This is a genomic window from Actinomyces gaoshouyii (assembly GCF_002076915.1).
Classification (GTDB): Bacteria; Actinomycetota; Actinomycetes; order Actinomycetales; family Actinomycetaceae; genus Actinomyces; species Actinomyces gaoshouyii.
The window spans coordinates 516,888-574,558 of sequence record NZ_CP020468.1; the positions used below are offsets into that span (position 1 = coordinate 516,888).

At 71.2% G+C, this 57,671-nt stretch carries 46 protein-coding genes and 2 tRNA genes (2 of these 48 cut by a window edge); 26 read left to right on the forward strand and 22 right to left on the reverse strand.

The features are described from left to right. Nucleotides 1-252: the 3' portion of a peptide chain release factor N(5)-glutamine methyltransferase gene (gene prmC, locus B6G06_RS02095; protein ID WP_081170734.1), read on the forward strand. Its footprint begins 624 nt before the window's first position; only the last 252 of its 876 coding nucleotides appear in the window; the start codon falls outside the window, past its left edge; its stop codon occupies nt 250-252. A 159-nt stretch (nt 253-411) separates the two neighbouring features. Here prmC and B6G06_RS02100 read toward each other — a convergent pair whose 3' ends face one another. After that, on the reverse strand, nt 412-1,149 hold the full coding sequence (locus B6G06_RS02100; protein WP_229657946.1) for a formylglycine-generating enzyme family protein: 738 nt from the start codon (nt 1,147-1,149) through the stop codon (nt 412-414). A 267-nt stretch (nt 1,150-1,416) separates the two neighbouring features. On the opposite strand from B6G06_RS02100, the gene B6G06_RS02105 reads away from it, so the two are divergent. After that, nucleotides 1,417-2,163, forward strand: a complete 747-nt coding sequence (locus B6G06_RS02105) for an NAD(P)H-binding protein (protein ID WP_080462497.1) — start codon at nt 1,417-1,419, stop codon at nt 2,161-2,163. 42 nt (nt 2,164-2,205) lie between these two features. Here the strand turns inward: B6G06_RS02105 and B6G06_RS10310 are convergent, their stop codons facing one another. The 3 genes from B6G06_RS10310 to B6G06_RS02115 form a co-directional block, all read right to left on the reverse strand. Continuing rightward, nucleotides 2,206-2,877 (reverse strand): fructosamine kinase family protein, encoded by a 672-nt coding sequence (locus B6G06_RS10310; RefSeq protein ID WP_308421836.1) that lies wholly within the window; start codon nt 2,875-2,877, stop codon nt 2,206-2,208. Continuing rightward, a complete protein-coding gene (locus B6G06_RS10670) occupies nt 2,874-3,143 on the reverse strand; it encodes a hypothetical protein (protein ID WP_125898869.1) in 270 nt (89 codons plus the stop codon). The genes B6G06_RS10310 and B6G06_RS10670 overlap by 4 nt, the downstream gene beginning before the upstream one ends. Before the next feature lie 136 nt (nt 3,144-3,279). After that, on the reverse strand, nt 3,280-3,513 hold the full coding sequence (locus B6G06_RS02115) for a YlcI/YnfO family protein (protein ID WP_080462496.1): 234 nt from the start codon (nt 3,511-3,513) through the stop codon (nt 3,280-3,282). A gap of 102 nt (nt 3,514-3,615) precedes the next feature. Between B6G06_RS02115 and B6G06_RS10180 the strand changes: the two genes are divergently transcribed. The 3 genes from B6G06_RS10180 (at nt 3,616) to B6G06_RS02125 (ending at nt 7,559) form a co-directional block, all read left to right on the forward strand. Beyond that, a complete protein-coding gene (locus tag B6G06_RS10180; RefSeq protein ID WP_164505180.1) occupies nt 3,616-3,756 on the forward strand; it encodes a hypothetical protein in 141 nt (46 codons plus the stop codon). A gap of 324 nt (nt 3,757-4,080) precedes the next feature. Further along, a complete protein-coding gene (locus B6G06_RS10185) occupies nt 4,081-4,434 on the forward strand; it encodes a hypothetical protein (protein WP_080462495.1) in 354 nt (117 codons plus the stop codon). A 197-nt stretch (nt 4,435-4,631) separates the two neighbouring features. Then, nucleotides 4,632-7,559 (forward strand): UvrD-helicase domain-containing protein, encoded by a 2,928-nt coding sequence (locus B6G06_RS02125; protein WP_240494081.1) that lies wholly within the window; start codon nt 4,632-4,634, stop codon nt 7,557-7,559. A gap of 118 nt (nt 7,560-7,677) precedes the next feature. On the opposite strand, the gene B6G06_RS02130 is transcribed toward B6G06_RS02125, so the two are convergent. Further along, nucleotides 7,678-8,595, reverse strand: coding sequence for a cation diffusion facilitator family transporter (locus B6G06_RS02130; protein WP_080462494.1), 918 nt, complete (start codon nt 8,593-8,595; stop codon nt 7,678-7,680). Between the two features lie 280 nt (nt 8,596-8,875). Here B6G06_RS02130 and B6G06_RS02135 point away from each other — a divergent pair, with 280 nt between their 5' ends. The 3 genes from B6G06_RS02135 to B6G06_RS02145 are packed head-to-tail and all read left to right on the forward strand — an operon-like array spanning nt 8,876 to nt 12,109. Continuing rightward, entirely contained in the window at nt 8,876-10,156 is a 1,281-nt protein-coding gene (locus B6G06_RS02135) for an ABC transporter substrate-binding protein (protein WP_081170736.1), read from the forward strand. 58 nt (nt 10,157-10,214) lie between these two features. Continuing rightward, nucleotides 10,215-11,237 carry a carbohydrate ABC transporter permease gene (locus B6G06_RS02140; RefSeq protein ID WP_081170738.1) on the forward strand — a complete coding sequence of 341 codons (1,023 nt, stop codon included), beginning with the start codon at nt 10,215-10,217 and terminating at the stop codon, nt 11,235-11,237. After that, complete coding sequence (locus tag B6G06_RS02145; RefSeq protein WP_081170740.1) at nt 11,234-12,109, forward strand: carbohydrate ABC transporter permease; 876 nt, start codon at nt 11,234-11,236, stop codon at nt 12,107-12,109. The genes B6G06_RS02140 and B6G06_RS02145 overlap by 4 nt, the downstream gene beginning before the upstream one ends. Nucleotides 12,110-12,244: 135 nt before the next feature. Here the strand turns inward: B6G06_RS02145 and B6G06_RS02150 are convergent, their stop codons facing one another. Continuing rightward, nucleotides 12,245-12,922: a sugar O-acetyltransferase gene (locus tag B6G06_RS02150; RefSeq protein ID WP_081170742.1), complete on the reverse strand. Its 678-nt coding sequence runs from the start codon at nt 12,920-12,922 to the stop codon at nt 12,245-12,247. A gap of 230 nt (nt 12,923-13,152) precedes the next feature. Between B6G06_RS02150 and B6G06_RS02155 the strand changes: the two genes are divergently transcribed. Continuing rightward, a complete protein-coding gene (locus B6G06_RS02155; RefSeq protein WP_081170744.1) occupies nt 13,153-15,009 on the forward strand; it encodes an alpha-glucosidase in 1,857 nt (618 codons plus the stop codon). Nucleotides 15,010-15,071: 62 nt separating this feature from the next. On the opposite strand, the gene B6G06_RS02160 is transcribed toward B6G06_RS02155, so the two are convergent. Continuing rightward, nucleotides 15,072-17,300 carry a 6-phosphofructokinase gene (locus B6G06_RS02160; protein WP_229657957.1) on the reverse strand — a complete coding sequence of 743 codons (2,229 nt, stop codon included), beginning with the start codon at nt 17,298-17,300 and terminating at the stop codon, nt 15,072-15,074. A 449-nt stretch (nt 17,301-17,749) separates the two neighbouring features. Here B6G06_RS02160 and sucC point away from each other — a divergent pair, with 449 nt between their 5' ends. The 4 genes from sucC (at nt 17,750) to ettA (ending at nt 23,785) form a co-directional block, all read left to right on the forward strand. Further along, nucleotides 17,750-19,006, forward strand: a complete 1,257-nt coding sequence (gene sucC / locus B6G06_RS02165) for an ADP-forming succinate--CoA ligase subunit beta (protein WP_081170746.1) — start codon at nt 17,750-17,752, stop codon at nt 19,004-19,006. Between the two features lie 3 nt (nt 19,007-19,009). Further along, a complete protein-coding gene (sucD, locus tag B6G06_RS02170) occupies nt 19,010-19,948 on the forward strand; it encodes a succinate--CoA ligase subunit alpha (protein WP_081170748.1) in 939 nt (312 codons plus the stop codon). Beyond that, nucleotides 19,945-21,921, forward strand: a complete 1,977-nt coding sequence (gene purN, locus B6G06_RS10435; protein ID WP_240494082.1) for a phosphoribosylglycinamide formyltransferase — start codon at nt 19,945-19,947, stop codon at nt 21,919-21,921. The genes sucD and purN overlap by 4 nt, the downstream gene beginning before the upstream one ends. Nucleotides 21,922-22,102: 181 nt before the next feature. Continuing rightward, nucleotides 22,103-23,785 carry an energy-dependent translational throttle protein EttA gene (ettA, locus tag B6G06_RS02180; protein ID WP_080462486.1) on the forward strand — a complete coding sequence of 561 codons (1,683 nt, stop codon included), beginning with the start codon at nt 22,103-22,105 and terminating at the stop codon, nt 23,783-23,785. A 91-nt stretch (nt 23,786-23,876) separates the two neighbouring features. Here ettA and B6G06_RS02185 read toward each other — a convergent pair whose 3' ends face one another. Further along, nucleotides 23,877-24,833, reverse strand: a complete 957-nt coding sequence (locus B6G06_RS02185; RefSeq protein ID WP_081170750.1) for an acyl-CoA thioesterase — start codon at nt 24,831-24,833, stop codon at nt 23,877-23,879. Continuing rightward, nucleotides 24,830-26,527: a phosphoenolpyruvate--protein phosphotransferase gene (gene ptsP / locus B6G06_RS02190; RefSeq protein ID WP_080462484.1), complete on the reverse strand. Its 1,698-nt coding sequence runs from the start codon at nt 26,525-26,527 to the stop codon at nt 24,830-24,832. The genes B6G06_RS02185 and ptsP overlap by 4 nt, the downstream gene beginning before the upstream one ends. 265 nt (nt 26,528-26,792) lie before the next feature. On the opposite strand from ptsP, the gene B6G06_RS02195 reads away from it, so the two are divergent. After that, a complete protein-coding gene (locus tag B6G06_RS02195; protein WP_081170752.1) occupies nt 26,793-27,023 on the forward strand; it encodes a PTS sugar transporter subunit IIB in 231 nt (76 codons plus the stop codon). A gap of 248 nt (nt 27,024-27,271) precedes the next feature. Further along, nucleotides 27,272-29,458 carry a 4-alpha-glucanotransferase gene (gene malQ, locus B6G06_RS02200; protein ID WP_081170755.1) on the forward strand — a complete coding sequence of 729 codons (2,187 nt, stop codon included), beginning with the start codon at nt 27,272-27,274 and terminating at the stop codon, nt 29,456-29,458. Nucleotides 29,459-29,539: 81 nt separating this feature from the next. Here the strand turns inward: malQ and B6G06_RS02205 are convergent, their stop codons facing one another. The 7 genes from B6G06_RS02205 to B6G06_RS02235 form a co-directional block, all read right to left on the reverse strand. Then, nucleotides 29,540-29,998 (reverse strand): PTS sugar transporter subunit IIA, encoded by a 459-nt coding sequence (locus B6G06_RS02205; protein WP_081170757.1) that lies wholly within the window; start codon nt 29,996-29,998, stop codon nt 29,540-29,542. Next, nucleotides 29,995-30,276 (reverse strand): PTS sugar transporter subunit IIB, encoded by a 282-nt coding sequence (locus B6G06_RS02210; RefSeq protein WP_268237223.1) that lies wholly within the window; start codon nt 30,274-30,276, stop codon nt 29,995-29,997. The genes B6G06_RS02205 and B6G06_RS02210 overlap by 4 nt, the downstream gene beginning before the upstream one ends. A gap of 71 nt (nt 30,277-30,347) precedes the next feature. Beyond that, nucleotides 30,348-31,157 (reverse strand): GntR family transcriptional regulator, encoded by an 810-nt coding sequence (locus B6G06_RS02215; RefSeq protein ID WP_081170759.1) that lies wholly within the window; start codon nt 31,155-31,157, stop codon nt 30,348-30,350. Nucleotides 31,158-31,276: 119 nt separating this feature from the next. Next, a complete protein-coding gene (pepN, locus tag B6G06_RS02220) occupies nt 31,277-33,856 on the reverse strand; it encodes an aminopeptidase N (protein WP_081170761.1) in 2,580 nt (859 codons plus the stop codon). A gap of 123 nt (nt 33,857-33,979) precedes the next feature. After that, the gene (locus B6G06_RS02225; protein WP_240494083.1) at nt 33,980-35,065 is read right to left on the reverse strand and encodes an LCP family protein; all 1,086 of its coding nucleotides are present in this window, start codon (nt 35,063-35,065) and stop codon (nt 33,980-33,982) included. Between the two features lie 20 nt (nt 35,066-35,085). Further along, a complete protein-coding gene (locus B6G06_RS02230) occupies nt 35,086-36,072 on the reverse strand; it encodes an LPXTG cell wall anchor domain-containing protein (protein WP_081170763.1) in 987 nt (328 codons plus the stop codon). A 289-nt stretch (nt 36,073-36,361) separates the two neighbouring features. After that, entirely contained in the window at nt 36,362-38,482 is a 2,121-nt protein-coding gene (locus B6G06_RS02235; RefSeq protein WP_081170765.1) for a M13 family metallopeptidase, read from the reverse strand. Between the two features lie 92 nt (nt 38,483-38,574). On the opposite strand from B6G06_RS02235, the gene B6G06_RS02240 reads away from it, so the two are divergent. The 3 genes from B6G06_RS02240 to B6G06_RS02250 are packed head-to-tail and all read left to right on the forward strand — an operon-like array spanning nt 38,575 to nt 41,267. Continuing rightward, nucleotides 38,575-39,036 (forward strand): ribose-5-phosphate isomerase, encoded by a 462-nt coding sequence (locus B6G06_RS02240; protein ID WP_080462475.1) that lies wholly within the window; start codon nt 38,575-38,577, stop codon nt 39,034-39,036. A 52-nt stretch (nt 39,037-39,088) separates the two neighbouring features. Then, entirely contained in the window at nt 39,089-40,198 is a 1,110-nt protein-coding gene (locus B6G06_RS02245) for a glycerate kinase (RefSeq protein WP_081170767.1), read from the forward strand. Between the two features lie 58 nt (nt 40,199-40,256). Next, a complete protein-coding gene (locus B6G06_RS02250; RefSeq protein ID WP_081170769.1) occupies nt 40,257-41,267 on the forward strand; it encodes an Fpg/Nei family DNA glycosylase in 1,011 nt (336 codons plus the stop codon). Nucleotides 41,268-41,327: 60 nt separating this feature from the next. Here the strand turns inward: B6G06_RS02250 and epsC are convergent, their stop codons facing one another. The 3 genes from epsC to B6G06_RS02265 all read right to left on the reverse strand — a co-directional run bounded on the left by epsC (nt 41,328) and on the right by B6G06_RS02265 (nt 44,155). Beyond that, entirely contained in the window at nt 41,328-41,903 is a 576-nt protein-coding gene (gene epsC / locus B6G06_RS02255) for a serine O-acetyltransferase EpsC (RefSeq protein ID WP_081170771.1), read from the reverse strand. Between the two features lie 153 nt (nt 41,904-42,056). After that, nucleotides 42,057-42,992, reverse strand: coding sequence for a cysteine synthase A (gene cysK, locus B6G06_RS02260; protein WP_081170773.1), 936 nt, complete (start codon nt 42,990-42,992; stop codon nt 42,057-42,059). A 431-nt stretch (nt 42,993-43,423) separates the two neighbouring features. Next, entirely contained in the window at nt 43,424-44,155 is a 732-nt protein-coding gene (locus tag B6G06_RS02265) for an IMPACT family protein (RefSeq protein ID WP_081170775.1), read from the reverse strand. Nucleotides 44,156-44,396: 241 nt separating this feature from the next. On the opposite strand from B6G06_RS02265, the gene rpmF reads away from it, so the two are divergent. The 8 genes from rpmF (at nt 44,397) to B6G06_RS10610 (ending at nt 49,691) form a co-directional block, all read left to right on the forward strand. After that, entirely contained in the window at nt 44,397-44,561 is a 165-nt protein-coding gene (gene rpmF / locus B6G06_RS02270) for a 50S ribosomal protein L32 (RefSeq protein WP_073451189.1), read from the forward strand. Nucleotides 44,562-44,597: 36 nt separating this feature from the next. Next, nucleotides 44,598-44,668 (forward strand) — tRNA-Gly (locus B6G06_RS02275). A 53-nt stretch (nt 44,669-44,721) separates the two neighbouring features. Further along, nucleotides 44,722-44,795: transfer RNA gene (locus B6G06_RS02280), tRNA-Pro, on the forward strand. A gap of 614 nt (nt 44,796-45,409) precedes the next feature. Continuing rightward, nucleotides 45,410-45,832, forward strand: coding sequence for an Hsp20/alpha crystallin family protein (locus tag B6G06_RS02285; protein ID WP_080462469.1), 423 nt, complete (start codon nt 45,410-45,412; stop codon nt 45,830-45,832). A 207-nt stretch (nt 45,833-46,039) separates the two neighbouring features. Next, nucleotides 46,040-46,198, forward strand: a complete 159-nt coding sequence (locus B6G06_RS02290) for a nitroreductase family protein (protein ID WP_229657941.1) — start codon at nt 46,040-46,042, stop codon at nt 46,196-46,198. Nucleotides 46,199-46,266: 68 nt separating this feature from the next. Continuing rightward, a complete protein-coding gene (locus B6G06_RS10440; RefSeq protein WP_240494084.1) occupies nt 46,267-47,862 on the forward strand; it encodes a DEAD/DEAH box helicase family protein in 1,596 nt (531 codons plus the stop codon). A gap of 27 nt (nt 47,863-47,889) precedes the next feature. Then, complete coding sequence (locus B6G06_RS10445; protein WP_240494085.1) at nt 47,890-49,533, forward strand: DEAD/DEAH box helicase; 1,644 nt, start codon at nt 47,890-47,892, stop codon at nt 49,531-49,533. Between the two features lie 35 nt (nt 49,534-49,568). Continuing rightward, nucleotides 49,569-49,691: a hypothetical protein gene (locus B6G06_RS10610; RefSeq protein ID WP_268237220.1), complete on the forward strand. Its 123-nt coding sequence runs from the start codon at nt 49,569-49,571 to the stop codon at nt 49,689-49,691. 85 nt (nt 49,692-49,776) lie between these two features. Here B6G06_RS10610 and B6G06_RS02305 read toward each other — a convergent pair whose 3' ends face one another. The 3 genes in view from B6G06_RS02305 to B6G06_RS02315 are tightly spaced (at most 51 nt apart) and all read right to left on the reverse strand, a layout consistent with a single transcriptional unit that may run on beyond the window. Continuing rightward, nucleotides 49,777-50,046, reverse strand: coding sequence for a ribbon-helix-helix domain-containing protein (locus B6G06_RS02305; RefSeq protein WP_081170779.1), 270 nt, complete (start codon nt 50,044-50,046; stop codon nt 49,777-49,779). A gap of 51 nt (nt 50,047-50,097) precedes the next feature. Then, nucleotides 50,098-52,587, reverse strand: a complete 2,490-nt coding sequence (locus tag B6G06_RS02310; RefSeq protein ID WP_081170781.1) for a 3'-5' exonuclease — start codon at nt 52,585-52,587, stop codon at nt 50,098-50,100. 1 nt (nt 52,588) lies between these two features. After that, a protein-coding gene (locus B6G06_RS02315) for a DEAD/DEAH box helicase (protein ID WP_081170783.1) crosses the window boundary here: on the reverse strand, nt 52,589-57,671 show its 3' portion. Its footprint extends 1,391 nt past the window's final position; 5,083 of the gene's 6,474 nt are visible here — the last part of the coding sequence; the start codon falls outside the window, past its right edge — the gene reads right to left on this strand; the stop codon is at nt 52,589-52,591.

Consider the following 57,671-nt stretch of genomic DNA (forward strand, 5'->3'; position numbering starts at 1 on the left):
GACCACGACCCCCACCGCGCGCTCTTCGGTGGGGGAGGGGACGGCCTTGCGCTGCCCACCGCGCTCGTGCGCCGGGCCGTGGCGCTGCTGCGGCCCGCGGGCGTGCTCGTCATGGAGCACGACGCCGGGCAGGGGGCCGCGCTGCGGGCGGCCGCCCTCGGTGCCGGCTTCACCGAGGCGGTCACCGGCCAGGACCTCGCCGGTCGCGACCGCTACCTACGGGCCGTCACCGAGCGAGCCTCACGGGCTTGAACCGTCCCTTCGGTGCCTCCGACCCCGCGGCTGTTCGACTCGGTCGCGCGGGGCGATGCCGGTCAACAGTCGGCCATCGACATCCTCGTTGACCTTGAGAGTGCCATGTCCGGCAGGCGGAACATCGTCAGATCCACCTCCCGCCGTTGGTCCTGTCAATCATCTGGCCGCCAGCGCGCGCAGCGGCGTCCAACCCGCGGGTAACGGACCGCCGATGGAGGCCCTGGCACGATCCTGGTCCGCTGACCATCCCTGCGCTTCATCCACACCACTCGTGCCGACAGGGCCTTGCGCGAGCCTCAGCCCCGTGCCGTCGACGACGGCGTCGGGTGCACTGCCCCGGCGCGCTGAAGCCCTGACGCTCCACGGAGGGTCCGCCCAGCTTCCGCCGCGGAAAACCATGTAGTCGCCATAGCGGCCGGGGTCAAGATAGTCCCAGCACCACTCCCACACATTGCCGAGCATGTCGTACATGCCGAAGGCGTTGGGTTGCTTCTGCCTCACGGGTTGCGGCTCGTCGACGTTATCGAGCGAGGTCCACGCGATCTTCCGCAGGTCTCCGTAATGAGCGCCGGTCGTTCCCGCGCGGCATGCATACTCCCACTCGGCCTCGGTCGGCAGCCTGAACCCGTTCGCCCGCACACTCCAGTGCACCTGTTGATCGTTAATGGCGTATGTGGGTTGCAGACCATGGGCAGCGGACAATCGGTTGCACAGTCGAATGGCTTCCAGCCAGGTCACGCTGCTGACTGGCCGGTCAACCCCGTCTGAAACAAGCGCGGAGCAGGAGATGGCGAAGGACTCCAGAGTGACAGTGCGGCGGGTGCCGCGACGCGCATCGTGGAGCTCAACGGCTCCATGGGGAAGGCGCCGCATCTCACCTATCGTGTATCCCACGGCTGGATCCTACTGCTCGCCTCCTGGACGTGGGGCAAGGTCCCTCAGTCCTGTGCCAGCAGGCGACCAGGAGTGCACGTCAGTTCCACGTCCTCGCCCAAGTCGCCGCGCCGAAGCAGACCGGCCCTGGCATCGGGGTACCGGTGGGCCCTGGCTGATTCCGCGGCCACCGGGCAGACTTCTTGCGCAGCGGACGACGGCTGACCCGCGTGATCGATCAGTACCGCCGTCGCTACCCAGCCGAACCCTTCTGAACGGAGCTGCCACATGACCACTGTCCTGGTGATCGGATCAACCGGAAAAGTCGGACGCGTCGTCGTCGACGAGGCCCTCCAACGCGGCCACACCGTCAAGGCCCAGACCCGCAACGCCCAGCGGGCGCGCCGATCCCTGCCTGACGGCGCCGAGATCGTCGAGGCGGCGCCCGCCGACGCCGACGCGCTGCGTCCGCTCGTCGCGGACGTGGACGCCGTCATCCTCACCCACGGCGGCGACAGTGACGGCGAGAACAACTTCTACGCCGTCATCCCGGCGCTGCTGGAGGCGCTCGGGGACTGCGACACCCACATCAGCCTCATGACGGCGATGAACACAAGCCACTCCGCCGGCGCCAGCGCCAGCAACTACGAGTTCGTGGAGTGGAAGCGCCGCGCCGAGCGGCTCGTGCGCGCCTCCGGCCACCCCTACACAATCGTGCGCCCCGGCTGGTTCGACTACCAGGGTCCCGCCGACCACCAGATCGACCTGCGGCAGGGCGACCTGGTCACCGGGCAGCCCGGAGTCGACCGGCGCCACATCGCCCAGGTGCTCCTGGAGGGAGCGCTCAATCCCTCCGGCGCCCGTCGCACCGTGGAGGTCTTCAGCAGGGCCGGAGCCCCCGTCACCGACTTCGAGGCCCTGTTCGCCGCGACGCGCGCGGACGAGGCCGGCGGCCTCGACGGCGTGCTCGACACCAACAACGTGCCGCTGGCCCAGGAGCCGCAGCGCGTCCAGGACGACCTCGCCCGACGCTGAGCGCCGGCGCTGAGCAATGGCGCCGGCACTCAGCCCTGGACGTCAGGCGTAGCGGCGTGCGAGTGCGGCCGCCTGGGGCCCGTAGTCGCCGCCGAAGAGGAAGACGTGGATCATGAGCATGTGCAGCTGGTGCAGCCCCACCCTCTCCCGCCAGCCGTCGGCCAGGGCGGAGACCTCGTCGTAACCGGCGTAGATCTGGTCCAGGTGCGGCTGGCTGAAGACCCCCAGCGCCGCCAGGTCCGTCTCGGCGTGGGCACCGTGCGCCATCGGGTCGATGAGCACGCCGACGACGTCGAGCCCCCGTTGCGCGCCAGCGCCCGGGCGCTCACCGACCTCACCGCACGGTCCGCGACCCGCTGAGGCGGGCGCCCAGGAGGCCACCTGGACGGCTGGCGCCCACAGGACGTTGCCGGTCCACAGGTCCCCGTGGGTGCGGGCGACGGCGATCCGCTGCCCGCGCTGCTCGGCCCGGCGGCGGGTGAGCTCGGGCTGCGGGGCATCGAAGTCGCCTTCGGCCAGGCGCGCATAAACCCGCTCAATGAGCCCGGCCTCGTTGTGGGGAGCGAACCCGCATCCCGCCCCGGGCCGATGTAGGGCGCGATGCGGTCCTCGGCGTAGAACACGCCCCAGGGGCGGGGCTCGTCCCGCGGTGCCTCGGGGGCGTGCGGGCGCAGGCGGATGTCGGAGCGCCCCATGCGGGTGCTCCTGTCTCAACCGGGAGGGGCCGCCCCGAAGGCAGGCGCACCGGCGGCGTGCGTGACCGCCAGTGCCCGCCCGAAAGCCCTGGCCGCGCCGGGTGTCACCCGCCCAGTGCTCAGACGGGGCTCCTCGATCCAGCCGTCGCCGACCCTGACCGGCACGACGTGCGCACCGCCGTCGGGCATGGCCTCGGCCGGCCAGTCAAGACACTGCGCCTCCAGGCGGGTGGCCCCGGCGAAGGAGTCGGGCTTGCGGACGACGGCGTCGGACCGGCTGCTCATGGGGGCAAGCCTCGCACGGGTGCGGGTGCGTCGGGTTGCTGTCAGGTCAGATGCGTCCTGGGAGGGAGATGTCGAGATCGAAGGCGAGGATGAGAGCCTGGGCGAGTGCCGGTTCCTTATCGATGGTGAGAAAGGCTCAGTCCTCGACATGAGTGGTCCTGGCGGTGCACTCGACGAGGTTGTCCAGGTCGTCCTGTGGGCCGATCTCCGTGAGGATGCGCGCGTCCTCGGCCGCGGCTCGCTCTCGGCGCTCGCGCTCGAGCGCCTGGATGACCACGGCGGCTCGACTCGGTGCCTCACCCCGGGCGACAGCCTCGTCGAGGAATGAGACGACGTCATCAGGCAGTCGGACAGCGATCTGAATGGTCATGATATGAGTCAATCCGGTTGAATCCTAGAGCGGGATGCGGTCGCCCGCGCCGGGCCGTTCCATCCAAGATGAGCTCCGACCCGCCTATGTAGCGTTCTGCCCGTGGCACTGACAATCGGCATGCTCAGCATCTCGCGTGGAGACGGGCAATCGCATGATTTCAAGGCTTTGCTTCTCGCAGCCGACGTCGATTCTGGAAAACGATGGAATCATGCAGAACTGGATGGGTGCGTCGCGTTCTGAGCGTGCTGAGACGCGATCCGGGTCGGGCTCACGCCCACCAGGGGCGCGAATTCCCGACGCATATGGGCCTGATCGGCGTAGCCCGCCTCGGCCGCCGCTCAAGCGGCCGATGAAGCCTTGGTCAAGGAGCTCCTCGAGGTCCTCGAGTCCCTGGGAACCCGGGCGCGCGAGCACCTGTGACCCGGGCCCGTCGCGGCGAGTCAGCGCGCGCCGCAGGTGACGTCTTGGCATCAATGATGGCCGCGGGCGCACGAGCGGGCCGGCGGGGCTCGGACGGCCGTAGGATGCTGCTACCCTATATTCCCTGAATCGAAGGATCCCAGAATGAGCAAGCCTTCCCGTCTTGCCGCCGGTGGTGCCGCCGCCATCCTCTCCCTCGGCCTCATGGCCGCTCCGAGCATCGCTGCCCCGTCCGCGGAGCCCTCCGCCTCGGCGACGCCGAGCGCCTCCACCGTCCCCAGCGCGACCCCCGCGGCCACTGCCACTCAAGCGGCCACGTCCGCCACAGCCGTCGCCTCGGCCCTGAGCCCCACCGCCAGCGCCGGTGTCCCGGCCGGCTCCGCCGCTTCCCAGTCCGGTTCCCTGGCCAGGACGGGCGCTTCCACGATCCTCGGCATCCTCGCCATCGGGCTCGTGACAGCCGGCATCGTCCTGCGGGCCGCCTCCCGCCGCGCCTGAGCGCGGCGACCCGGTTGACCATCGCCGCTCATCCCTGATCAGTCGGCTCTCGTTGGGGGCGGGGCCATCACGGCCCCACCCCCGCAGCCTCGCCGCCGTCGACGACGGAGCGCCGAGCACCGCCGTGGCCCTGAGAGGCCGATCGCGGCGGGCGCGCCCGATTCATGCCAGTGCCCTGGCCTAGGCTTGTGCCCACGATGAGCAACGCGACGAACACCCTCTTCTCCGGCCTGTCCATGCCCGGCGCCACGGCGGGTCCCGGGCGGGGTCCCCGCCCCCCGGTCGAGGCCGCCCTGCCCTCCCTCACCCCCAGCGCCTCGGGCTGGGACGGCTGGGATGACGATGCCTCCTGGGTCGGCGTCGAACCCCCTGACGACGCCGCGCCGGACCCCGAGGAGGCCATCCCTCCGGAGGATGCCGACGCCGTCGCCCCCACCTGGGAGGATCGCCAGGCCGAGATCGCCGACCTCGTCGCCCGCGCCCAGGCGGGCGCCGAGGACGCCCGCGCGGCCGCTGAGGGCGGGCTCACCTCCGCTTCCCGCGCCCGGGGCGCCCGGGCCTGGGACTCCCCCCTCGCCGTCGGAAGCCCGGACGGGCTCATCGCGGGCCTCAACCCCGCCCAGGCGGCCGCTGTTACCCACGCCGGCGCCCCTCTGCTCATCATTGCCGGCGCCGGGAGCGGCAAGACCCGCGTCCTGACCCACCGCATCGCCCACCTGCTGGCCACCGGCCGGGCCCGCCCCGGCGAGATCCTCGCGATCACCTTCACCAACAAGGCCGCGGCTGAGATGCGCGAGCGGGTCACCGCGCTCGTCGGACCCGCCGGAGGGCGCATGTGGGTCTCCACCTTCCACTCCGCCTGCGTGCGCATCCTGCGCCGCGAGCACGAGGCCGCCGGCCTGCGCTCCACCTTCTCCATCTACGACGCCGCCGACTCCACGCGGCTGGTCACCCTCATCGTGCGCGAGCTGGGCATCGACCCCAAGCGCTTCACCCCCAAGGCCTTCGCCCACCGCATCTCCGACCTCAAGAACGAGCTCGTCACCCCCGCGGAGTACGCGGAGAAGGCGGTGACCACCAATCCCTTCGAGCGCTACCTCGCCGAGGTCTACACCGCCTACACCTCGCGCCTGGCCGCCGCCAACGCCCTGGACTTCGACGACCTCATCATGCGCACGGTCCAGCTGCTCCAGGCCAAGCCCGCGGTGGCGGAGATGTACCGGCGCCGTTTCCGCCACATCCTCGTCGACGAGTACCAGGACACCAATCACGCCCAGTACGTCCTCGTGCGCGAGCTCGTCGGCGGCCCCGGCACCTCCGGGGAGGGCTCGGCGCTCCCGCCGGCCGAGCTGACCGTCGTGGGGGACTCCGACCAGTCCATCTACGCCTTCCGCGGCGCCACCATCCGCAACATCGAGGAGTTCGAGCAGGACTACCCGTCCGCCCGCACCATCCTGCTGGAGCAGAACTACCGCTCCACCCAGAACATCCTCGACGCCGCCAACGCCGTCATCTCGCGCAACACCGGGCGCCGCCCCAAGAATCTCTTCACCGACTCCGGCCCCGGCGCCCCCATCACCGGCTACGTGGCCGACTCCGAGCACGACGAGGCCCGCTGGATCTCCTCCGAGATCGACCGCCTCGCCGACGAGCACGGGGTGAGGCCCCGGGACATCGCGGTCTTCTACCGCACCAACGCCCAGTCCCGCGCCCTGGAGGAGGTCTTCATCCGTGCCGGCCAGCCCTACAAGGTCATCGGCGGCACTCGCTTCTACGAGCGACGCGAGATCAAGGACGCCATCGCCTACCTGCGCGCCGTGGACAACCCGGACGACGACGTCTCCCTGCGCCGCATCCTCAACGTCCCCAAGCGCGGGCTGGGGGAGAAGGCCGAGGCAGCTCTCGCCGAGCACGGCGCCCGCCATCACGTGTCCTTCTCCGACGCCATCGCCGACGCGGCCGGAGCGCCCCGCCCGGGCCAGAGCGAGACCGAGGCGCAGGGAGCCCCGGAGGTCGAGGGCCTGGCCACCCGCGCCCGAGCCCAGGTCACCCGCTTCCACGAGCTCCTCGAGGGCCTGCGCCATCAGCAGGCCTCGGGCGATGGCGTCGCCGATGTCCTCGACTCCGCCCTCGACGCCTCCGGATACCTCGCCGAGCTGCGCGCCTCCGACGATCCCCAGGACGCCACCCGCGTGGAGAACCTCGCCGAGCTCCACTCCGTGGCCGCCGATTTCCAGGCCGCGAATCCCGAGGGGAGCCTCGCCGACTTCCTGGAGCGCGTCAGCCTCGTCGCCGATTCCGACCAGCTCCCCTCCGCCGGGGGCGCCGTCGGCGAGGAGGAGGCGGCGCAGGCCCATGAGGCCGCCGAGGCCGGCCAGATCACCCTCATGACCGTCCACACCGCCAAGGGCCTGGAGTTCCCGGTCGTCTTCGTCACCGGCATGGAGGACGGCACCTTCCCGCACTCCCGGGCCCTGGCCGAGGACTCCGAGCTCGCCGAGGAGCGGCGCCTGGCCTACGTTGCCCTCACCCGCGCGCGTGAGCGGCTCTACGCCACCCGCGCCGCCGTGCGCTCCGCCTGGGGGCAGGCCACCGCCATGCCCGCCTCCCGCTTCCTCGACGACATCCCGCCCGAGACCATGGACTGGAAGCGCCTGGCATCCTCCATGGAAGCCCTGCGCGGGGGCGGCACCGGCTGGGGGAGCAGTTGGGGGGATGAGGGGAGCGGCCGCAGGGGCTCCCGCTCTCGAGGCTCCTGGCACTCCGACGACGACGATTTCGCGCCCCCGATCGGTGCCCGTCCCGCGCGTACCGGCAAGATCGGGCGCGTGGAGACCGCCAAGGACCGGGCCGCCAAGCGCGCCGCCGCGAAGAAGGGATCCGCTCCGGTCCGCCTGGATGGCAGCGGGAGGTCCTCGGGCAGTGGTGGGGAGGAGGAACTGCCCGCGGCCGTCCAGGGCCTGCGCGTGGGAGACAGCGTGCGCCACGACTCCTACGGCGTCGGCACCGTGGTCGCCCTGGAGGGCAAGGGCCGCTCGAAGATCGCCCGCGTCGAGTTCACCATTGACGGCGCCCGCGCCGTCAAGCGCCTCATGCTGCGCCTGGCGCCCCTGGCCAAGGCCTGATCGGATCCCCATCCCGCCTCTGCTCATGGCTCACCGCCGGGGCCGCCCGGTTCGCGCCGAGTCGGAGCAGCGAGCCGCCGAGGGGCGGCCCTTCCCATCGCGGCCCGGGGCGCGCGGCTCAGGCGCGGCGGATGTCGGGCTCGAGGAAGATCGTGGCGCTCAGACCCGGTAGTGCCTCGCGCACCCGTGCCTCGGCGGCGTCGATCGACTCTGCGATCTCCATGCCCGTCGCCTCGGTGGGCACGGCCACCTTGGCCGCCACGAGGAGGGTCTCAGGCCCCGTGTGGATGGTGCGCAGGTAGACCACGGAGTCCAGGGCCCCGCCAGGGATCGCCGCGAGGATGGCGTCGCGGTGCTCGGGCGCCGCCGACTCCCCCAGCAGCAGGGAGGACATCTCGAGAGCCAGGAACAGGGCGATGACGACGAGCAGCAGGCCGATGGATGCCGATCCGATCGCATCCCACCGCCCGTCACCGGTCAGCAGCGTCATCGACACGCCCCCCAGGGCGAGGACGAGGCCGACCAGCGCGCCGATGTCCTCCAGGAGGACCAGGGGGACCTCCGGGGAGCGGGAATCGCGGATGTAGCCGAGCAGGCTGCGCCTCCCGCGGGCGGCGTGCGCCTCGTGCAGCGCGGTGCGCAGGCTGAAGCTCTCCAGGCCGATCGACACCACGAGGACGGCCACCGGCACCCAGAGCCAGGAGTCGATAGCGTGCGGATGACTGAACTTCTCCCAGGCTTCGTACAGGGCAAACAGGCCGCCCAGGGTGAACAGGACGATCGAGACGATGAACGCCGCGAGGTAGCGGGAGCGCCCGTAGCCGAACTGGTGCTGCTCATCGGCCTGCCGCTTGGCCCGCCTGCCGCCGAGGAGGAGGATCGCCTGATTGCCGGAGTCCGCCAGGGAGTGGACCGACTCGGCGAGCATCGACGATGAGCCGGTGAGCAGCCAGGCGACGGCCTTGGTGACGGCGATGCCGACGTTGGCGGCCAGCGCCGCGATGATCGCCTTGCCGCCAGAATGGTCGTGGGCCATGGGTCCTCCTTGGATCGAGTGGGCGCGCCGCCGAGCGCGCATCACGGCGAGGCTACCGCGAGCGAGGGTCGGAACTGCCGTCATCCCACGTGAGAGGGGCCGCCATCAGCATGAACATCGGATGTCTGTTGAGTTGAAGATCACAGACAGGTCGCTTGCAAGGTGGCGGAAGTCGCTTGCCGACCGATCTACTGTTGCCTGGGTCATAGTCGTCGATGTCTGTGGCCGATGCGCGGGCGCTCGCAGCCCGCCACCGATGAGGTTCAAGGAGGAGGCTCATATGACGAGCTCGCTACCCCGCCGCCGATTCATCCAGGGTTCCGCCCTGGCGGCGGCCGGCGCCGCCGTCGCGGCCTGCAGCGGAGGAGCAGGTGCCAGCACTGAGATCACCGGGACCGGGCCGATCACCTGGGTCCAGGGCAAGGACAACTCCGGTGGGATGGTCAAGAAGCGGATCGATCAGTGGAACGCCGAGAACCCGGGCGAGGAGGTTACGCTCATCGAGCTCTCCTCCGAGGCGGACCAGCAGCGCCAGTCCATGATCAACAACGCCCAGACGAAGTCCGACGCCTACGACGTCATCTCCGTGGACCTCGTGTGGATCGCCGAGTTCGCCGCCCACCGCTGGATCATTGAGCTGCCTCAGGAGCAGCTCGCCAGTCCCGATGTCATCGAGTCGGTGTGGGACACCGGAATCTACCGGGACAGGCTCTTCGCGATGCCCTTCGCCACCGACTCCTCGATGATGTACTACCGCAAGGACTTCCTCGCCGAGGCCGGGATCAAGGAGCCGCCCAAGGACTGGGAGGGGATCAAGAAGGCGATCGACGCCGTGCGCGCGCTGCCCGGGCGCTCGTCCATCGGGGGCTTCGGCGGCCAGTACGCCAAGTACGAGGGCTTGACCTGCTGCTCATCGGAGTTCATCAACACCGCCGGGGGCTCCTTCTACGACGACCAGGGGCAGGTCACGATCAACTCCCCCGAGGCCGTCGCCGGGCTCCAGAACCTCATGGACGCCTTCACCGACCGCTACATCCCCAAGGAGTCCCTGGAGTGGAAGGAGGAGGACGGTCGCAACGCCTTCGAGTCCGGCGAGCTCCTCTTCTACCGGCAGTGGGCCTACCAGTACAAGAACGACATGGAGTCCCTGGGCGAGGACAAGTTCGCCGTCGCGCCCCTGCCGATGATCGACGGCAAGAAGTTCGTGCCCACCCTCGGCGGCCACAACTGCGCGATCTCCGCCTACTCGAAGAACAAGGCCACCGCGCTGAGATTCATCCAGTGGTTCACCTCCCTGGACTCCGAGCGCTACGCGCTGGAGACCCAGACGCTGGCGCCCATCGTCGGCTCCCTCTACGAGGACCCCGCGCAGCTGGAGACCTTCCCCTTCCTGCCGACGCTCAGGGAGTCCCTCGACTCCGCCAGGAGCCGCCCCAAGGCCGTCTACTACGGCGATGTCACCGCCGCGATCCAAGACGCCTTCTACCCGGCGATCACGGGCGCGACCACCGCGCAGGCCGCGATCTCCGGTCTGGAGGCGACGCTCAAGAGCCTGTCCTGAGCGCCCGGCGGCGATCCACTAGTCGTACAAAGTCCTCAGAAGGAAACGAGAAGAGCCTATGAGCACGGATATGCAGGCGGCGCTCAAGCACCGCTCCCAGGCGAGCCGGGCGCAATCGCGCCTCGCCTGGCTCCTCATCACCCCGACGATCCTCATCCTGGGCGTTGTCATCGTCATCCCCGTCATCCAATCCCTGTACCAGTCCTTCTTCGCCCCGCCCGAGCTGAACAAGTCGACGGGTTTCTTCGATGAGGCCGAGCGCTTCGTCGGGTTCGAGAACTACACCAGGATCTTCACCGGCTCCGGGGACCGGTTCTGGAATGCGGTCTACAACACCACCCTGTTCGGAGTCGTCACCGTCGTCCTGGAGACCCTCCTGGGCGTGGCCATGGCGATCATCATGCACAGGGCCATGAGGGGGCGCGGCATCGTGCGCGCCTCGATCCTCGTGCCCTGGGCCATCCCGACCGCCGTGTCCTCCATCCTGTGGGCCTGGATCTTCAACCAGAACGGCGTCGCCAACGCCATCCTCGGCCATCACATCATGTGGGCGTCCGGCGACCTGACGGCGAAGATGGCCATCATCATCACCGACGTGTGGAAGACCGCCCCCTACATCGGACTGCTCACGCTCGCCGGCCTCCAGGTCATCCCCGACGAGGTCTACGAGGCCGCCAAGATCGACGGCGCCACCACCTGGCAGCGCTTCACCCGCATCACACTGCCGCTGGTCAAGCCCGCCCTGGCCGTGGCCATCCTCTTCCGCGCGCTGGATGCCCTGAGGATGTTCGACCTGCCCTACATCCTCATCGGGCCGCGCAAGGAGAGCGTGGAGACCATCTCAATGCTCGTCCAGGACGAGGCCTCCAACCTGCGTTACGGCTCGGGCGCGGTCTACGCGCTCATCCTCTTCCTCTACGTCTTCGCCTTCGCCCTTGCCTTCACCAAGATCACCCACGCCGACCTGGGTACGGGACCGGAGAAGAGACGCAGGAGGAAGAGGAGCGATGGAAGGCTCCCAGCTTCGGCCTTCCTGCCCAAGCGCGCCGCATCCGCCTCGGTCGACAGGAGTGACTCATGAGCGCCTCAGCATCACCGACGCCCGCGATCGAGCGGCCGAGCAAGAAGCACTCCTGGGGGGAGATCGCCTCGACCTTCGGCATCATCCTCATCGTCATCTACTGCCTGGCGCCCTTCTACTGGATGCTCGTCTCCTCCCTGCGCCCGGACACCGAGATCTTCGACAACTCCTGGTGGCCCGCCCACCCCTCCCTGGAGAACTACAAATCGGTCTTCTCCTCGGGGAACTACTTCGGGCAGGGTTTGCTCAACTCGCTCATCGTGTCCGTCGTCGTCACGATCGTCGCACTGGCCGTGGCCACGTTCGCCTCCTACGCCCTGGCCCGCCTGGACTTCCGGGGCAAGGGAATGCTCCTCATCGTCGTGCTGGCGACCTCCATGTTCCCCCTCGTGGCGATCATGGTGCCGCTGCTGAAGAACTTCACCGACTGGGGCTGGATCAACACCTACCAGGCGATGATCGTCCCCGACCTCTCCTTCTCACTGCCCCTGGCGGTGTGGAACCTGACGAGCTTCTTCCGCCAGATGCCCCAGGAGCTCGAGCAGTCCGCCATGGTGGACGGCTGCACCCCTGGACAGGCCTTCCGCAAGGTCATCCTGCCGATCGCGACCCCGGGCATCTTCACCACCGCGATCATCATCTTCATCGGCGCGTGGAACGAGTTCCTCGTGGCCGTCACGATGATCAACAGGCCGACCATGCAGCCCGCCACGGTGCTGCTGTCCAAGTTCACCGGTGACTCGCAGTTCAACACGCCCTTCGGCTCCCAGATGGCCGCCGGCGTCATCATGACGATCCCGCTGATCATCATGGTGCTGCTCTTCCAGCGCCGGATCGTCGCCGGCCTGGCCGCGGGCGGCCTCAAGCAGTGAGCGAGTGATCCCGGCCAAGACGACGTCCGGCCCGCCCGCCCGCTGGCGGAGGCGGGCCGGACGGCTACCCGGGCCCATCACTCGTGCCCGGCCCGGCGGCTCTCGACGGCGCCGCCCGCGGCGCAGCGGGGGACCTCAGTGGCGCGGCGCGAAGGTGGAGTCGTCGAGGGAGCGGATGACGCGCGCGGGATTGCCCACCGCCAGAGAGTAGGGCGGCAGGTCCCGGGTGACGACGGCTCCCGCCCCCACCACGCAGCCCTCGCCGATCGTCACGCCCGGGCAGACGATGACGCCGCCGCCCAGCCACACGTTGTCCCCGATGCTGATCGGGTCGGCCGACTCCAGGCCCGCCCTGCGGGCCGTCGGCTCCAGGGGGTGGACCGGGGTGAGCAACTGGACGCCCGGACCGATCTGGCAATGCGCGCCGATGCGGATCTCGGCGACGTCGAGGGCCACGAGCCCGTAGTTCGCGAAGGTTCCCTCGCCGACCGTGATCCGGTCGCCGTAGTCCACGCGCACCGGCGGCCGCAGCGTGCAGCCGGGGCCCAGATGCGGGATCGCCGCGCGCAGGTGCTCCTCGGCCCCCGGCTCGCCGAGGTTGAAGGCCTCCTCGTAGAGGTGGAGGGCGCGGCGCGCGGCCGCGGAGATGCGGGAGTTCTCCGGATCATCGGCCACATACCAGTCCCCGGCGATCATGCGCTCGCGGTTGGAGCGGTCGTCCCCGGCGAGGAAGGGGGCGGCCTCGGGGAAGCGCTCGGAAGTCCCGGCGCGGTCGGGGGCGCCGGTCGGCGCGGTGCTCTGGGTGTCCGGCATGGGTCCGAGCCTAGCGAACGGCGGCCCGGTCCCACCTGGGCGGGCGAGGGCGGAGCCGCGAAGGATGTCTGGAAGACCATCGTCCGCCCCTCGGCGATGAATTCCGCGTTGAGATTCCCCGAGCACAGGCAGCCCCGCGATCGACGGCGAGCGGGGAGCGATGCGGCGCTCATGCCGGCCCACTGCCCGAAACGCTGCGCCTCGGCACTGATCACGGCAGAATCGCCTCCATGAGATTCCCCCCGATCGTCACCTCCCCACGGCATGTCGGCATGGACGCCGACTGGTGGCGCCACGCCGTCGTCTACCAGATCTACCCCCGCTCCTTCCAGGACACCAATGGCGACGGCGTCGGGGACATCCCCGGAATCACCGAGCGCCTGGACTACCTCGACGCCCTGGGCGTCGACGTCGTCTGGCTCAGCCCCGTCTACCGCTCCCCGCAGGATGACAACGGCTACGACATCTCCGACTACTATGACATCGACCCGGCCTTCGGCGCGCTGGCCGACCTCGACGCGCTCATCGCCGGCCTGCACTCCCGCGGGATGAGGCTCGTCATGGACCTCGTTGTCAACCACACGAGCGACGAGCACCCCTGGTTCGTCGACTCCCGCAGCGCAGTCGGCTCAGCCAAGCGCGACTGGTACATCTGGCGGCCGCCCCGCCAGGTGCCGGGGCTGGATCCCGGCCGGCCCGGCACCGAGCCCACCAACTGGGGATCCTTCTTCTCAGGGCCCGCCTGGGAGTGGGATGAGGAGACGGGTGAGTTCTACCTGCACCTGTTCTCACGCAAGCAGCCGGACCTCAACTGGGAGAACCCCGAGGTGCGCCGCGCCGTCCACGACATGATGACCTGGTGGCTCGACCGCGGTGTCGACGGCTTCCGCATGGACGTCATCAACCTCATCTCCAAGACCTACCCGCTGGCCGATGGGGCCCAGGGGCCGGGCGACCTGTTCGGGGACGGATTCCACGCCGTCGCCAACGGACCGAGGATCCACGAGTTCCTCGCCGAGATGAACCGCGAGGTCCTCGCCCCGCGCCCCGGCCGCATCATCACCGTGGGGGAGACCCCCGGGGTGCGCCCGTCCGACGGGCCCCTGTACACGGGCCCCGATCGGGGCGAGCTCGATATGGTGTTCCAGTTCGAGCACGTGGGGCTCGCCGACGGCCCCGGCGGGAAGTTCGACCCGGTCCCCGTGGACCATGTGGCGCTCAAGGCCAACCTCGCCTCCTGGCAGGACGCCCTCGCCCCGCAGGCCGACCCGGATGGCTCGCTGACGGAGCGCGGTTGGAACTCGAACTATTGGGATAATCACGACCAGCCCCGCGCCGTCTCCCGCTTCGGGGACAACCATCATCATCTTCGGGCGATGAGCGCCAAGACCCTGGCCTCCATCCTGCACATGCACCGCGGCACGCCCTACATCTACCAGGGCGAGGAGCTGGGCATGACGAACACCGTCTTCCCGGACATCTCCTCCTTCCGCGACCTGGAGTCCCTCAACCACTACCGGGAGCGCGTCGCCGCGGGGGACGACCCCGGCGCCGTCGTCAACAGCCTGCGCACGAACTCCCGCGACAACGCCCGCACACCCGTGCAGTGGGAGCCGCGCCCCGGCGCTGGATTCACCACGGGGACGCCATGGATCCCCATCGCCCCCAATGCCGACGAGGTCAACGCCGCCAGCCAGGTAGGGGTCCCCGGCAGTGTCTTCGAGCACCACCGGGCGCTCATCTCCCTGCGGCACGCCGAGCCCGCGATGGCGCTGGGCACCTTCCGGCTCCTCGACGCCACCAGCCCCGACACCTGGATCATTCTGCGCTCGTGGAAGGGCGTCGACGGCGCCGCGCGTCAGCTCCTCCTCCTGGCCGCCTACGGGCGCACACCTCTGGACCTGACCGAGGGGGGCGCCCTGCGGGCGCGGCTCGCGGCGGAGGGCCTCGACCTGGGCGAGTGGGCCGACGCCGAGCGCGTGCTCTTCGCCTCCCTGCCCGCGGATCAGGCCGGCGTCCTGGGCCGGGGAGCTCCCGACCGCCTGGAGGCATGGGACTCCCTCATCCTGCGCCGCACCGGTCGCTGAGGAGATCCGCCCCGCGAAGCGAGGGCTCGGCCCGCAGATACCGCGGAGGAACGGCCCGGCCCTCAGTCCTCGGCGGTGGCCGCGGCGTCCACGGCCTCGCCGAAGTCGGGGACATCGGCCATGGACAGCGGGCCGAGGTCCGAGGAGACCAGGTCCAGGGCCGGGCGCATCCCCAGCCACCACTGATGGCGGGGACGGCGGTTGGCCATGTCCAGGTCATCCTCCATGCGCTCCAGGCGGTGGTGGGTGATGCGCCCACCGGTCAGGCCCACGTAACTGGAGTGATCCGTGCCCTTCACGAGCTGGTCGGCGAGCAGGTCCAGGGCATGCGCGACGAGCTTGGTGGCCATGAGGCGGTCGAAGGCCGTGGGGTCACCGCCCTGCTGGAGGTGCCCGATGACGGCCTCGCGCACGTCGTACAGGCCCACGCCCTCGGCGGCGAAGATCTTGGCCAGCACATCCGTGGTGTAGTACTCGCTGGCCCGCTCATTGCGGATGAGCAGGTGGAGCTTCCGACCGTTCTTGAAGGCCTCCACCATCCGCCTGGAGTCCTCCGCCAGGCGCGCCAGCCCGATGCCGCCCTCGTGGAGGTAGACGCCCTCGGCGCCCGTGGCCAGGCCGCTCATGAAGGACAGGTATCCGCACTTGCGGCCCATCACCTCCGCCACGAAGCAGCGGTGCGAGGCCGCCGCCGATTGCTTGATCGAGTCCAGGGCGCTGATCGTCGCGTTGAGCGCCGTGTCCGTGCCGATCGACAGCTCGGAGCCGGGCAGGTTGTTGTCGATCGACGCCGGGACGCACAGGATGGGGATCTGGAACGCGGGGTAGCGGCCCTTCTCCGTGACCAGGCGGTGCGCGGCCAGGTAGGCGTTGTAGCCGCCGATGACGAGCAGGGCGTCGATCTCATGCTTCTCGATGGCCCGGCCCAGGGCGTAGAGCTGCTCGACCTCGGGGACCTCCCGGCGCGTGCCGAGCTCGGCCCCGCCGTCGCCGACCCAGCCCTCGACGCCGTCCCAGCTGAGCTCGCGCACCTCGCCGTCGAGAAGGCCCGGGAAACCACCCGTCACGCCCAGCATGGTGAAGCCGTGGTCCAGGCCGAGGCGGACTGCGGCGCGGGCCGCCGTGTTCATTCCCGGAGCGAGCCCGCCGGCATGGATGATGGCCACCCTCCTGCTGGGGGCGGCCCCGGCGGCGGTGGGCTCGGGGGGAGTGGACATGGTCTCGAAGATCCGCAGCATCTCGCCGAAACTGCGCCCCCGGGCGGCCACGGCGCCCTCCCAGTCCCCGGCCGCTACCAGGTCCTTGACCGCGCGCGTGGCCTCGACCTGCTCCATCATCGGCACCGAGCGGATGCGGTTGTGCCGCTCGACGACGATCACCGGTACCGTCTCCGGGCAGGCCTGAAGGACTTCGCGCGCCGCCTGGCATCCCAGCAGGGTGGACATCCAGCGGTCGTAGGCGCTGGGCTTGCCGCCTCGCTGGACGTGCCCGAGGATCGTCACCCGGGCGTCCTCGCCGAGGCGCTCGGACAGGACCCGCTTGACGTCGTCGGCCGTGATCCGATTGCCGGAGCGGTCAGTGGCCCCCTCGGCGATGATGACCATGGACTCGCGCCGCCCGGCCCGCCGGCCCTTGGCGAGCTTGGCGCACATGTCCTCCTCCCAGCCCTCGGCCGGCGGGATCTCGGGCACGAGCACGTAGTCGCAGCCGCCGGCCACCGCCGCCATGAGCGCCAGGTAGCCGCAGTGGCGGCCCATGACCTCCACCACGAAGGTGCGCTGGTGGGAGGCAGCGGTGGAGGAGATGTCGTCGATGGCCTCCAGGATGCGGTGCAGGGCCGAATCGGTGCCGATCGTCATGTCCGCGCCGACGAGGTCGTTGTCGATCGAGCCGACGATCCCCGCCACCATGAGCGCCGGATGCGCCTGGGCCGTCCGGGCGGTGATGCGCCCGGTCTCAACGAGCTCGGCCACCAGGCCCGGCCAGTTCTTCCGGAACTCGTTGGTGCCGGTCAGGGAGCCGTCCCCGCCGATCACGATGAGCCGGTTGATGCCGTGCTCCAGGAGATTGGCGGCGGCGTCGAGCTGCCCGGAGCGCTCGCGGAACTCCGCGGAGCGGGCCGTGCCGATGATCGTCCCGCCCCGGTGGAGGATCGCGCCCACGGAGTCCCATTCCAGGGGGCGGATTCCCTCGCCCCCGGCGACGGCCCCGGCCCACCCCTCCATGACGGCGAAGGGCTGGGCGCCCAGGCGCAGCAGCGTGCGCACGGCGGCCCGCACCGCGGCGTTCATGCCCTGGGCGTCGCCGCCCGAGGTGAGCACACCGACCCGGATCGGCTCCCCGGCTGGGCTGGTGGGCGCCGCGCCATCGGCCGTATCGCAGGCCAGGGAGGCGAAGGCGTCGATCACGGCCTCCTGGGAGGCGCTGGACAGCGGGTGCGGAGCGGTGTTGCCTGCGGCGGTCATGGGACTCCCTCTCATGCGGTCCGGCTGCGGCCCGGTCCTGTCCGGCCCAGTCCGGTCGGCTCCTATTGTGTCCCGCCCGAGGGGCCCGCGTCACACCGATGACGCGGCGTTCTCATCGCCGGGACGCGAGCCGTTCGCCAACCCGCCCCCAGGACTCGCGGTCGATCCTCAGCCGCGGCGCCCCGCCCCGCGATACCCTCGGCCCAGGGCCCGCCGGGCCCTGGGCGGGCCAGCGCCCGATGAGAGCCGACACCCGCGTGAAAGGACACAGCCTCATGGACCTCTATGAGTACCAGGCCCGGGACCTCTTCCGCCGCCACGGCGTCCCCGTCCTGCCCGGCATCATCGCCACCACCCCCGAGGAGGCGCGCGCCGCCGCCCAGGACCTTCTCGACGGCGGGGCCGGGCTGCTCGTCGTCAAGGCCCAGGTCAAGACCGGTGGGCGCGGCAAGGCCGGTGGTGTCAAGCTCGCCCGCAGCGCTGAGGAGGCCGCTGAGCGCGCCGCCGCCATCCTCGGCATGAGCATCAAGGGGCACACCGTGCGCTCCGTCCTCATCTCCGAGGGGGCCGACATCGCCGAGGAGTACTACTTCGCGATCCTTCTGGACCGCGCCGAGCGCGGCTACCTGGCGATGTGCTCGCGCGAGGGCGGCATGGACATCGAAGCCCTCGCCGCTGAGCGCCCCGAGGCCTTGGCCCGCGTCCCCATCGACCCCCTGGCCGGCCTGACCGCCGAGGCCGCGCGACGGATCGTGGCCGCCGCGGGCTTCGAGCCCGGGCGGACCGCCGACGGAGTCGCCGCCGTCATCGAGCGCCTCTGGGAGGCGCTGGTGACCGAGGACGCCACCCTCGTGGAGGTCAACCCCCTCGTTCTGGCCGATGACGGGCGGATCATCGCCCTGGACGGCAAGGTGACCCTCGACGACAACGCCCGCTTCCGCCACCGGGACCACGAGGGCCTCGTCGACGCCTCCTCGGTGGATCCCCTCGAGGCCCGCGCCAAGGAGGCCGGACTCAACTACGTGCGCCTGAGCGGCGAGGTCGGCGTCCTGGGCAACGGCGCGGGCCTGGTCATGTCCACGCTCGACATCGTCGCCGGGGCGGGGGAGAGACACGGGGGCATGCGTCCCGCCAATTTCCTCGACCTGGGCGGCGGCTCATCGGCCCGGGCCATGGCCGACGCCCTGAGTATCGTGGCCTCCGACGCGCAGGTGCAGGCCATCCTCGTCAACGTCTTCGGCGGCATCACCTCCTGCGACACCGTCGCCGAGGGCATCGTGGCCGCGATGGGCGCCCTTACCGGACCCGCCAAGCCCATCGTGGTGCGCCTGGACGGCAACAGCGCCGAGCTCGGCCGCCGCATCCTCCACCAGGCCGATCTGCCCAGTGTCACCATCGTGGAGACCATGGAAGGCGCCGCCGACGCCGTCACCGCCATCGCCGAGCAGGTCGCGCGCGGCGCGCTGGAGGGGCGGCGGGTCCCGTCCCTCCCCGTCCCGCCCACCGCTGCCCCGACCCCCCAGGAGGCCTGAGCCATGAGCGTTTTCCTCACCGACTCCGACCGCGTCGTCGTCCAGGGGATGACCGGATCGGAGGGCCGCAAGCACACCCGGCGCATGCTCTGCGCCGGCACGCGGGTCGTTGCCGGCGTCAACCCCCGCAAGGCGGGCACCGCAGTCGCCTTCGACGTCGAGCCCATCGGGCCGGGCGCCGGCGGCGTGCCCACCGGGACCGTGGAGGTCCCCGTCCATGGCAGCGTCGCCGAGGCCAGGGCGGCCACCGGGGCAGAGGTCTCCGTGGTCTTCGTGCCGCCGGCATTCGCCAAGGACGCCGTCATCGAGGCCGTCGACGCCGGGATGCGCCTCATCGTCGTCATCACCGAGGGCATCCCCGTGGCCGACGCCGTCGCCCTGCGCGCCCACGCCGCTGCCCACGGGGCGCGCGTCATCGGCCCCAACTGCCCCGGCATCATCTCGCCCGGCCGCTCCAACGTGGGCATCACCCCGCCGGACATCACCGGCCCGGGCCCCATCGGACTGGTCTCCAAGTCCGGGACCCTCACCTACCAGCTCATGCACGAGCTGCGCGACCTCGGCTTCACCACCTGCATCGGCATCGGGGGGGACCCCGTCATCGGCACCACACATATCGACGCCCTCGCCGCCTTCGAGGCCGACCCCGATACCGAGCTCATCGTCATGATCGGCGAGATCGGTGGCGACGCCGAGGAGCGCGCCGCCACCTACATCGCCGAGCACGTGACCAAGCCAGTGGTCGCCTACGTCGCCGGCTTCACCGCCCCCGAGGGCAAGACCATGGGCCACGCGGGCGCCATCGTCTCCGGCTCCGCAGGCACCGCTGCCGCCAAGAAAGAGGCCCTCGAAGCCGTGGGAGTCGCCGTGGGCCGCACCCCGAGCCAGACCGCGGAGCTCGTGCGCCGCATCCACCGCGATCTCGCGGGCGCGCGCGCGTGAGCGGGCCCGCCCAGCGCCGGCCGGCGCCGCGCCGACGCGCCGCCCTGCCCGACGACTGGCCCTTCGCGCTGCGCGCGGGGATCGAGGCCGTCCTGCTGGCCTGGTTCCTCGTCGTCGGCGCGACCACCGCCGTCATGATGACCTCGGCCCCGATAAGCGCCGCCACCGCTCTGACTCTGGGCTCCACGATCCGCACGGGCACAGGCCTGTGGGCCCTCGGCCTGGGCGGGCGCCTCGGCGACGCCGGGGGCTCCAGCGGCGCCCTCGGCCTGCCGCTCCTGGGCGTCACCATCCTCCAGGCGCTGCTCCTGCGCTCCTCCGCCCGGCGGGCCCGCCTCTCCGGCCCGGCGGCCGGGGGCGTGGCCGTCGCCTCCGCGGCCCTGACCGGGGCCGTCCTCCTGCTGCTGTCCGCGCCCGGCGGCGGGGCCTGGCTGGCCCTGCCGGGACTCATGGTCCTGGCGACGGCCGTCATCGGCGTCCGGCTCCACTGCCGGGGGCGGGGCATCCCGGCCCTGGAGCGCTGGTGGCGCGCTCGCCCCGACTGGGTGGGCCCAGCGCTGGGCCTGGCACGCGACTGCTCGATCGGACTGCTCGGGCTCTCCCTCGCGGCCCTCCTGGCGGCCGTCATCGCCGGGGCGGGGAGGATCTCGCTCCTCCACGACTCCATCGCCGGGGGCGGCATCATCTCCTCGGCCGGGCTCGTCCTCTTCCAGGCAGCCTGGATCCCCACGGGGCTGATCTGGGCGCTGTCCTGGGTGCTCGGCCCCGGTTTCAGCGTGGGGAGCGGGACTCTCTTCGCCCCCAGCGCGATCATCGCCGACACGGTGCCGTCCCTGCCGATCCTCGGCGCCCTCCCCGCCGGCACCTGGGGGCCCGCGCGCTTCCTGCCTTTTCTCATCGTCCTGGGTGCGATCGCCGTCGGCCGGCGCCACCGGGGCGAGCTGACCTCCCTGAGCCTCGGAGGGGCCCTCGCCGCCGCTGCCGGCGGGACGCTTCTCCTCTCCATCGGGGTGGCCGCCCTATGCCTGGGCGCCACCGGTCCCATCGGGCCCGCGCGCATGGCGCACGCCGGCCCGACGACCTCCTCCGTCATCATCCTGTGCCTGATCGAGGTCGGCCTCGGACTGCTCACCGCCGCCCTCATGCTCCACCCCTGGACCCACCGGATGACGCGGCGCGGCGTGAGCGCGGCCAGTCAGGCGGCCGGGAGCACGGCCCAGGGCCTGCGCGAGCGGCGCGCCGCCCATAGCGTCCGCAGCGCCCGCAGTCCCCAGGAGGCCGACGACGCCGTCTCGGGGGATCCGTGGGAGGACGAGCCGGAGGATGCTTCCGGGGACCAGTTCCAGTCCGCCTCCGCCCCCAGCCCCGAGGACGGCGGGGCCCCGGCGGAGGAGGGCGCTGAGCCCGCCGCACTCGTCGTGCTCGTCTCGGGGACGGGCTCGAACCTCGCCGCCCTCATCGAGGCCTGTGAGGACCCCGCCTACGGCGCCGAGGTCGTCGGCGTCGTCGCGGACAAGGAGTGCGCGGGGCTGGAGCGCGCTCGCGCGGCGGGCATCCCCGCCGAGGTCGTCGCCCTGACCGATTACCCGGACCGCGCCGCCTGGGACGAGGCCCTGGCCCGTTCGGTGGGCGGCTATGCGCCGGACCTCGTCGTCTGCGCCGGGTTCATGCGCCTGCTGGGGGACGCCTTCCTCGCCCGCTTCGGCGGGCGCGTCCTCAACACCCACCCCTCGCTCCTGCCCGACTTCCCGGGCGCCCACGCCGTGCGCGACGCCCTGGCCGCCGGGGCCACGCGGGCCGGAGCCACCCTGTTCTGGGTCGACGCCGGCGTGGACACCGGGGAGATCATCGCCCAGGTGGAGGTCCCTGTCCTGGCCGATGACGACGAGGCCGCGCTCACCGAGCGCATCAAGGCCGTCGAGACTCCTCAGCTCGTTGCGCAGATCCACCTGCTCGTCGCCACCGGGCGCTGAGGAGCCCGGCCCATCAGAGTTCCGCGTGCGCGGGGTCATGCGCCGCGTCGTCGCCGATGGGCTGCGACTGCTCTAGGCTGGGCCACGGCGCGCGTCGTCGGCCCCGGAGGACCACCGGCGGGCCCATCACGAGCGCGAGCCCACCAGACCTCCCCGTATTCGACGAAAGGCGCACCGCACAGTGGCTGAGTACATCTATCAGATGATCAAGGCGCGCAAGGCCCATGGAGACAAGGTCATCCTCGACGACGTCACCATGGCCTTCCTGCCCGGTGCCAAGATCGGCATGGTCGGTCCCAACGGCGCCGGCAAGTCCTCGATCCTCAAGATCATGGCCGGCATCGACCAGCCCTCCAACGGCGAGGCGCGGCTCAGCCCCGGCTACAGCGTCGGCATCCTCATGCAGGAGCCGCCCCTCAACGAGGACAAGACCGTCCTGGGCAACGTCGAGGAGGGCGTGGCCGAGATCAAGGGCAAGCTCGACCGTTTCAACGAGATCTCCGCCGCCATGGCGGACCCGGACGCCGACTTCGACGCCCTCATGGAGGAGATGGGCAAGCTCCAGACGGAGATCGACGCCGCGAACGCCTGGGACCTCGACTCCCAGCTCGAGCAGGCCATGGACGCCCTGCGCTGCCCGCCGCCGAACGCCGAGGTCAAGCACCTCTCCGGTGGTGAGCGCCGCCGAGTCGCCCTGTGCAAGCTCCTCCTGGAGGCCCCCGACCTACTCCTCCTCGACGAGCCCACCAACCACCTCGACGCCGAGTCCGTCCTGTGGCTGGAGCAGCACCTGAGCACCTACAAGGGCGCCGTCATCGCGGTCACCCACGACCGCTACTTCCTCGACCACGTCGCCCAGTGGATCGCGGAGGTCGACCGCGGGCACCTCTACCCCTACGAGGGCAACTACTCCACTTACCTGGAGACCAAGGAGAAGCGCCTGGAGGTCCAGGGCAAGAAGGACGCCAAGCTCGCCAAGCGCCTCAAGGACGAGCTGGAGTGGGTGCGCTCCTCCGCTAAGGGCCGCCAGGCCAAGTCCAAGGCCCGCCTGGCCCGCTACGAGGAGATGGCCGCTGAGGCCGAGCGCACCCGCAAGCTCGACTTCGAGGAGATCCAGATCCCGCCGGGCCCGCGCCTGGGCAACCAGGTCCTCGAGGCCAGCCACCTGAGCAAGGGATTCGACGGGCGCACCCTCATCGACGACCTGTCCTTCACGCTGCCGCGCAATGGCATCGTGGGCATCGTGGGCCCCAACGGCGTCGGCAAGACCACGCTGTTCAAGACCATCGTGGGGCTGGAGGAGCTCGACGGCGGCAGCCTCAAGATCGGCCAGACCGTCAAGCTGTCCTACGTGGACCAGTCCCGCGCCGGCATCGACCCCGCCAAGACCCTCTGGGAGGTCGTCTCCGACGGCCTGGACTACATCCAGGTCGGGGGCGTGGAGATGCCGTCCCGCGCCTACGTGGCCTCCTTCGGCTTCAAGGGCGCGGACCAGCAGAAGCCCGCGGGAGTGCTCTCCGGTGGCGAGCGCAACCGCCTGAACCTGGCGCTGACCCTCAAGCAGGGAGGCAACCTCATCCTCCTGGACGAGCCCACGAACGACCTCGACGTCGAGACCCTGGGCTCCTTGGAGAACGCGCTGCTGGAGTTCCCCGGCTGCGCCGTCGTCATCACCCACGACCGCTGGTTCCTCGACCGAGTTGCGACCCACATCCTGGCCTGGGAGGGCACGGAGGAGAACCCGGCGAGCTGGTACTGGTTCGAGGGCAACTTCGCCTCCTACGAGGAGAACAAGGTCGCGCGCCTGGGCGCCGAGGCCGCCCGCCCCCACCGCGTCACCTACCGCAAGCTCACACGCGACTGAGCCGAGCGACGCCGAGCTTGCTCGAGCGTCCGAGGCGATTGAGTGGTGTAGGCCGATCACACGCGACTGGGGCGACCCGCGCGCTAAGGGCTCAGACGTCGAAGCGGACGGCCCAGTCGCCGCTGCCGCGCGAGGTGGCCGTGGGCATGCGGATCATGCCCTCCTGGGCGATCGTGGAGACCAGGCGGCCGGCGGAGTCGAAGACCTCCGCCCGCGCCACCGCGCGCCCGCCCTGCGAGGTGGGGGAGTCCTGGACGAACAGCAGCCAGTCCGAGGCATCGACATCCCGGTGGAACCACTGGGCGTGGTCGAGCGTGGCCAGGCTCATCCCCTCGCTGCGCCAGCTCAGCCCCTGGCTGCGCAGCGCCGGCTCCAGCATCACCTGGTCGCACACGTAGGTCAGCAGCGCCCGGTGCACCGTCTGCGAGGCCTTGGCCGGGATGCGCCCGCGCGAGCGCAGCCAGAGACGCTGCCTGTTGGCGACCTCGGCGCCCGGACCGAGGTAGATGTTCCCCTCCACATGGCGGATGTCGAAGGGAGCGGTGCGCCCGAGGAACTTGGCCGCCGGGTCGTCCAGCGTCCGGAAGATCTCCAGTGCGCTCACCAACTCCTCGGGGCCGGGCACCGACGGCGCGGCGACCTGGGCCTGCGAGCCCTCCTGATCGATCTGGAAGGAGGCGATCATGGCCAGGATCGCCCGGCCCGCCTGTAGGGCGGTGGTGCGGCGCTGGGAGAAGGAGCGCCCGTCGTGGAGGCGCTCCACCTCGTAGACCACGGGCTGCTTGGGATCCCCGCCCCGCATGAAGTACGCGTGGAGCGAGTGCGGCAGGCGCGGCTCCAGGGCCTCGTCGGCCGCCTCCGGAAGGGTGGCGGCGGCCGCCAGGAGCCCCTGGGCGATGACCTGCCCGCCGTAGATGCGCCCGGAGAGGTGGGGGAGGGAGTCGCCGAGGAACGAGTCGGTCCCGTCACCCTCCGCCAGTGCCAGGATGCGGGTGAGGGAGCCGAGCGGCTCCTCGCTGGCGGAGGGGACGGGATACGGCGTCGTCACAGGCCGAGTTCCTCCAGGATCGGCAGCTTGGCGCGCACGGCCGCGCGCGCGTCCTCGGCGGTGGCCGAGTCGATGGCGAGGCGCGCCAACTCCTGGCACTCCTCGAAGGTCACCGACTTCATGACGGCGTCCACGTCCGGCAGGGCGCGCGCGGTCATGGACAGGCTCGCCACGCCGAGGCCCACGAGGACGGTGGCCAGGGCCGGGTCCGCGGCGGCCTCGCCGCACACGCCCACTGGGCGTCCGTGCGGGGCCGCGCCGTCGCAGGCCTGCTTGATGAGCCGCAGCACGGCCGGCTGCCAGGCGGTGGACAGGTCCGCCAGGGAGGACAGGAGACGGTCCGCCGCCATGACGTACTGGGTGAGGTCATTGGTGCCCACCGAGGCGAAGTCGGCGTACTCGAAGAGCTTGTCCGCCATGAGGGCGGCCGAGGGGACCTCGATCATCATGCCGGCCGTCTTGAGGCCGTAGGAGCGCGCCTTGTCCGTGAAGGCCTTGGCCTCCTCGGCGGTGGAGATCATGGGGGCCATGACCCACACCTTGGCGTCCGTGGCCGCCTCGGCCTTGGCCAGCGCCTCGAGCTGATGCTCGAGCACATCGGGGTCGCGGCGGGCGGTCCGGTAGGCGCGCACGCCGAGGGCGGGGTTGGCCTCCGTCGCGTCGGTGAGGAAGGGCAGGGGCTTGTCGGCGCCCGCGTCCAGGGTCCGCACGACGACCTTCTTGCCGGGGAAGGCGGCCAGGACGCCGGTGTAGGCCTCCACCTGAGCCTCGATGGTGGGCTCATCGGGCTGGTCGAGGAAGCAGAACTCCGTGCGGAACAGGCCCACGCCCATGGCTCCCGCCTCAGCGGCGCTGCGGGCGCCGGCGGCGTCGCCCACATTGGCGAGCAGCTGGACCTCCCGGCCGTCCTTCGTGGCGCCGTCGCCGTTGAAGACGCGCACCCGGCTGGCGAGCTCCTTGGCCCGGCGCAGCGCTCCCTCGTCGGGGTTGAGCGTGATGACGCCCTTCGTGCCGTCCACCAGGACGATGTCCCCATCATGGAGCTGGTCGACGACCTCGGCGCCGGTGCCCACGATGGCGGGCATGCCCAGGGCCCGGGCGAGGATGGCCGTGTGCGAGGTGGGGCCGCCCTCGGAGGTGATGAAGGCGATGACCTTCTCCGGGTCCAGCAGGGCGGTGTCCGCCGGTGCCAGGTCCTCGGCCACCAGGATGAAGGGCTCGGGCAGCATCGGGATGCCGGGCATGGGGGAGTCGGTCAGGACGGCGACGATGCGGTCGCGCACGTCGGCGACGTCGCGCGTGCGCTCAGCCATGTAGCCGCCGAGCGACGCGAGCATCGAGGCGAGGGTGCCGGCGGCCTCCCAGACGGCCCGCTCGGGCACGAGCCTGCGCTCGCGGACCATGGCCTGCGCGGAGGAGGTGAGGGTGGGGTCGGCGGCCATCTGCGCCGTCGTCTCCAGGAGGGTGCGGCCCTCGCCCTTGGCCTGGGCGGCGGAGAGCTCCAGGCCCTTCTTGACGGTCTGAGCCGCGGCCTCGATCCGCTCGCACTCCTTGTCGAGGTCGCGGGAGGCGTCGATCAGCGCGAGCTCGGGCTCGGGGATGCCCGGTGCCATGCGGGCAACGGGCCCGGCGACGAGGCCGGGGCTCACGCCGATACCGGACAGGGAAGTGGGAGATGCATCGGACAGCGCCATGAGTGCTCCTCGTCAGTGATGGAGGCGGTCGTAGGGCCCATTGTGCACGCCTGGGGGCGCTTTCGGGAGGGAAACCGGAGTATGAATCACGATTGGCACACGACTCCGCCCATAAGGGAGCCCAGCGCTCCAGGGAAGTGATGGAGGACACATGATGGCGAGCCGTGCCCGGTTGCGGCGGGGGCGGCCTGATAATTAGATCTCGGATCACTCTCGCGCCGGTGGGCGCGGGGGCAGTGCATGAAGACGAGCGAAGGAGTAGCTGATGAGCGCGACTGCGGAGAGCATTGTCGCCGGCCTCGGTGGCAGCGAGAACATCATGGTCCTCGAGCCCTGCATCACCCGGCTCAGGGTCGAGGTCGTCGATCAGGGGAAGGTCGATGAGGAGGCCCTGAGGGCCGCAGGGGCCTTCGGCGTGGTCCGCTCCGGCTCCGTCGTGCAGGTCGTCGTCGGCCCGACGGCGGACGCCCTCGCCGATGAGATAGCGGCCCTCTGAGCCGCACTCCCATGCCGCCCATCCGCTGTCGCCCCTGCGGGCGCGACTCGCCGACGGGCGGCTTTGGCGCTCCGGCCCAGACTATGCAAGGCTTGCAGCAACACGCGGACCCCATCCTGTTCCTACGACCGCGACTGACTACGGCGTCACCCCGGCGGGAGGGTCCGTATCCGATCAATCCCGAGCGCGACGGCATCGTACGAGCGCTCCCGGCGTGAGAGCGCTCACGAGAACAGGCGGCACTGCCCATGACTGAGTCGACCCCCGTTGGAACCGCCCCTGACGAGCCCGCGGGCGAGGACCTCAAGCGCCTCGCGGAGATGCACGGCGTGTCCACCGAGTACTGGGATTACCACGGCAACCGCGCCGCCCCCGGCCGCGCCACCCTCGTGGCGGTCCTCGCCGCACTCGGAGTGGCGGCCGCGACCGATGCCCAGATCAAGGCATCCCTGGCCGACGCCGAGCTCGCGCCCTGGAGGCGCATCCTCCCCCCGACCGTCGTGCGCCGCCAGGGATGGGAGGCCCCCGTGGCGGTCCACGTCCCCGACGGCGCGACGGTCACCGTGCGCGTCGAACTCGAGTCCGGGGGCTCCGTCGAGCTGGAGCAGGCCGAGGACTGGGAGCGCCCCCGGGAGGTCGACGGCGTCCTCACCGGCCGCGCCTCCTTCCGCATCCCCGGGGACCTGCCGCTGGGCTGGCATACCCTCGTGGCCGAGATCGAGGCCGTCGAGGGCCGCCCCGCCACCACCGCCACGGCGGCGCTGGCGATGACCCCGGACCGCCTGGAACTCCCCGCGAGCCTGGGCGAGCGAGGCTGGGGTGTCATGGCGCAGCTCTACTCGGCGCGCTCGGCCGACTCCTGGGGCATCGGGGACGCGGACGATCTCACCGAGCTCGCCTCCTTCTTCGGCGACGAGGGCGCTGACTTCCTGCTCATCAACCCCCTGCACGCGGCCGAGCCCTCGGGGGAGATGACGCCGTCGCCCTACCTCCCGGTCACCCGGCGCTTCGTCAACCCGATCTACATCCGGCCCGAGGCGATCCCGGAGATGACCCGACTGTCTGGGCCGCGCCGCTCTCTCATCCAGTGGTCCCTGGAGGAGCTCGCAGCGACCAACCGCACCGTCGCCCCGATCGATCGGGACACCATCTGGAAGCTCAAGCGCGATGCCCTCGAGGTCGTCTTCTCCGCGGGGCGCTCGCGCTCCCGGCGCCGGGACTTCGAGCGCTTCCGCGCCGAGGCCGGCGAGGGCCTGGAGCGTTTCGCCCTGTGGTGCGCGCTCACCGAGGAGCACGGTGAGATGGCCGACTGGCCCGAGAACCTCAAGGACCCCTCATCCGCCTTCGTGGCCGATGAGGCCCGCGCCCTGACCGATCGCATCGACTTCTACGCCTGGCTCCAGTGGATCGTCGATGAGCAGCTGGCCCGGGCCCAGGAGCAGGCCAAGGCCTCCGGCATGGCACTGGGGATCATGGACGACCTCGCCGTGGGCGTCCATGCCCGGGGCGCGGATGTCTGGTCCGAGCCCGAGGCCTTCGCCTCCGGCATCGAGGTGGGCGCCCCGCCGGACATGTACAACCAGTTGGGGCAGAACTGGTCTCAGCCGCCGTGGAGCCCCGTCTACCTGGCGGAGACCGCCTTCCAGCCACTGCGGGACATGGTGCGCACGGTCCTGCGCCATGCCGGCGCGCTGCGCGTCGACCATATCATCGGCCTGTTCCGCCTGTGGTGGATCCCCGAGGGCATGGGCGCCGCCTCCGGCGCCTACGTGCGCTACGACCACGAGGCGATGGTCGGCGTGGTCCTGTTGGAGGCCTACCGGGCCGGCGCCGTCATCATCGGCGAGGACCTGGGGACCGTGGAGCCCTGGGCCCGCGACTACCTGGCCAGCCGCGGCGTGCTGGGCACCTCCGTGCTCTGGTTCGAGAAGCAGGGCGATGGCTGGCCGCTCCAGCCGCAGGACTACCGGCGCCTCGCGCTGTCCACGGTCAACACTCACGACCTGCCGCCTACCGCGGGGTATCTCGCCGACGAGCACGTCACCCTGCGCGAGCGCCTCGGCCTGCTGGCGGACCCGGTCGAGCAGGTGCGCGCCGAGGCGGGCGCGGAGCGCGACCGGATGATCGAGCGCCTGCGCGAGCATCGCCTGCTGGGCGCCAACCCCTCCGAGCGCGAGATCGTCGAGGCCCTCCACCGGTACATCGCGCGCACTGCCTCGGCTCTCATCGGCGTCGCCCTCGTGGACTGTGTCGGCGAGCGCAGGACGCAGAACCAGCCGGGCACGGACCAGGAGTACCCGAACTGGAGGATCCCCCTGGCGGATAGCTCGGGCGAGCCGGTCCTCATCGAGGACTTGCCGGGCAATGCGCGGCTGGCGAGCCTGTTCCAGGCGATCCGCCAGGAGATGGGCCAGCGCCGCACGCCCCGGGACTGAACGCTGTGAGTGCGAGGCGGGGCCCCGGCCGATCCGACCGGGGCCCCGCCTCGTTGGTCTCTGGGGACGCCGACCGTCCGCCTAGGACCAGGCGATGAGCGCGTTGCCGGGGGCGACGGCGGTGCCGGGGGCGGTGAGGGCGAGGTCGGCCTCGCCGGCGTCGAGGGCGATGATCGGGACGACCGGGTTGAACCCATCCCCCTCGATCCGGGCCGGGCTCCAGGTGATGATCGGGTCGCCCGCGCGGACCCTCGCCCCCTCCTCCCGATGGACGGTGAATCCCCTGCCCTCCAGGCCCAGGGTGTCCAAGCCCAGGTGGACGAGCACGCTCCTGCCGTCATCGGCGGCGATGACGAAGGCGTGCGGGTGGATCTTGGCCACGCGCCCGGGGATCGGCGCCAGCGTGACGACCTCCCCGGGGGCGCGGGGCGGATCGACGGCGATCCCCGGCCCGATCAGCCGGCCGGAGAAGACCGGGTCCGGGACATCCTCGAGGGCGATGACGGTCCCGGAAAGGGGAGAGAGGACCTCCAGGGTCATCGGAGGTCCTCAATCTGCTCGTAGAGCGCGTCCGCGGTGGGTCCGATGATGACCTGAACGACGTCGCCGACGGTGACGACGCCGTGGGCGCCGGCGGCCCTGAGCGCGGCCTCGTCGACAGCGGAGACGCTCTCCAGCTCGCAGCGCAACCGGGTGATGCAGGGCTCGATCTCGACGATGTTGTCGAAGCCGCCGAGGGCGTCGACGATCTGGCGTGCCTGGGACATGGTTGCTCCTCCTGGATGCGGTGGACGCGGCTGCGGTGCGCTGCCGGATATAGGGGCTGGATGTGAACAATACCGCCGATTGAGAGCGTGATCACTCCCGCTTCACCGGATGGGGGCGCCGTTCACCCGGTGGAGCGGGCGCTCCGCGGCGCTCGGGTCGTGGGCGAGCGGCGCGCCGCCGCGGGCTGAGGGGCCGCGACAGGCACCCACAGGGTGTAGCGGTCCGCGCGGTACAGCGAGCGGGAGTAGTCCACAGCGACGTCGTTGTGGAAGGCTCGGCGGGTGATGCCGAGGGCCGGCGCGCCCTCGGGCACGCCCAGGAGAATCGCCTCCTCCGAGGAGACGACATGCCCCTGGATGACGTCCTCGCCCCAATCCGGCTCCAGGCCGGCCTCCCCCAGGCGCCGGTAGACGGAGAAGTCGAGCGCTCCTTCGAGCAGGTCGGGCAGCAGCGAGGCGGTCAGCCAGTTCTCCTCGATCGCTATCGGGGTCGAGTCCGCCGTGCGCAGGCGCCTCAAGTGGTGCACCTCATCCCCTGTGGAGATCTCGAGGGCCTGGGCCACCTGAGGGGTGGCACGCGTGGTCTCAGCGGTCAGGAAGACGGATCCCGGCTCCATGCCGCGCCGGCGCATCTCATCGGTGAAGGAGGACAGGCGAAGTTGGAGGTCGAGCTTGGGCTGGGACACGAAGGTCCCCCGGCCCTGGTGGCGCTCCAGGGCGCCGTCGACGACGAGGGTGTCGATCGCCTGGCGCACCGTCATCCGGGACACGGAGAAGGTTTCGCACAACTCCCTCTCGGAGGGGATGAGCGAGCCCGGCTCGAGGCCATCGGCGATGAGGGCGAGGAGGTGGTCCCTCACGACGACGTACTTTGCAGGGGTGCGGGCGCCTGAGCGCGCGCGGCGGCTCGATGGGGAAGATGACGTGGTCATGGCGCTCTCGGGAAGGGGGCCAGGGGCGGGTCCCATTGTGCCCTGCCCCGTGACGACAATGTGCGCTCTTGGACGGGCGAGAGCCGCGAGGGGCCGTGAGAGGCCACGGCCCCTCGGGCTCAAATCGCCGATTGTGCCGCCTGAGCGCGGACCGCCCGGCGAGCGTCGTCGAGGTTCTCCGCCACGATCCGGCGCAGCGCGGCCGGGGCGTCGGCGTGGGCGTCCAGCCAGCCCTCGAGCGCCCCGATTGGATCGGCACCCGGAAGGCCGACGGTCGCGCAGGACCACAGCCCCTCCAGCAGGGCCTCGGCCATGTGGAAGGTCCGCGATGACCAGACGGACTCGATGGCGGCCACGTACTCCTCGACGAAGGGCGCCATGAGCTCGGGGGCGCGCTCAACGCGGCCGAATCCGGCCAGCGCCTGGCGCTGCGTCTCATTGGGCATCGAGGAGTCCTCCACGAGCGCCCGCCAGGCCGCCGCCTTCGCCTCGGCGGTGGGGATCGAGGCGCGGGCGCCGGCCGCCCGCTCGCGGCCCGTGGTCGTGCGGTCATGGGCCTCCTCGGCGGCGATCTCTGCCTCGCCGGCGCGGCCGGCCGCCACCAGACCGGTGAGGAGCTCCCAGCGCATATCGGCGTCCACCGCCAGTCCCGGCAGGGCGGCGGAGCCATCGAGCCAGCCGGCGACGGCGTCGATCTGCTCCTCGCTCACGGCGTGAGCGGCCACGGCGCGCACGAGCTGGAGCTGGCGGTCGCTGCCCGGCTCGGCGCCGCGGGCCAGGGCCAGCAGGGCGGCGGCCGCCTCGGGGGCGGCCTCGCGGCGCGCTGCGGGGGGCAGGTAGAGGGCAAGGCAGGTGCCGATCCGCGCCAGGAGGCCCTGAACCACGCTCGAGTGGGACTCCACCTTCAGCGCCTCCAGGGCGGCGCAGAGGTAGTGGGAGGCGGGCAGCTCGCCGTCGCGCACCATGTCCCAGGCCGAGGCCAGGACGAGCGAGCGAGCCAGCGAATCGGTGAAGTCGCCGATCCCCTCCAGCGCGGCGGACAGGGAGGCCTCGTCGAGGCGGTGCTTGGCATAGGTGAGGTCGTCGTCGTTGACGAGCAGGACCTCGGGGCGGGGCAGGCCGACCAGGCCCGGCACCGGCGTGCGCGCGCCGGCGATGTCCAGCTCGACGCGCTCGACCCGCGCCAGCGCGCCGGAGTCATCGTGGCTGTAGGCGCCGATCGCCAAGCGGTGCGGGCGAAGCGTCGCCGGTGAGCCCTCCGGGATCTCCTGGACGACGGCGGCGGAGGCGATGCGGCCCGCCTCATCCGTGGTGGTCTCCAAGCGCAGAGCCGTTACCCCGGCCTCCTGCAGCCACACCCGCGTCCAGGCCCCGAGATCCCGCCCGGAGACGGCTTCGAGCTCGCTCAGCAGGTCGGCTAGCGTCGCGTTGCCGAAGGCGTGCGCCTCCAGGTAGCGGGCGATGCCCGCGAAGAACCGCTCGCGGCCCACATAGGCCACGAGGGCGGTGAGCACCGAGGCGCCCTTGGCGTAGGTGATGCCGTCGAAGTTCACCTCGACGTCGTGAAGATCCCTGATCTCGGCGGCGATCGGGTGGGTGGAGGAGAGCTGGTCCTGGTTGTAGGCCCAGGCCTTCTCCAAGGTCTGGAAGGTGGTCCAGGCGTCGGTGAAGCGCGTCGTCTCGGCCGTGGCCAGGGTGGAGGTGTACTCGGCGAAGGACTCGTTGAGCCACAGGTCGTTCCACCACTCCATGGTCACCAGGTCCCCGAACCACATGTGTGCCAGCTCGTGGAGGATCGTCACCGCGCGCCGCTCGACGCGGGCCTCCACCGGGCGGGAGCGGAAGACGTAGTCGTCCCGGTGGGTGACGATCCCGGCGTTCTCCATGGCGCCGGCGTTGAACTCGGGGACGAAGACCTGGTCGTACTTCGGGAAGGCGTAGGGCGTGCCGAACAGCTCCTCGTAGAAGGCGAAGCCGCCCTTGGTCAGCGCCAGGATCTCGTCGGCGTCGAGGTGCTCGGCCAGCGAGGCGCGGCAGTACACGCCCAGCGGCACCACGCGGCCGTCGTCAGCGCGGTACTCATCGCTGGCCCCCACGTACGGCCCGGCGACGATCGCCGTGATGTAGGAGCTCATGCGCTCGCTCGGCGCGAAGGAGAAGACCCGCGCCCCAGCGCCCGCGGGGCTCGGCGCGGGGGTGGGGGAGTTGGAGAAGACGGTCCAGCCATCGGGCACCGTGACGGTGAAGGTGAAGGAGGCCTTGAGATCGGGCTGCTCGAAGACCGCGAAGACGCGCCGGGAGTCGGGCACCTCGAACTGCGTGTAGAGGTAGGTGGCGCCATCGGCGGGGTCGGTGAAGCGGTGCAGGCCCTCACCGGTGCGCATGTAGGCGCAGTCGGCGGCGACGACGAGCTCGTTGGACTCCGCCAGCCCCTCCAGGGCGATCCGGGAGTCCGCGTAGACCTCGGCCGGGTCGAGAGCGGTCCCGTTGAGGCGGACCTCGCGCACCCGCGGGGCGATGAGGTCGATGAAGGTCGAGGAGCCCGGCGTCGCGCGGAACCGTGCGGTGGTCACCGATCGGAAGGTCGCCTGGTCGGGGTCCGCCGCCCCGGACAGGTCCAGGACGACGTCGTAGCTCTCGGCGGTCACGAGCGAGGCGCGCTCGCGGGCCTCGTCGCGGGTCAGGTTGATTCCGGGCATCTGCGCTCCTGTCATCATGGCGGGGCTCGCTCGCCCCGCGGGGCTTCGCCCGATCCTCTCATCGCCGCGCCGGCGCGGCCCCCTCATGCGCGGCGCGTGAACAGCGCTGGGTCGCCCGGGGCGTCAGGGCGCGCAGGTGCCGGGGGCGTAGCCCCGGGCCCAGAGCGCGGAGTAGGTCTCCGGCGTGGGCAGCGCGATGAAGCCGCCGCCCTGGGTGGGGGCCGGGACGGTGGTGACCTCCACCGCCCGGGAGTCCTGGGCGCCCTCGACCCCGTCGGCCAGGTCCCAGCCGAGCCGGGCGAGATCGATCAGCCCCGTGCCCTCGTCGGTGGTGAGAGCGCCGGCCACGGCGCGCGCCAGGGAGCGCGCGCCCCACGGGGTTGAGGCCTCCTGGGCGAGGGCCGTGATGAGGGCGCTCATGACGAGGCCGGTGGATTCGCTGCGGCGCTGGGCCCCCTCGGCCTCGCTCAGGGCGGTCCACTGCCCGTTGCGCAGAATCTGCGGGTGGCGGGAGCGCACGAGCGCAAGGGCGTCGATCCCGCTGAGGGTGTGCGCGCCGGAGGTGGGGATGTCGAGCCCCGCCATCTCGTCGCGGACGGGCTCGGGGATGTCGAGCGTGAGCCCGCCGACGGCGTCGACGAGGCTCGCGAAGCCCCCCATATCGACGGTCACCAGGTGCGCGGTGGGCACGCCCAGGGCGGAGCACAGCAGGTCGACGGTGCTCTGCGGGCCCTGGAGGTAGGAGGTCGTCAGGCGCTCGCGCTGAAGGCCGCCGGCGGTCAGGGTGAGGTCGCGGGGCAGGACGATCGCGCGTGGGATCCCGGGGCCGGGCTGGAGGAGGACGACGACGTCGGCCCGAGCGCCCGACCGATCCTCGGAGGCGTCCCCGTAGCGGTCCGGCCCGCCCGGCACGCTGAGCCGGGAGTCGGTGCCGATGATGAGCCAGGTCTCGCCCTTGTAGGGGACGGTGGCGTCGCCCTCGGCCAGGGCGCTCGCGGGGCGGGGCATCGCGACGGGCACGTGCCTGATGCGGTGGGCGAGGAGCCCGAGGTCGCCGAGCGCCAGGGCGAGGACGAGCACGAGGCCGGCGATGAGAATGGTCAGGGCGCGATGAGCACGGGCGGAACGGCGCGCCCGGGCCCCGAACGCGATGAGCGCTTTCGGGGCCCGGGCGGGCGCGGGGCCAGGAGCGGCGGGTGAGCTGCTCACTCGACCGACCCGATGAGGCGTCAGGCGCGACGATGACGGGCCGCCAGGAGCAGGCCGCCGGCGGTGGCGAGGCTGCCTCCGATGATGATGAAGGTCATCGCGTCAGCACCGGTGCTGGCCAGGTCCTCCTTCGCGGGGGCGGCGTTCTGCGCCGCGGCGGGAGTAGCGGTGTTCTGCGCCGCGGCGGGAGCAGCGACGTTCTGCACCGCGGCTGGGGTGGCCGGGGCAGCAGTGGCAGTGGCGTCGGGGGAGCCCATGAGCTCGCTGCCGTCCTTGCCCTCGTAGGAGAACATGCCGCCGGAGACGGCCACCTTGCGCTCGAGAGTGCCGCCCTCGCCGTAGCGGGAGCCCTCGACGACGGCGTCGTAGGAGCCGTCGGCGATGCCGGTCGGGGCCGGGAAGGAGGCGGCGACCCTGCCCTCGGCGTCGGCGGTCATGGTGGCCAGGGTGGCCACGACGTCGCCGTTGCCGTCCCTGAGGGTCAGCGTGACGGTCTCATCGGGGGTGAAGCCGGAGCCGGAGAACTCGAAGCTCTGGGCGTCGCCGTCGTCCTTGAGGGTCAGCGCGGCCTCGGCCTGGGTGGCGTCCAGGATGAGGCGCTGGGCGGTGATCGTGCCATCGTCCTTGCCGTACTGGACGCACTGGGCCGCGAGGACCCAGGGCTCGGTGGTCGGGGCGACGCCGACCTGCCCCACGGCGTCGGCCAGGTCGATGGTGCCGGACCAGGTGCTGTTACCGGGCGCGACGTTGATGGTGGTGGGGGTCGCGGCCTTGATGTTGTCGTCCGAGTCGCCTTGGGCGAGGGTCACCAGGACGGTGGCGGGGTTCTCGGCGGTGCTGGCGCAGCCGGTGCCGCTGACGGGGAAGGCGGTGCTGGCGGGGTCGGCGGTGTCGGCGACGTCGTCGCTGAACGCGAAGTCGGGCTCGTCGGCGGTCGCGGTGGTGGTGACGGCGCCGGCGGCGAGAAGGGCCGCGGCGGTGATGGCGAAGGGGCGTCCAAGACGCATCTGTGTCCTCCTTGAGGTCGGGGTGCGCCATGGGGCGCCTGGGGACGGTCACGATCTTGCACCGATCCGATTGCGGTCGCAAGGGCGCATCGCCTGTATGACGAGCCCGTTTCACGTCCCGGGGGCTTGCGCACCGTACACGGTCCCGTCCGTTCCGACGACCGCCCATGGCCCGCAATGGCGCTCATTGGCGGTGACCGGCCGGCTCCCAGGAATCATCGGAGCCCATGGGACGCGACGGGGGCGGTGGGGAGTGCTCCCCGCCGCCCCCTGTCGGTGAGCCGCGGTCTTACCAAATGGACACGCGCTGCTCCGGGTCGAGCCACATGCCGTCGCCGGGGGACACGTCGAAGGCCTCGTAGAAGGCGTCGACATTGCTGGCGATCCCGTTGCAGCGGAACTCTGCCGGCGAGTGCGGGTCGATCGTCAGCAGCAGCTCGGCGTAATCGTCGCGGTTCTTCGTCCGCCAGATCCTCGCCCACGAGTAGAAGAAGCGCTGAAGGCCCGTCAGGCCGTCGATGACGGGTGCCCCCTCGAAGCCCTCGATGCCGGCGCGGGCCAGGGCCAGACGGTAGGCCTTGAGGGCGATGCCCACGCCCCCGAGGTCGCCGATGTTCTCCCCGATCGTCAGCGCGCCGTTGACATGGGGGATGTCGTCGGCAGGGGTGCCGGCCTGCTCGTGCCTGGCGGCGACGGCGGCCGGGATCAGGGCGTCGTACTGGGAGATGAGCGCGGAGGTGCGCGTGGAGAAGGCCTGACGGTCCTCGGGAGTCCACCAGTCGGCGACCTTCCCCGTGCCGTCGAAGGTCGAGCCCTGGTCGTCGAAGCCATGGCCGATCTCATGGCCGATGACGGCGCCGATGCCCGCGTAGTTGACGGCGTCATCGGCCCCGGGGTCGAAGAACGGGGGCTGGAGGATCGCGGCGGGGAAGACGATCTCGTTCATCGCCGGGTTGTAATAGGCGTTGACGGTCTGCGGGGTCATATGCCACTCGGCGCGGTCGATCGGCTCGCCCAGCTTGCGCAGGGCCCGGGCGTTCTCGTAGGCCTCCACCGAGCGGATGGAGGCCAGTAGGTCCCCGGGGGTGATGTCGACGGCGGAGTAGTCCCGCCAGGTGTCCGGATACCCGATCTTGGGGGTGAACTGGTCGAGCTTGGCCAGGGCGCGCTCGCGGGTGGCCGGGCTCATCCACTCCAGGGAGGAGATGGAGCCCCGGTAGGCCTCGATGAGGTCGGCCACGAGCCGCTCCATGGCGGCCTTGTGCTCGGGCGGGAAGTGCTCGGCCACGTAGATCTCGCCCAGAGCCTCCCCGAGGCTCGACTCGACCAGGCCCACGCCGCGCTTCCAGCGCGGCCGCAGCTCATCGGTGCCCTGCAGGGTCCTGCCGTAGAAGTCGAAGCTGGCGCTCACGAAGTCGCTGGACAGCAGCGTGGCCCGGCTCTGGACGATATGCCAACAGGCCCACGCCCGCAGGTCCTCCACGGGGGTGGACTCCCAGCAGCCGGCCATATGGGCGAGGTAGTCGGGCTGGTTGACGATCGTCTCGTCCAGGTAGGTGGTCCCCTCCACCCCCGCCGCGGCGGCGGCCGCCCGCACGCCCTCGCGCCAGGCCTCCCAGGGGAAGGCGGGGGAGGAGCCCACGATCTGCTCCCAGGTCATCGGGTTGTTCGTCCTGTCGATATCCCGGCAGGCCACGCGGTCCCAGTGGCCCTTGGCCAGGGAGGTCTCGAGGGCCATGATCCGCTCGGCCAGGTCCTGCGCGAGCGCGCCGAGGCGCTCGGGCAGCCCGGCGAGCTCCAGCATCCTGGCCACGTGGGCGACGTAGGCGGTGCGCAGGGCCTGGCGTCCCTCCTCGCGGTAGTAGGACTCATCGGGCAGGCCGAGGCCGGCCTGGTCCATCCAGGTGGTGTAGCGGTCCGGATCATTGATGTCGTTGTAGACGCCGGCGTCGATGGGTCCGGTGAAGTGCGCGCCCGCCCCCAGGGCCCGCGCGAGGGCCTCCTTGGTGGGGGCCTCCAGGACGGGGGCGAGCTCGGGGGTCAGGGGCGCTGCGCCCAAGGCCTCGATGCGCTCCTCATCCATGAAGGTCGCGAACAGGGCCCCGATCTTGCCCGCCGACGTGGTGGGGCGGGGCTGGGCCGCCTCCTCGCCCGCCGCGGCGTCGCGCAGGATCTCGTGGCAGGCCTCCTCGGCGGCGTCGCGAAGGAGCGTGAAGGAGCCCGTGCCCGGGCGGTCGGCGGGGATCTCGGCGGAGGCGAGCCAGGAGCCGTTGGCGTACCGGAACAGGTCGTCCTGCGGGCGCAGTCCGGCGTCGACGGCGTCGAGCTCGAGGACTCCCGCGCGGACACGGCCGGCATCGGGTGATTCAGGGGCGCTGGCTGTGCTGCCTGTGCTGGCTGTGGTGGTCATGCGCCCAACCTAACCCGGGGTCCATGCCGCTTCGCACATCTGTGGGCCGGCGGGGGTGGGCGCGCGCCGCGGCGCTGGGGCAGAATCGACCCATGCGCATCCATATCGCCACGGACCACGCCGCCTACGAGATCAAAGAGGCCCTCGTCGCTCACCTCCAGGATGCCGGCCATGAGGTCATCGACCACGGCGCCTTCTCCTACGACCCCGACGACGACTACCCCGCCTTCTGCCTGGCGGCGGCCCAGGCCGTCGTCGACGAGCCCGGCAGTCTCGGAGTGGTGCTGGGCGGCAGTGGGAACGGCGAGCAGATGGCCGCCAACCTCGTCGACGGCGCGCGCTGCGCCCTGGCCTGGAACCTGGAGACGGCGCGTCTGACCCGCGCCCACAATGACGCGAACATGGTGAGCGTGGGCGGGCGCATGCATTCGCTGGACGAGGCCCTGGCGATCGTCGACGCCTTCATCGCCGAGCCCTTCAGCGGGGCGGCGCGCCACCAGCGCCGCATCGACCAGCTGGCCGCCTACGAGGCGGCGCGCTGCGGGCGCGCCTGAGGCGAGCGCGGGGCGAGCCATTGACTGAGGAGAACATGAGAGGGGAGCGGCGATGCGGATCGTGCTCGCACCGGACTCATTCAAGGAGAACATGACGGCCCTCCGGGCCGCCAGGGCCATGGACGAGGGCGTGCGCGACGCCGTCCCCGGGGCCCGCACCGTCCTGATGCCCATGTCCGACGGCGGGGAGGGGTTCGTCGACGCGGTCGCCGCGTCCTGGGGCGCCGACATGATCAGCGCGCCCAGCGCCGACGCGCTCGGGCGCCCCATCGAGGCCGTCTACGGCCTGGCCGGCGACCGCGCCGTCATGGACGTCGCCGGCAGCGCCGGGCTGGAGCGAGTCGCCCCGGGCGAGCGGGACGTCCTGCGCTCCAGCACGCGCGGCCTGGGCATGCTCATGGCGCACGCACTGGAGGGCGGCGCCCGCACCCTCGTCATCGGCCTGGGCGGATCGGCGACGAACGACGGCGGGCTGGGCATGCTCACCGAGCTCGGCGTCCGCCTCCTCGACGCCTCGGACGAGCCGGTCGGTCCTGAGCCGGCGCGGATGGGGCGCATCGAGCGCATCGATCTCGCGGGCCTGTCTGCCGCCGCCCGCGGGGCGACCATCCTCGTGGCCTGCGACGTCACCAACCCGCTGACCGGACCGAATGGCGCGACGGCGGTGTTCGGGCCCCAGAAGGGCGTCAGCGCCGACATGGTGGGGATCCTCGACGCCCGCCTCGCCCGGCTCGCCGAGCTCACCGGCACGCGGGCCGAGGCGGCGCAGCCGGGGGCCGGGGCGGCCGGGGGGCTCGGCTTCGCGCTGAGCGCCTTCCTCGGCGCGCGCATGCGCCCCGGTGTCGAGCTCGTCGCCGAGGCCATCGGGCTGCGCGACGCGATCGAGCGGGCCGACCTCGTCCTGACGGGGGAGGGCTCCGTCGACGAGCAGACCCTCAATGGCAAGACGCCCGCGGGCGTGGCCCGCCTGGCCCGGGAGGCGGGCGCGCCGTGCGTCGTCTTCGCCGGACGGATCAAGCCCGGCGCGGAGATCCTCCTCGACCACGGCGTGCGCGACCTCGTCAAGGTGGGGTCCCCCGACGAGCCGCTGGCCCAAGCCCTGGCCCGAGGCCCGCAGAACATGCGCGAGGCGGTCGCCGGCTACCTGCGGGCTCGCCTCTGACGCCCGCCCTTCACCGCCGGTGCGCGGGCGCGGGCCGCGCACCGGGTACCGTCGGCCCATGCCCGAAGGACATACCATCCACCGACTCGCCGCCGCCCTCACCGAGCTCTACGGCGGGCGGGCACTGAGGGTCTCCTCGCCCCAGGGCCGCTTCGCCGCCGGGGCGGCCCTCCTCGATGGCCAGGTCCTCCTGGAGGCGCAGGCCCATGGCAAGCACCTCTTCACAGCTTTCGCGCCCCGCGCCGATATGCCGGTGGACGACAGCGCCGTCGTGTGGCTGCGCATCCACCTGGGGCTGTACGGCTCATGGACCTTCGACGGCGACTCCCGCTTCACCGCCCCGCACGCCATCGGGGCGCCGCGACGGAAGGTGGGGGAGCGCGGGGAGCACGCCCTGCGCGGCGGCGGTGGCTCGGCGCTGGCGGGCCTGACGGGAGGCGCCGAGGATACGGATGGCGGCGCGGGCCATGGGGCCGGCGCGCCCAGCGTCCGGCCCGGGGCGTGGGTGCCGCCCGAGCCGCGCGGCGCCGTCCGGCTGCGCCTGCTCGGCGAGCACGGGGTGGCGGACCTGACCGGGCCGAACGCCTGCGAGGTGCTCGACGCCGAGGGCGTGGCGGCGGTTCGCCGTCGCCTCGGCCCCGACCCGCTTCGCGCCGACGGGGAGCGGGAGGCCTTCGTGGCCTCGGCCCGGGCGCGCCGCAAGGCGATCGGCGAGCTGCTCATGGACCAGTCGGTGCTGGCCGGGGCGGGCAACATCTACCGCGCCGAGACGCTCTTCCGCTGCGGCATCAGCCCCTTCAGGGCGGGCAACCGGGTGAGCCGGGCCCGCCTGAGGGCGGTGTGGGACGATCTGGTCCCCCTTATGGAGTACGGGGTGGCCACGGGGTTCATCACGACCGTCGACCTCGACGACGTCCCCGTTCCGCTGCCCGAGGACGATCCGGAGGCCGCCCGCTGGTACGTGTATCACCGCGCCGGGCGTCCCTGCCTGCGTTGCGGAACGCCGATCGCGGAGCGGGAGGTCGCCGGGCGCCGTCTCTTCTGGTGCCCGGCCTGCCAGCGCGCCTGACGCCGTCCCCGCTCTCCGCGGGCGACCGGCGGCCCGGAGGGCGCCCGGGGCGGGTGCCGGTCAGATGTAGATGGTGGGATCGGTCATGAGCTCGGGATCGATCTTGGGGTCGCGCACGCGGCTGGGCACGCCGACCGCGACATGCCCCTGGGGGACGTTCTTGATGAGCACCGCGTTGGCGCCGATCTTCGCGCCGTCCTCCACCGTGACCGGCCCCAGCACCTTCGCGCCGGCCCCGATCTGCACATTGTTGCCGATCGTGGGGTGGCGCTTGCCGGGGTTCATGGAGACCCCGCCGAGCGTGACCCCGTGGAACATGAGGACGTCGTCGCCCACCTCCGCGGTCTCACCGATGACGACCCCCATGCCGTGGTCGATGAAGAAGCGCTCGCCGATCTCGGCGGCGGGGTGGATCTCGATGCCGGTGAGGTTGCGGGCGGCCTGGGACAGGGCGCGGGCGGCGAAGCGGTGACCGCCGTTCCACAGCCGGTGCGCGGCCCGGTAGGCCCACACGGCGTGAACACCGGGGTAGAGGAGGGCGACCTCGGCGCTCGTCCGGGCGGCCGGGTCCCGGCGCCGCGCGGTGGCGAGGTCCTCCTTGGCCTGCGCCAGTAGGGAGCGGTGGCTGTGGGACATGACTCTCCTCGGTCGGTGGGGCGCTCTGATCGGGCGCGGGGAGCGGCTCGCGCCGTCGCCCCATGCCCCAACGCCGACGGCGGCGATCCTGTTCCCGGGACCACCGCCGTCGGCCCGGGGCGAGCCCTCAGGCGCCGTGGGGCGACTAGCGGCTCAGTTGAGGTAGTCGGAGTACAACGGCGTGGAGAGGTAGCGCTCGCCGGTGTCCGGCAGGACGGTGACGATCGTCCTGCCCTCCAGCTCCGGGCGCTGGGAGAGCAGGTCGGCGCCCGCCAGGGCGGCGCCGGAGGAGATGCCCACGAGCAGGCCCTCCTCACGCGCGGCGCGGCGGGCGTAGGCGATGGCGTCGTCGGAGGTGATGTGCAGCAGCTCGTCCCAGATGCCCTGGTCGAGGACTTCGGGGACGACGTTGGGACCGATGCCCTGGATCTTGTGAGGGGCGGCGGTGCCCTCGCTCAGCAGCGGGGACTCGCTGGGCTCGATGCCGTAGATCCTCACGCCAGGGACCTTGTCGCGCAGGACGGTGCCGACGCCGGTGAGGGTGCCGCCTGTGCCGATGCCGGCGACGAAGGCGTCGACCTTCCCGGCCTGCTCGAGGATCTCCAGCGCGGTGGTCTCGCGGTGGATCCGGGGGTTGGCCGGGTTGGTGAACTGGGAGGCGAGGATCGAGTTGGGGGTGGAGGCCTGGATCTCCTCGGCGCGCCTGACGGCTCCGGCGACGCCGCCCTCGGTCGTCAGGACGAGCTCGGCGCCGAAGGCGCGCATGAGTGCTCGGCGCTCCTTGGACATCGTCTCGGGCATCGTGATGATGACCTTATAGCCCAGGGCGGCGCCGACCATGGCCAGGCCGACGCCGGTGTTGCCGCTCGTGGCCTCGACGATGGTGCCGCCGGGCGCGAGCGCGCCGGAGTCCTCGGCGGCGCGCACGATCGACAGGGCGATGCGGTCCTTGACGCTGCTGGCGGGCTCGAAGGCCTCGACCTTGGCCAGGACGGTGGCGGGGCCGGAGATGATGCGGTTGATGCGGACCAGCGGGGTGGAGCCGACGAGGTCGGTGACGTTCGCGGCAATGGGGGATGCGTGGGACATGGGTTCTCCTTGAGGTGTGAATGGCGCTCCGGGCCCACCGCGCTGATGCGCACAGGGGCGTCCGGGAGACGGAGGAGTATGAGAGGGGGGCGGTTCGCGGCCGCGATGGTGCAGGGGTGGTCGAGGGGCCTGCGGTCCCGGAGCGCCGGGCATGCGCGCAGCGACGCGCGCACGTCTTGAGGAGCCTGGCGCTCTAGCGACACAGGCTGCAGGAGGCGGACATCTCGCGCATGAGGCACGTGGCCGGCACGGGCATCATGGGGTCCTCCTCTCGCGAATGGCGCCGTGACCGGGAAATGGCGACAGGCGCTGTGGGACAGACCCTAATGCCGCCCCGGTGGGTGACGTCAAGCGGCTCGGATCGTGAGCCGGCCCGATCCGCCGTCAGCGGAGAGGGGGGAAGGTGGGAGAGGGGGAGTCCCGGGCCCCGCTCAGGCCGGTGACCGGAGAGGCGATTCGACCAGCCTCGTGCCGACCGGGGCGGGCCTGGCGCCCCCCGCGGTGAGCGAGGCGATGAGCTCATCGGGGGAGGGGCCGCCGACCGGCGTGGACAGGAGGACGACGGCGTCGCTCGCCCCCCAGGACATCCCCTCCACTGCCAGCGCGCCGTCGGCCGCCCCCGCGGCGCGCAGCTCGGCCTCCAGGCGGCCGGCCCGCGCCACCGGCACCCGAACCTCCCACAGCGCCCGCTCACTGATGCTCACGCGCGAGGCGGCGGCGAGGGCCCGGGAGGCGGCCTCGGAGTAGGCGCGCACGAGCCTGCCGGTGCCCAGCAGGGTCCCCCCGAAGTAGCGGGTGACGACGATGACCGCGCTGGTGAGCCCGCTGCCCCGCAGGACCTCCAGGATCGGCTGGCCGGCTGTGCCCGAGGGCTCGCCGTCGTCGCTGGAGCGCTCGATCGCGGGGGAGCCGGGGGCGGCGCCCGGCTGGGGGACGATGAAGGCGGAGCAGTGGTGGCGGGCGTCGGGATAGCGGGAGCGGATGCGGGCGATGAAGGAGCGGGCGGCGTCCTCGTCGTCGGCTCGCTCGGCGCGCGCCAGGAAGTGGGATCGCTTGACCTCCAGGTCCGTCTCGGGCTGCTCGCCCGGCGCGAGCGTCAGCCGACAGGGCGCGGCACCGCCGGCGGGGGCGGGGGAAGCGGGCTCGGGGCGCTCGGCGGGCATGACGGTATGCTCCCATGAGTGCCCCGGCGATCGCCGGGCCGGTGGCGGGCTCGTGGTGGAGTGCCGTGCAAGGGTCGTGCAAGGGTCGTGGAGCTGCGGCGGTAGGGGGTGACGGGACCGATGTCACAGCTCTGGGTGCCATCGCCAACTGGAAGCGGCTTGTGCTGACTGGCTATGGTGTCCCCTGGTCCTGTTCGCCGGGATCGGAAGATCCCAAGGAGACTTTGAGAGGAGCGGGCCCATGGCAGTGCCGAAGCGGAAGATGTCCCGCAGCAACACCCGCAACCGCCGCTCGCAGTGGAAGGCCGAGCTCCCCCAGCTCGACACCATCAAGGTGAACGGCCGTGAGATCAGCGTGCCCCGTCGTCTGGTGAAGGCCTACAAGACCGGTCTTCTCGAGCACTGACGTGCGCGGCGCGGGCGGCGGCGCCGTCCGCCTTCTGCGGGTGTAGCTCAATGGTAGAGCCTCTGCCTTCCAAGCAGATTGCGCGGGTTCGATTCCCGTCACCCGCTCGATGAGGCCAGCGGGGCGCCCTCCACGGAGGGCCGCCCCGCTGCCGCATCCTCGGGCTGTAGCGCAGCTTGGTAGCGCGCCTGCTTTGGGAGCAGGAGATCGCGGGTTCAAATCCCGCCAGCCCGACTCCCATGCCGCCCGCGCTTGCGGGTGCGCGGCGCAGTCGTCGGCTCACGGGGCGCCATCCGTTCGTTGGAGTCGTATTTTTCATCGGTATCGCGGGGTTTTCTCGTATCCGGGTCAGCTCGCCCCGGGGGTGAGGACGCGCCCTGGGGTTGTGGACTGGCGGTGGGGCTGCCGACGTGCCCCGGGGACGCGTCCACGACCTCCTCGCACGTCGGCAACCAGGCCACGATCAATCCGGCCAAGACACCCCCGACCAGTAGACAACGCCCGACGGGCTCAAGGTTTGAGCGGCGGCTGTTCGGGGCGTCGTGGATTACTCGCCCCACTCATCCGTGGACGTCCCTTCTCGCCGCCCGCTCGGTGGGTGCTGGGCTCGTGGATGGCCCTGCCATGAATGTCGAAGGCGTTCCCGGAGCGCGTCCTGGGCTCCTCCGACCCGTCGCACAACCTTGAGTGAGTTGGACTCAACTTCTGGGAATAGGTGTCCGGGTGCTCCTGTTGTCACGGGTGTCATCGGCCGAGGAACCGGCCGGAGGCCCTTAGCGACCCCCGGGCCGGCCCGAGGCCGTACGAACCATCCGACAACAACCGTGAGCAACCGCAGGAGGAACATCATGGCTCGCACCCTCAACCCCTTCCAGGACATGGACCGTCTCTTCACCGACCTCACCCGCAGCCCCGCTGCCGTCGGCATGCCGATGGACCTGTTCCGCGAGGGCGACACGTTCTACGCGGAGATCGACCTGCCCGGAGTCGACCCCGCCAGCGTGGACGTCGACGTCGATGACCGCACGCTCACCGTGCGCGCCGAGCGCAAGACCACCGCGGGCGAGGGGGAGCGCTCCTGGCTGACCCGTGAGCGCCCGACGGGCACCTTCGCCCGCCAGCTCACCCTGGGCAGTCGAGTGGCCCTCGACCGCATCGAGGCCGAGTACTCCGACGGCGTGCTCCGCCTGACCATCCCCATGGCCGAGGACGCCAAGCCCCGCAAGATCAGCGTCGCCCACGGCGACAGCTCGAAGGTCATCGAGGCCTGAACGGCGAGCGATCCGTCGGGCCCGGCCGAGCCCTGGGCCGATAATGGGCCGCGCCCCCGCGCAGGGGCGCGGCCCATGTCCTCGCGCATCGCCCAGGGGGTTCGGTCGGCGGGCGAATGACCGAACGGGTCCTCGCCCCGGCTGGCCGGTGCTAAGTTGAGGCGCGGATGTCCTGTCCATCCCTCCACCCGTGTCAGGAGCCCTGCCATGGCCACTGAGACCGAGCGCCGGTCCGTTATCGCCACCGCCCACCGCCGCTACGCCACCAAGGCCTTCGACCCCGACCGCCGCGTCTCACCGGAGGACCTGCGCGCGATCCTGGAGGCCGGGCGCCCGGCCCCCTCGTCCTTCGGGTATGAGCCGTGAGCCTGCCTGGTGAGATGACCAGCGGGGGGCCGGTGCGCGGCGCAGGCCCGGCAGTGCGGGCTGCGGGCATGACTCCGAGTTCCCCGACTGCCCATCGCCTGCGGTTGCTCGACTACTGGTGGCTGCTGGAGCTGTTCAGCCCCCAGAAGGTGCCCAATCGCACCGAGCCCGCCGGATCGGAGGGCCGGTACCAGGTCGTCGAGTGGAGACCGGGGCAGCGATTGCCCTGGGAGGTGCTCGCACCCAAGAAGGAGGATGGCAAGAAGTTCGTGTGGAGGCACACCCTCTACCTGGGGGTCTACGACCTGGAGAACGCCTACCAGTACCTGCATCGCGCCTTCACTGACGACCGCGATGCCTTCGACGAGCGGCGCGGCGGCATGAGTGCCTGTGCGGGCGTGCAGGTCGATGACGAGGGGCACCTTGTGCCCGGGTCGGCGGTGCTGTCCTCCTCCCTGTGGGCCGTCGCCAGACTCGCCGTGCACCTGCACGCGCCGGTCCCGTCATGGGGCACCGAGTTCGACGCCGCTCAGCGGAGCTTCGCCGAGATGGCCGAGTGTTGTGATGCCGCGCCGGCCCTGCTCACCGCTCTCGCGCACAGCGTGTCGGGGATCGACGCCGTGGCCGAGCTCGCGAGCAGGCGCGTGCTGATCAAATCTGTCCTCGTGCGCGCGGGCAGTGCCGGGGAAGCGGATATCGACTTCCTCAACAGCTTCTTCCTCAAGGACCTTGCCGCCGTGCGCGCTGATGTCGCTACTGGGCGGTGCCCGGTAGCGCTGGCCTCATACCTGGCCGACGGTGGCCCACAGGTCCCGGCATCGCCCGTCGGCCCGCGGATCGATGTCATGAAGGATGACGACCTCGTCAACGCGGGAGTTGGAGCGGACCGGATTCCCGCGGGCCGATGGCCCTCAGCACCGCAGCACACGCTTGCTCTCAGGCAGCAGTTCGCCGTCAACCAGGCGCTGGCCGATCTCGGTCCGACGCGCGGCCTCATGGGGGTCAACGGCCCTCCGGGGACGGGGAAGACGACCATGCTGCGCGACATCGTGGCGGGCAACGTCGTCGAGAGGGCGAGACGCCTGGCTGCGCTGGAACGTGCGGACGATGCCTTCGTCGAAGAATCAATGCGGTGGGGGGACGATCGCTTCGACTGGAGCGTTCCCAGGCTGCGCGAGGAGCTGACCGGTTTCGAGATGGTGGTGGCCTCGGCGAACAACACTGCCGTGGAGAACATCAGTACCGAGATTCCCGGCGCCGCTGCCATCGACGAGCGGTGGCGGGGGCGAGCCGACTACTTCTCGGATATCGCGTCGGCGCTCCTGACGGCCTCCGCACCCCGGCGCGAGAACGATGGCAGGAGATCAAGACCTCTTGATAGCGCTAAAGAGGCAGGCAGGAGTCGCCCGAACGGCAGGGGATGGGAAGACAGGAGCGGCGGTGGGGGCGCCGGCGGACCGTCCAGTGGCAAACCCGCCTGGGGGCTCGTGGCCGCACGACTGGGCAGCAAGAGGAACCGGACGGTGTTCCGAAACGAGTTCTGGTTCGACAAGATCGACCCGAGAACGGGGCGGCGCCAGCTCGGCACCGCCCCGCGCATGCTGTCACGGCTCCAGGAATGGAAGAGCGGAACGGCGCCTCATCCGATCTGGTCGCAGGCGTGAGCCTCGTTCAGGCGGGCGGAGCGGCGAGTGGCCGACCTGGTGGACGTGCGACGCGAGGCGCAGATATGCCTTGAGCGCCTCAAGCAGGCCGGCCACGATCGGGCACGGGCGGACGACGAGGCGGAGCGCCAGAGCGTTCTCCTGGCGGAGGCCATTCAGGAGCTACGCGGGTGCGAGCAGGCCCGCGGCGAGGCTCAGGAGCAGTGCGAAGCGGCTGAGCGGGCCCGCAACCGGCACGTGGAGACCCGACCCGGTGCCCTCGAGACACTGCTGACCCTGGGGCGCGCAACCCGCGAGTGGCGCAGTGCCCTGGCTCCGCTCGAGCAGCGTCTGCGGGACGCCGAGGAGGCCGAGCGGGGCCTGCGGGAGCAGGCAGCGCGCCTGAGCTGGCGGGAGGAGGCGCAGCGGCACGCGGTGATCATCGCCCGGGACGCCGCCGAGCGGGCCCACCGCGAGGAGGATGAGTTGCTTGCCCGGTCGGCAGACTACCGTGAGCGCCTGGGTCAGGCGCATCCCGGACCGCAGTGGTCAGAGGAACTGCGCGAGCTGCGCGCCCCCTGGCTCGACGCCGAGCTCGACGAGGCCAGGTCGGAGCTGTTCCTCGCGGCGCTGCGCCTGCACGAGGACTTTCTGGCGAACGCGGCCGATAAGATGCTCAGAGGGCTGCGTGCCGCGATGCGCGTCGTGAGCGGTGATGCCCTTAAGGATCCGGAGGAGAACCGTGCCGCCTGGCAGATCCTGTTCCTCGTCGTCCCAGTGCTCTCAACGACGTTCGCCTCCTACGGCCGCATGTTCGCGAGGCTCGAAGCGGAGAGCCTCGGGTGGCTGCTGATCGACGAGGCGGGCCAGGCCGCCCCGCAGTACGCCGTCGGGGCGATCTGGCGATCGAAGCGCGTGGTGGCCGTCGGCGACCCCCTTCAGCTCGAGCCCGTTGTCACGATGCCGCGCAAGGCCATGCTCGATATTGCTGCGGCGTACGGTGTTGACCCGTCGTGGATCCCGCCGCGGGCGTCGGTGCAGACTCTCACCGACCGGGGCTCTCACTTCGGGACAACCCTCCACCAGGATGGGCGCCCCGTATGGGTCAGCGCCCCGTTGACCGTGCACCGGCGGTGCGATCCACCCATGTTCGGCCTGTGCAACAGCATCGCCTACGACGGCATCATGATCAACGGGCTCGAGCCCCGCGCGAGCCTGGGCGACGTCTTCGACGGCCCCGATGGCCCCCGCGTACTGCCCAGCCGGTGGATCGACGTCCCCGCGGGCGTACAGGGATCGCATATGCAGCCCGGGCAGGTCGAGAAACTGCGCGAGTTCATCTCCGTGCTCAAGGATGGACATGTGAGCCCGTCCCGGATCATCGCGATATCTCCGTTCCGGGAGATGGCGAATGCGCTGAAGGCGCTGGAGCGCGACTACCCGGGCCTTCGCGCCGGCACGATCCACACTGCGCAGGGCAGGGAGGCCGACGTCGTCTTCCTCGTCCTGGGAGGCAATCCTCAGCGACCGGGGGCGAAGGCGTGGGCAGCGCAGACGGTCAATCTCGTCAATGTCGCCGCGAGTCGTGCTAAGCGCCGGCTGTACGTCATCGGGGATCGGGCCTCGTGGGCGCAGTACAACTACTTCTCCCAGTTGTCAGCTGTGCTGTCAGAGTGCGGGGACGATGACTGAAACTCGTTGAGATAGTGGGGGCGAGCCTTCATCGCATGAATGATCAGCTCATAGCCGTCGTCGTAGATGAGGGCTACGAGCTCCAGGAGGCGACCAGCCGGATCGATGGCGATCATGAGCCAGCGCCGCGGGTCGTCCTCGTCGTCAAGCGGGCGTGAGATCAACACGTGGGAGGCCGCGTAGCGAACGGCGTCGTCATCGAGATGATCGCGGCGGTAGTGCTTGCGAGCCGAAGAATGCAAGTCAGGCACTGTGTGCCCATTCGCGCACGGCTGCTCGGACTGCGTCTGAGCGAGTGGCCAGGCCCTCGGCCTCGGCTCTGGCCATCAGTGCCGCGAGGGTGGCCTCGTCGAGTCGGACCGGAACCACCACACCAGGCCCCTCGCCCACCGGCGGGCGGCCGCGACGCGCCCTGGGCAACTGGGACAGGTCATAGCCGGCCTCGGCCTCGTCAGCCCAGGCCTGAATCTGCTCGTCGCTCACGATCCTGCCGTGAAGGAGGTGCTCACCCACACCTATAGCGTATACGAAATACCTTCGAGGTGCGGTGTGTGGGCGCGCACGTCATCCCTTCCGCGCGAGCCCCTCCAGCAGCGGGCTGGCCTGCCCGCTCCAGGAGATGGCGAGCTGGTCGCGGGCGCGGGTGGCTGCCACGTACAGCAGGGAGCGCTCACGCAGGAGGGCGTCAGCGTAGTCGGCATCCGAGTACTGCTGGTCGCGCAGTGCACGGGGGATCGAGGCCTCCGAGATGTCGAAGAGCAGAACCTTGCGGAACTCCAGGCCCTTGGCGCGATGCATGGTCATCGCCACCGGGCGCCCCCGGCCCATCGCCTCCCTATCCACCGGGCGCATGTCGATGCCCCGCTCAGCCAGGCCAGTGACAACCGCATCGCGCCGATAGCGGTCGCGGACGAGGACAGCGATGGTCTCCGCGCCCGCCTCGCGCTGCTCGCTGTCCTCCGACAACCAACCGCGAAGCAGCTGCGCCGCGAGGTCGAGTTCCTCGGCTCGGGACCCTGCGTGCAGCAGGACCGGTTCGGGCCCGGATCGCGGTGAGATGTACCGGTGCTCCTCGGCACGCCCCTCCATGTCCTCGTACGACCCGGCATCGAGGATCTCGAAAGCGGCGCGCAGATTCTGGCGGGTCGTGCGGTAATTGCGGGTCAGTCGCCGTGACCGGCCCCGGATGTTGATCCCGTAGTGGCTCAGCGTGATCTTCTTTCCATAGATCCGCTGGTGGGAGTCCTCGGCCAGGAAGAGGTCGTCTGGCCCAGGCTCGACGAGCGCGCGCAGGAGCAGCAAGTGCGCTGGGGTGAGGTCTTGCGCCTCGTCAACGAGCACATGATCGAAGGGCCGCGCCCTGTCCTGCTTCGCCTCGGCGTCGAGCCAAGCGGCGGCTAGGGCGAGCTGCTCGGCGAAGGAAGTGACGTCCAGCTCCGCGCTGCGGTCCCGGTAGCGCTCCATGGCCGCCCACACCTCAGCGCGTTTGCGACGATCAAGCGCCACACCCCTGCCCGGACGGCGCACGCGCAGATACTGCTGGAGGGTCGTCACGTGTTGCGGCAGTACGACGAGTTCGTACTCGGAGGCAAGGAAGTCTGCTGACTGGAGATTGGCGGGCAATCCCTCACCCGTCAATGCGAGAACGTCACCCCATAAGTCATTCTTGGCGTAAGCGAGGATTCGGGTGCGGCGCCGGCCCAGAACGCGCTCGGCGACCGGCGCGATGCTCTCCCCAGCCCGCTGGAGGATGGCCCGAGCCACCCTGTCCAGGCCGGAGACGAGCACACCCGGCTCATCGACCTTTTCCGCGAAGGCGATGCCCGGGGCCAGCTGCGCCAGCTGACGGCTCAGGTCGTCGGCGAGGTTGCGCGTGTAAGTAGTCAGGAGGATGCGCGCCGTGCCCGTTCGTTGGCCCCCGCGCCTAGCAGTGTCGGAGCGAGCCGATCCCTGCTCCATTTCGGCCATTCGTCTGGCCAGGGCGGCCGTCCGGTGCACAGTGACAACGGTCTTACCCGTTCCCGCCCCGCCGGAGATCCTCATGGGACCGTTGGAATGCCGCTCCACCAGATGGCGCTGCTGGGGGTGGAGGAAGAGCTGCCACTGCGCGAAGGTGAGGCCCTCGATGGCGCGGCGCAGGTCTTCATCGGTCTCCAGCCACGTGAAGTCAGCGCGAGAGGCCCTGCGACGCAGGCCCGAGATGACCTCAGCGTCAGTGGGCTCAGCTTTGACCTCCTGCGGGTGGAGGAGCTCGAAGTCCTCACGCACGCCCTCGATGCTCGTTCCCGTGGCCAGCGCCAGCAGCGCCTCGCCCTGCCAGGAGGGGGAGGCGGTGGCCGCCAGGTCGAGCAGCTCGGACTCGCAGGTGGCGGCGAGCGCTGCGGCGGCGAGGCGGACGTCGATGCCCAGCTCGTCGCGCAGGGACTCCACTGTCAGACCATCCGGCCATACCGGACGATCGTCACGCGTTGTCACGACGACGCCGGGCCTCGCCGCCTCAGCCCTGGGTGCCGGCGCCCTACTCTCAGCCCCAGGCCGCGGGGGGAGAGAGATCGCAGAACCAGCCTCCACACGGCGGCGCGCCTCGGCATTGCCGGCCTCGAGGCGCGCGGCCTCGCGGGCGATCTCCTCAGCCTCCCTCCGCGCCGCGTCCAGTCGCCGGCGAGCATCGCGCCTGGCCTTATCGACGGCGTGCGCGTCCTGGCCGGTGGCGTCACGGACGTCGAAGACCTGGGCGATGCCGTTGTACGGGTTGATGCCGACGGTCACGCTCCGGGCGATCTCAATAGCCTCGTCATGCGGCCAGATCCCGTGGATGACGTAGACGGGCTGTCCGTCGCCGTCGAGTTCGAAGAGCACGGCCCGGTAGAAGTCGGTGACTCGGGCAGTGCGCACCCTGCGGTCCACCGACTCCCGGATGGGTTCCACATGGAGCCCGGCGCTGGTGGTCCCGGCGGAGAGCTTGGTGAGGAAGGGGCCGATTTTCGAGCGCAGGGAAGGGTCCTTGCGAGTAGCGTCCTTGGGCTTGTTACTGGGCCACACAATCGTGGGCATATCAGCGTCCTTCCAGAAGCGTGCGGATCTCGTCGGCGGTGACGGCAGCATCATGCCCCACCCTTACGACACGCCAATCGGCCGCGGTTAGGGCGGTGACCTCATCGTCGTGGGGATCGACGACGACGGCGACACGCTCATCCGGCCACGACAGATCGGTCATGACGCCGTCGGCCTCCTCCTGGCCCTCCCGCCCGAAGCGCACACCGGCGGCCGCGAGATAGGGCAGGAGTGTGAGGACCTGTGGGGCGGCAAGTTCCCGGTCGATGCTGTCCCAGCCGAGATCCCTCATCGCCGAGGCGTCAGAGCCCGGCCCGTCAGCGACGGTGGCGCGATCGCGCAGTTCCTCGAGGGCGTGGCTCGTCGTCGTGATCGTCACGGGGACACCGGACAAAGGGAGGACGTTGCTCAGGCGCAGCCAGCTCAGCCAGGCGTCCCGATGCTCGGGCGAGGCCAGCGCCTCCTCGGAGTCATCGATGACGAGTGCCATGCCGGTCGTGCTTGTTCCGCTGATCTGGAGCGCCAGGGCCAGGTGTGGCCCGTAGAAGACTGCTCCTGAGACTGTCGTCGTGGGGGCGAGAGGGGTGGGCAGGGCCTGGGAGGGCAGGAGTGCGTGGACCGCCTCCCAGGTCGGATCCGCTTCTGGGCGCTTGGCCTTTGCGTAGTTGAGCGTGGCGTTGCCGAAGAAGGCGCTGTGCTCGGCGGCGCCGTGGATGAGTGGCACCCCGACCGAGGCGGCGAGGGCGGACAGCGCAGTGGACCGGGAGCCAACGCCGCTGTCCTCATCACGCAGCATGGCTGCCAGCAGAGCCATGGGCCCGCCCCGCCAGACCTCGATCGCTTCGTCGGTGATGGCCGCGGCGCGGGCCGCGACCAGGTGGCCGTTCATCAGGGAAGTAGCCGCCTCTTTGTCGAGCCACTGCGGGTTCCATGCGCCGTCGAGATCCTCCTTGGCCACGGAGATGACCCGGTAGCCGCGGGCGCGCAGGGCGGCGCGCTTCCTCGCGTCGTCGGCCAGGCGATTGTGCCTTCGGCTCGCGTGATACCTCAGACCGTCGGTGTAGATGGCGATGGGGGCGCGCCCGGAGACGTGCAGCGCTGTGAAGTCAGGACGAGTGCGCCCCACGTCGAGCTGAGGGCGCAGCCGCCAACGACCGCCGTCGAGCTCGAGGGCCGGCGCCCCGGAGGCGTCGCCGATGACGCGCACGCTCATCCGGGCGGAGAGCAGCTCCTTGAGCTCGGTGCGGAAGCGCGCCTCCAGGGGGCTCTCACCGGAACCGGCACGCACGGGCTCTTCGGTGACTGCCCAGCGGGGCTCGGCCGGGTCGAGGTCGCCGGCCGTCTCGTGGGTGTCGAGGCCGAGGATGAGCCTTAGGGCGTGCAGGGCCGAGGCGCGGGAAACCTCCCTGGTGGCCGTGTCGACGGTGTAGCGCTGGAGGCAGTGGTGGCACAGGTCCTTGCCCTCGGCTGCGCAGCGGCAGGTCTCGAGGCGCTGGGCGGTGCTCACGAGCAGGCCCCACATGACGGTGGGCTCGTCGAGACCGGTGAGGTAGCCGGTGCCGCCGGGAACTGTGTCGTGGAGGAGGAGTGCCGGGCGGGTCTCGCCGGGACCGCCCTGACCCACCGGGTAGGTCACGGCCATAACGCCCAGGTGGTCGGGGGTGCCGCCGGTGGCGATCTCCAGCCCGAGCATGAGGGCACTGGCCAGAGAGGCCACCCCGATCGGGTCAGAGGCGAACTCCTGGGGAAGGATAATCGCGAGAGCCTCAGTGACGAGGTCGCGCATGAGGTCCATCTGGATGACGTGCTCGCGCGGGTCGCCGCGGTGCGCGCACCAGGCGCGATGCTCTCCCGGGGAGGAGACCCCGGTGCTGGAATCGAGCTTGCCGCAGGCCTCGCACAGCCGGAAGCCGCGGGCACGGACCGGTGTGCTGCCGACCTGGTCGACGGACTGTCCCGGTAGGGCCCGCCCGGTGTTGAGCCATCGCAGGGGCAGGTTCCGGAACCGGCTGAGCCCGAGCCCGGTGGCCTTGACGCTCCACTGCCGCTCGGCGCGCGTGGGGTCGAGGTCGGCCAGGGGGAGGACCTCGAAGCTGACGGAGGCCCGCTCGTCCCGGGTGTCGCTGATGCGGGCATCGTCCCGGGCGACGTCGGCGAAGACGCGGGTCAGGCGCAGGACGCGTCGCGCCCGCCCGACGTCGGCGATGCTCGTGTCCCCACAGCGTGGGCACTGGCTCGGGGCCGCGGGCGGTGTGTCGGAGGGGTCGTCGTCCTGGACGTAGCCGCAGGAGGCGCAGGTCAGCCACCAGCGCGCCTGCGCGGCCAGGTTGGAGGAGTCCACCCCGTCGATGCGCATCTCCATGCCGTGGGTGTAGAAGGCAGCCCCTGGGGCCAGTTCGCGCAGGGCATGGGCGGAAGCGCGGTCGAGGTCGTAGGGCTCGGTCTTGAACTCGTCAGTCTCCGGGTCGCGCCAGGACACGCGGGCGGATAGCCGGACGGAGTCATCGATGAGGGCGTAGTTGGGAAGGACGCCGTGCCTCTCCAGGGCGGCGATCCAGGGCTCGTCATTCAGCCTGATGAGTTGGGCACCGATGGCCTTGTGAGCGCTCTTGGCTCCGCGCAAAGCGCGCCGATCCTCCTCGGTGGCGTTGGGGCGCTCAGTGGCGGCGATGAGCTCGGGCAGGGCCACCTCGATCTGCTCGCGCTGGTGGTGGAGCTGCTCGACCTCGGCCCGGTACTCGGCAGCGGCCTGCTCAAGCATGAGGCGTGGGCCGGCCCCGTCGTCGGCGCTCACCCAGTGCGCCAGCCGGCCCAGCGCGGGTGTGCGGTTGGTGAAGGTAGCGGTGAAGGCGGCGGCGAGCACGGCGCCGTCGCGGGCGATCCGCTCGATGACGGCAGCGAGGAAGGTGCCCTGACCGCGCGTGTCGAAGACGGTTCGGGCAATGGGCCGGCCCCGGCCTCCGCCCGGGACGGCGGGGTGGCCCTCACGGGTGAGAGTGTCGATGACGTAGGCGAGGAACTGGCGGCGCAGGATCTCCTCGGCGCCCAGATAGGTGGACGGTGGGGCAACGGCACCGTCGAGCAGGTGAGCGGGGTCCTCCAGGAGGCGGATCTGTCTGGGGCGCCCGCGAACGTAGGCCAGTGCGAGGGCGGAGCCGTTGCGGCGGCCAGCGCGACCGACCCGCTGCACGTAGGAGGCGACCGCGTCCGGCAGGGAATCGAGCATGACGGTCGACAGATCCCCGATGTCAATACCCATCTCCAGGGTGGGGGTGGCCACGAGGACGTTGGGGTCGGCGGGCTGCTGGATAGGGCGCTTGAACCCCTCTTCGACGGCGGCCCGCGCGTTGGCATTGAGCAGGGAGGTGTGCTCGTGGGCATCCACCCGCCGTACATGAGAGGCTGTGTACATGCTGCGGTAGAAGCTGTCGGCGGGGTGCCGGGTGGCGGCCAGGCGCCCGGGGCAGCGGGCGACCAGGCAAGGGGCGCCGGCGAGCTGGTCGACGGTGGCGGGCGCGGCAGGCAGCTGGCTGCGGCAGACGTCGCAGACGAGGAGCAGCTTGTCTGTGCTTCCGGCCCCCAGGGGAGTGACGAGGACCCGGTCGGTGGGCAGGCCGTAGACGGTGCCACCCGAGACGGTCGGGGTGGCGGAGAGGATGTCGGCCTCGGCGAGCTGGGCGAGCAGGGCGGCGGCGAGGCGCGCGGCGTGCGTGGGGGCGACGCCCAGGCACGCGCGGGCCCAGATGGCGTACCAGGACTTCAGGGAGAGGACCGGTGTGAAAGCCGAGTAGCGAGTATTGATATTCCCCTTGACTTGAGGGAAGGAAGGCGCGGAGCGTCCGGCAGGGAAGGCGGGCTGGCCCTGGTCGCGGCGGCGCTTGTACCAGATCCACAGGCGCTTGCCGTCCTCCTCCTTGTAGCGCTTGAGCCACTCGTGATCGATGGCGCCGTCGCGGCGCATGCGCTCCACCGTTCCGCGCACCCAGGCGAGCAGGCCAGCCTCGGTGAGCGACTCCAGGCCGGGCAGGGAGTCAGGCGCGCCGCCCCCACCGAGAGCCGCTCGGGCAATCCGGATCAGGTCCGTGGACTGGCCAGCATCCACGTGGACGGTCAGGGATCCGGTGGCCTCCAGGGTGCGGCCGTAAGTGGACTGGAGACCGATCTCCAGGGCGATGTCGAACAGGAGTCGACGGCGCACGTAGACGGCCGCCTTGCGGCGCTCGCTCGCGGTGGCATCGGGTTCCCAGTAGGGCTTGAACTGCGGGTGCTCGGCGAGGGCGGCGGGGACGAGGCGGTAGCGGTCGAAGGCGTCGTTCGCCGCGGCGTCGAGGGTGGTATCGGCCCAATTGACCAGGGTCGTCTCGGTGTTGAGGGTGCCGCGCAGTGCGGAGCGCAGGCTCATGGTGTGCGAGCGCTGGTCGATGAAGCCGGCCCGGTGGGCGGCGTCCTGGACGGAGTCGGTGAAGACGAGGGCGCGCTTGTCGGCGTCGTCGAGGGCGTCGTCGCCGAAGAGGGTGGTGAGGCTGACGGATAGGAGGGTGGCGACGGCGGAGCCGAGGAAGCGGATGGAGTCCGCGGCTCCGCAGGAGGGGCAGACGTCGTGGGTGGTGTCCTCGGCGATGGCGCGATCGTCGCCGGTGAGGACGAGCACCGGTAGGTAGCGGCCCTCGCGGGTCTCTAGAGAGCCCTCCTCGGGGATGCGGGTGAGGAGCTCTCGGTCGGCGACGGAGTACCAGCGAAGCCCGGGGTGGTGGCGGGCCGGATCCGGCTCACCGGTCTCGACCCGGCGACGGTAGTCGGCCTCCTCACCGGGGGCGGCGAGCAGCGCGCGGAAGCGGGTGTCGCCGAGGACGCGGTCGCGGCGGACCTCGCTCTGGTCGGCCTTCTCACCCTGCCCGGTGGGGGCGAGGCTGATGCCCCATCCGGAGCGGCCGCAGGAGCGGCAGTACAGGGCGGGCCGTGCGGGGACATCCTGGGATGATCGGTCGGCGGTGTCCGACCAGCGGAAGGCGGGGCGGGCATCGAGGAGGCGGTCCACACGGGTGACCTCGCGAATCCAGAGGGTGACCTCGACGCCGATGGCA

Coding starts and splice junctions, on each gene's coding strand:
- B6G06_RS10610 (WP_268237220.1), top strand. CDS start 49,569: ATGAATGATCAGCTCATAGCCGTCGTCGTAGATGAGGGCTACGAGCTC.
- B6G06_RS02205 (WP_081170757.1), bottom strand. CDS start 29,998: ATGACCCTGGAGGTCCTCTCTCCCCTTTCCGGGACCGTCATCGCCCTC.
- B6G06_RS02155 (WP_081170744.1), top strand. CDS start 13,153: ATGAGATTCCCCCCGATCGTCACCTCCCCACGGCATGTCGGCATGGAC.
- B6G06_RS02135 (WP_081170736.1), top strand. CDS start 8,876: ATGACGAGCTCGCTACCCCGCCGCCGATTCATCCAGGGTTCCGCCCTG.
- B6G06_RS10185 (WP_080462495.1), top strand. CDS start 4,081: ATGAGCAAGCCTTCCCGTCTTGCCGCCGGTGGTGCCGCCGCCATCCTC.
- B6G06_RS02115 (WP_080462496.1), bottom strand. CDS start 3,513: ATGACCATTCAGATCGCTGTCCGACTGCCTGATGACGTCGTCTCATTC.
- B6G06_RS10440 (WP_240494084.1), top strand. CDS start 46,267: ATGACTCCGAGTTCCCCGACTGCCCATCGCCTGCGGTTGCTCGACTAC.
- B6G06_RS02130 (WP_080462494.1), bottom strand. CDS start 8,595: ATGGCCCACGACCATTCTGGCGGCAAGGCGATCATCGCGGCGCTGGCC.
- B6G06_RS02265 (WP_081170775.1), bottom strand. CDS start 44,155: ATGCCCGCCGAGCGCCCCGAGCCCGCTTCCCCCGCCCCCGCCGGCGGT.
- B6G06_RS02125 (WP_240494081.1), top strand. CDS start 4,632: ATGAGCAACGCGACGAACACCCTCTTCTCCGGCCTGTCCATGCCCGGC.
- B6G06_RS02250 (WP_081170769.1), top strand. CDS start 40,257: ATGCCCGAAGGACATACCATCCACCGACTCGCCGCCGCCCTCACCGAG.
- B6G06_RS02150 (WP_081170742.1), bottom strand. CDS start 12,922: ATGCCGGACACCCAGAGCACCGCGCCGACCGGCGCCCCCGACCGCGCC.
- B6G06_RS02290 (WP_229657941.1), top strand. CDS start 46,040: ATGGCCACTGAGACCGAGCGCCGGTCCGTTATCGCCACCGCCCACCGC.
- sucC (WP_081170746.1), top strand. CDS start 17,750: ATGGACCTCTATGAGTACCAGGCCCGGGACCTCTTCCGCCGCCACGGC.
- B6G06_RS02310 (WP_081170781.1), bottom strand. CDS start 52,587: ATGCCCACGATTGTGTGGCCCAGTAACAAGCCCAAGGACGCTACTCGC.
- B6G06_RS02140 (WP_081170738.1), top strand. CDS start 10,215: ATGAGCACGGATATGCAGGCGGCGCTCAAGCACCGCTCCCAGGCGAGC.
- ptsP (WP_080462484.1), bottom strand. CDS start 26,527: ATGGCGCTGTCCGATGCATCTCCCACTTCCCTGTCCGGTATCGGCGTG.
- B6G06_RS02240 (WP_080462475.1), top strand. CDS start 38,575: ATGCGCATCCATATCGCCACGGACCACGCCGCCTACGAGATCAAAGAG.
- B6G06_RS02195 (WP_081170752.1), top strand. CDS start 26,793: ATGAGCGCGACTGCGGAGAGCATTGTCGCCGGCCTCGGTGGCAGCGAG.
- B6G06_RS10670 (WP_125898869.1), bottom strand. CDS start 3,143: ATGAGCAGCCGGTCCGACGCCGTCGTCCGCAAGCCCGACTCCTTCGCC.
- B6G06_RS02145 (WP_081170740.1), top strand. CDS start 11,234: ATGAGCGCCTCAGCATCACCGACGCCCGCGATCGAGCGGCCGAGCAAG.
- B6G06_RS02215 (WP_081170759.1), bottom strand. CDS start 31,157: ATGACCACGTCATCTTCCCCATCGAGCCGCCGCGCGCGCTCAGGCGCC.
- B6G06_RS02230 (WP_081170763.1), bottom strand. CDS start 36,072: ATGCGTCTTGGACGCCCCTTCGCCATCACCGCCGCGGCCCTTCTCGCC.
- cysK (WP_081170773.1), bottom strand. CDS start 42,992: ATGTCCCACGCATCCCCCATTGCCGCGAACGTCACCGACCTCGTCGGC.
- malQ (WP_081170755.1), top strand. CDS start 27,272: ATGACTGAGTCGACCCCCGTTGGAACCGCCCCTGACGAGCCCGCGGGC.
- B6G06_RS02235 (WP_081170765.1), bottom strand. CDS start 38,482: ATGACCACCACAGCCAGCACAGGCAGCACAGCCAGCGCCCCTGAATCA.
- B6G06_RS02285 (WP_080462469.1), top strand. CDS start 45,410: ATGGCTCGCACCCTCAACCCCTTCCAGGACATGGACCGTCTCTTCACC.
- pepN (WP_081170761.1), bottom strand. CDS start 33,856: ATGCCCGGAATCAACCTGACCCGCGACGAGGCCCGCGAGCGCGCCTCG.
- epsC (WP_081170771.1), bottom strand. CDS start 41,903: ATGTCCCACAGCCACCGCTCCCTACTGGCGCAGGCCAAGGAGGACCTC.
- rpmF (WP_073451189.1), top strand. CDS start 44,397: ATGGCAGTGCCGAAGCGGAAGATGTCCCGCAGCAACACCCGCAACCGC.
- B6G06_RS02105 (WP_080462497.1), top strand. CDS start 1,417: ATGACCACTGTCCTGGTGATCGGATCAACCGGAAAAGTCGGACGCGTC.
- B6G06_RS02160 (WP_229657957.1), bottom strand. CDS start 17,300: ATGAACGCCGCGGTGCGGGCCGCCGTGCGCACGCTGCTGCGCCTGGGC.
- B6G06_RS02245 (WP_081170767.1), top strand. CDS start 39,089: ATGCGGATCGTGCTCGCACCGGACTCATTCAAGGAGAACATGACGGCC.
- sucD (WP_081170748.1), top strand. CDS start 19,010: ATGAGCGTTTTCCTCACCGACTCCGACCGCGTCGTCGTCCAGGGGATG.